Source organism: Kouleothrix sp., from assembly GCF_046328425.1.
Lineage (GTDB): Bacteria > Chloroflexota > Chloroflexia > Chloroflexales > Roseiflexaceae > Kouleothrix.
Map to the genome: position 1 here is coordinate 343,653 of NZ_JAXLWP010000003.1, position 57,392 is coordinate 401,044.

General features: G+C 66.1%; 49 protein-coding genes and 2 tRNA genes (2 of these 51 cut by a window edge). 32 read left to right on the forward strand and 19 right to left on the reverse strand.

The genetic code is table 11. From position 1 onward, the window contains the following. Positions 1–86 carry the end of a YhbY family RNA-binding protein gene (locus U0177_RS01405; RefSeq protein WP_409568793.1) on the forward strand. It extends 220 nt beyond the left edge of the window, so the window shows 86 of its 306 coding nt (coding positions 221–306); its start codon lies off the left edge, out of view; the stop codon is at positions 84–86. Between the two features lie 9 nt (positions 87–95). On the opposite strand, the gene U0177_RS01410 is transcribed toward U0177_RS01405, so the two are convergent. From U0177_RS01410 to U0177_RS01420, 3 genes are all read right to left on the reverse strand, one after another. Continuing rightward, complete coding sequence (locus tag U0177_RS01410) at positions 96–590, reverse strand: CoA-binding protein (protein WP_409568794.1); 495 nt, start codon at positions 588–590, stop codon at positions 96–98. A gap of 299 nt (positions 591–889) precedes the next feature. Continuing rightward, a complete protein-coding gene (locus U0177_RS01415; RefSeq protein ID WP_409568795.1) occupies positions 890–3,082 on the reverse strand; it encodes a bifunctional rhamnulose-1-phosphate aldolase/short-chain dehydrogenase in 2,193 nt (730 codons plus the stop codon). A gap of 169 nt (positions 3,083–3,251) precedes the next feature. Continuing rightward, positions 3,252–6,095 (reverse strand): family 78 glycoside hydrolase catalytic domain, encoded by a 2,844-nt coding sequence (locus tag U0177_RS01420; RefSeq protein WP_409568796.1) that lies wholly within the window; start codon positions 6,093–6,095, stop codon positions 3,252–3,254. Between the two features lie 350 nt (positions 6,096–6,445). Between U0177_RS01420 and U0177_RS01425 the strand changes: the two genes are divergently transcribed. The 8 genes from U0177_RS01425 (at position 6,446) to U0177_RS01460 (ending at position 17,606) form a co-directional block, all read left to right on the forward strand. Beyond that, on the forward strand, positions 6,446–7,060 hold the full coding sequence (locus U0177_RS01425) for an RNA polymerase sigma factor (protein ID WP_409568797.1): 615 nt from the start codon (positions 6,446–6,448) through the stop codon (positions 7,058–7,060). Further along, a complete protein-coding gene (locus U0177_RS01430; protein ID WP_409568798.1) occupies positions 7,057–7,320 on the forward strand; it encodes an anti-sigma factor family protein in 264 nt (87 codons plus the stop codon). Before U0177_RS01425 ends, U0177_RS01430 begins: the two co-directional genes overlap by 4 nt. A gap of 262 nt (positions 7,321–7,582) precedes the next feature. Beyond that, positions 7,583–9,835, forward strand: a complete 2,253-nt coding sequence (locus U0177_RS01435; protein WP_409568799.1) for a hypothetical protein — start codon at positions 7,583–7,585, stop codon at positions 9,833–9,835. A gap of 192 nt (positions 9,836–10,027) precedes the next feature. Next, complete coding sequence (locus tag U0177_RS01440) at positions 10,028–10,651, forward strand: NYN domain-containing protein (protein ID WP_409568800.1); 624 nt, start codon at positions 10,028–10,030, stop codon at positions 10,649–10,651. A gap of 641 nt (positions 10,652–11,292) precedes the next feature. Then, positions 11,293–13,665 carry a DEAD/DEAH box helicase family protein gene (locus U0177_RS01445; RefSeq protein ID WP_409568801.1) on the forward strand — a complete coding sequence of 791 codons (2,373 nt, stop codon included), beginning with the start codon at positions 11,293–11,295 and terminating at the stop codon, positions 13,663–13,665. Further along, entirely contained in the window at positions 13,662–14,897 is a 1,236-nt protein-coding gene (locus U0177_RS01450; protein ID WP_409568802.1) for a restriction endonuclease subunit S, read from the forward strand. The genes U0177_RS01445 and U0177_RS01450 overlap by 4 nt, the downstream gene beginning before the upstream one ends. 216 nt (positions 14,898–15,113) lie before the next feature. Continuing rightward, entirely contained in the window at positions 15,114–16,034 is a 921-nt protein-coding gene (locus U0177_RS01455) for a hypothetical protein (RefSeq protein WP_409568803.1), read from the forward strand. 15 nt (positions 16,035–16,049) lie between these two features. After that, positions 16,050–17,606: an N-6 DNA methylase gene (locus U0177_RS01460; protein ID WP_409568804.1), complete on the forward strand. Its 1,557-nt coding sequence runs from the start codon at positions 16,050–16,052 to the stop codon at positions 17,604–17,606. A 180-nt stretch (positions 17,607–17,786) separates the two neighbouring features. Here U0177_RS01460 and U0177_RS01465 read toward each other — a convergent pair whose 3' ends face one another. Continuing rightward, positions 17,787–18,179, reverse strand: coding sequence for a hypothetical protein (locus tag U0177_RS01465; protein ID WP_409568805.1), 393 nt, complete (start codon positions 18,177–18,179; stop codon positions 17,787–17,789). Between the two features lie 195 nt (positions 18,180–18,374). Here U0177_RS01465 and U0177_RS01470 point away from each other — a divergent pair, with 195 nt between their 5' ends. The 4 genes from U0177_RS01470 to U0177_RS01485 all read left to right on the forward strand — a co-directional run bounded on the left by U0177_RS01470 (position 18,375) and on the right by U0177_RS01485 (position 21,043). Further along, positions 18,375–18,593: a helix-turn-helix domain-containing protein gene (locus tag U0177_RS01470; RefSeq protein WP_409569073.1), complete on the forward strand. Its 219-nt coding sequence runs from the start codon at positions 18,375–18,377 to the stop codon at positions 18,591–18,593. A gap of 95 nt (positions 18,594–18,688) precedes the next feature. Next, the gene (locus U0177_RS01475) at positions 18,689–18,877 is read left to right on the forward strand and encodes a hypothetical protein (protein WP_409568806.1); all 189 of its coding nucleotides are present in this window, start codon (positions 18,689–18,691) and stop codon (positions 18,875–18,877) included. After that, on the forward strand, positions 18,874–20,424 hold the full coding sequence (locus U0177_RS01480; RefSeq protein WP_409568807.1) for a helicase HerA domain-containing protein: 1,551 nt from the start codon (positions 18,874–18,876) through the stop codon (positions 20,422–20,424). Before U0177_RS01475 ends, U0177_RS01480 begins: the two co-directional genes overlap by 4 nt. 67 nt (positions 20,425–20,491) lie before the next feature. Next, positions 20,492–21,043 (forward strand): tyrosine-type recombinase/integrase, encoded by a 552-nt coding sequence (locus U0177_RS01485; protein WP_409568808.1) that lies wholly within the window; start codon positions 20,492–20,494, stop codon positions 21,041–21,043. A 93-nt stretch (positions 21,044–21,136) separates the two neighbouring features. Here U0177_RS01485 and U0177_RS01490 read toward each other — a convergent pair. Both U0177_RS01490 and U0177_RS01495 read right to left on the reverse strand, forming a co-directional pair. Next, positions 21,137–21,211 (reverse strand) — tRNA-Thr (locus U0177_RS01490). A 297-nt stretch (positions 21,212–21,508) separates the two neighbouring features. Further along, the gene (locus tag U0177_RS01495) at positions 21,509–21,907 is read right to left on the reverse strand and encodes a phasin family protein (RefSeq protein ID WP_409568809.1); all 399 of its coding nucleotides are present in this window, start codon (positions 21,905–21,907) and stop codon (positions 21,509–21,511) included. A 213-nt stretch (positions 21,908–22,120) separates the two neighbouring features. Between U0177_RS01495 and U0177_RS01500 the strand changes: the two genes are divergently transcribed. Both U0177_RS01500 and U0177_RS01505 read left to right on the forward strand, forming a co-directional pair. Further along, positions 22,121–25,033 (forward strand): metallophosphoesterase family protein, encoded by a 2,913-nt coding sequence (locus U0177_RS01500; RefSeq protein WP_409568810.1) that lies wholly within the window; start codon positions 22,121–22,123, stop codon positions 25,031–25,033. A 49-nt stretch (positions 25,034–25,082) separates the two neighbouring features. Beyond that, positions 25,083–26,561 carry an aldehyde dehydrogenase family protein gene (locus U0177_RS01505; RefSeq protein ID WP_409568811.1) on the forward strand — a complete coding sequence of 493 codons (1,479 nt, stop codon included), beginning with the start codon at positions 25,083–25,085 and terminating at the stop codon, positions 26,559–26,561. Between the two features lie 7 nt (positions 26,562–26,568). Here U0177_RS01505 and U0177_RS01510 read toward each other — a convergent pair whose 3' ends face one another. Continuing rightward, the gene (locus tag U0177_RS01510; protein ID WP_409568812.1) at positions 26,569–27,390 is read right to left on the reverse strand and encodes an alpha/beta fold hydrolase; all 822 of its coding nucleotides are present in this window, start codon (positions 27,388–27,390) and stop codon (positions 26,569–26,571) included. Between the two features lie 186 nt (positions 27,391–27,576). Between U0177_RS01510 and U0177_RS01515 the strand changes: the two genes are divergently transcribed. Further along, entirely contained in the window at positions 27,577–28,485 is a 909-nt protein-coding gene (locus U0177_RS01515) for a GNAT family N-acetyltransferase (protein WP_409568813.1), read from the forward strand. A 213-nt stretch (positions 28,486–28,698) separates the two neighbouring features. On the opposite strand, the gene U0177_RS01520 is transcribed toward U0177_RS01515, so the two are convergent. From U0177_RS01520 to U0177_RS01530, 3 genes are all read right to left on the reverse strand, one after another. Continuing rightward, the gene (locus U0177_RS01520) at positions 28,699–29,784 is read right to left on the reverse strand and encodes a phosphotransferase (protein WP_409568814.1); all 1,086 of its coding nucleotides are present in this window, start codon (positions 29,782–29,784) and stop codon (positions 28,699–28,701) included. A 128-nt stretch (positions 29,785–29,912) separates the two neighbouring features. Continuing rightward, positions 29,913–30,338 (reverse strand): hypothetical protein, encoded by a 426-nt coding sequence (locus tag U0177_RS01525; RefSeq protein ID WP_409568815.1) that lies wholly within the window; start codon positions 30,336–30,338, stop codon positions 29,913–29,915. A 356-nt stretch (positions 30,339–30,694) separates the two neighbouring features. Next, positions 30,695–30,769: transfer RNA gene (locus U0177_RS01530), tRNA-Cys, on the reverse strand. Positions 30,770–30,955: 186 nt separating this feature from the next. Here U0177_RS01530 and U0177_RS01535 point away from each other — a divergent pair. Both U0177_RS01535 and U0177_RS01540 read left to right on the forward strand, forming a co-directional pair. Continuing rightward, entirely contained in the window at positions 30,956–31,891 is a 936-nt protein-coding gene (locus tag U0177_RS01535; RefSeq protein ID WP_409568816.1) for a patatin-like phospholipase family protein, read from the forward strand. Positions 31,892–31,998: 107 nt separating this feature from the next. Next, the gene (locus U0177_RS01540) at positions 31,999–32,871 is read left to right on the forward strand and encodes a fumarylacetoacetate hydrolase family protein (protein ID WP_409568817.1); all 873 of its coding nucleotides are present in this window, start codon (positions 31,999–32,001) and stop codon (positions 32,869–32,871) included. A gap of 100 nt (positions 32,872–32,971) precedes the next feature. Here the strand turns inward: U0177_RS01540 and mscL are convergent, their stop codons facing one another. The 3 genes from mscL to U0177_RS01555 form a co-directional block, all read right to left on the reverse strand. Then, the gene (mscL, locus tag U0177_RS01545; RefSeq protein WP_409568818.1) at positions 32,972–33,388 is read right to left on the reverse strand and encodes a large conductance mechanosensitive channel protein MscL; all 417 of its coding nucleotides are present in this window, start codon (positions 33,386–33,388) and stop codon (positions 32,972–32,974) included. Between the two features lie 249 nt (positions 33,389–33,637). Continuing rightward, positions 33,638–34,471, reverse strand: a complete 834-nt coding sequence (locus tag U0177_RS01550) for a mechanosensitive ion channel family protein (protein ID WP_409568819.1) — start codon at positions 34,469–34,471, stop codon at positions 33,638–33,640. A 49-nt stretch (positions 34,472–34,520) separates the two neighbouring features. Next, a complete protein-coding gene (locus U0177_RS01555) occupies positions 34,521–36,254 on the reverse strand; it encodes a universal stress protein (RefSeq protein WP_409568820.1) in 1,734 nt (577 codons plus the stop codon). Between the two features lie 130 nt (positions 36,255–36,384). Here U0177_RS01555 and U0177_RS01560 point away from each other — a divergent pair, with 130 nt between their 5' ends. From U0177_RS01560 to U0177_RS01575, 4 genes are all read left to right on the forward strand, one after another. Further along, positions 36,385–37,671, forward strand: a complete 1,287-nt coding sequence (locus tag U0177_RS01560; RefSeq protein WP_409568821.1) for an NAD(P)/FAD-dependent oxidoreductase — start codon at positions 36,385–36,387, stop codon at positions 37,669–37,671. 140 nt (positions 37,672–37,811) lie between these two features. After that, positions 37,812–38,855, forward strand: a complete 1,044-nt coding sequence (locus U0177_RS01565) for a YbhN family protein (RefSeq protein ID WP_409568822.1) — start codon at positions 37,812–37,814, stop codon at positions 38,853–38,855. A 42-nt stretch (positions 38,856–38,897) separates the two neighbouring features. Next, the gene (locus tag U0177_RS01570; RefSeq protein ID WP_409568823.1) at positions 38,898–39,929 is read left to right on the forward strand and encodes a LacI family DNA-binding transcriptional regulator; all 1,032 of its coding nucleotides are present in this window, start codon (positions 38,898–38,900) and stop codon (positions 39,927–39,929) included. An 84-nt stretch (positions 39,930–40,013) separates the two neighbouring features. Beyond that, positions 40,014–40,262 carry a hypothetical protein gene (locus tag U0177_RS01575; protein WP_409568824.1) on the forward strand — a complete coding sequence of 83 codons (249 nt, stop codon included), beginning with the start codon at positions 40,014–40,016 and terminating at the stop codon, positions 40,260–40,262. Positions 40,263–40,359: 97 nt separating this feature from the next. Here U0177_RS01575 and U0177_RS01580 read toward each other — a convergent pair whose 3' ends face one another. The 5 genes from U0177_RS01580 to U0177_RS01600 are packed head-to-tail and all read right to left on the reverse strand — an operon-like array spanning position 40,360 to position 45,449. After that, positions 40,360–41,496, reverse strand: coding sequence for a glucose-6-phosphate dehydrogenase assembly protein OpcA (locus tag U0177_RS01580; RefSeq protein WP_409568825.1), 1,137 nt, complete (start codon positions 41,494–41,496; stop codon positions 40,360–40,362). Positions 41,497–41,512: 16 nt separating this feature from the next. Further along, complete coding sequence (locus tag U0177_RS01585; RefSeq protein WP_409568826.1) at positions 41,513–41,974, reverse strand: hypothetical protein; 462 nt, start codon at positions 41,972–41,974, stop codon at positions 41,513–41,515. Between the two features lie 15 nt (positions 41,975–41,989). Further along, positions 41,990–43,531: a glucose-6-phosphate dehydrogenase gene (gene zwf / locus U0177_RS01590; protein WP_409568827.1), complete on the reverse strand. Its 1,542-nt coding sequence runs from the start codon at positions 43,529–43,531 to the stop codon at positions 41,990–41,992. Between the two features lie 33 nt (positions 43,532–43,564). Next, positions 43,565–44,185 carry a YgjP-like metallopeptidase domain-containing protein gene (locus U0177_RS01595; protein WP_409568828.1) on the reverse strand — a complete coding sequence of 207 codons (621 nt, stop codon included), beginning with the start codon at positions 44,183–44,185 and terminating at the stop codon, positions 43,565–43,567. A gap of 7 nt (positions 44,186–44,192) precedes the next feature. Next, positions 44,193–45,449, reverse strand: a complete 1,257-nt coding sequence (locus tag U0177_RS01600) for an MFS transporter (RefSeq protein WP_409568829.1) — start codon at positions 45,447–45,449, stop codon at positions 44,193–44,195. Between the two features lie 394 nt (positions 45,450–45,843). Between U0177_RS01600 and U0177_RS01605 the strand changes: the two genes are divergently transcribed. From U0177_RS01605 to U0177_RS01615, 3 genes are all read left to right on the forward strand, one after another. After that, positions 45,844–46,464, forward strand: a complete 621-nt coding sequence (locus U0177_RS01605) for a TetR/AcrR family transcriptional regulator (RefSeq protein WP_409568830.1) — start codon at positions 45,844–45,846, stop codon at positions 46,462–46,464. Between the two features lie 46 nt (positions 46,465–46,510). Beyond that, positions 46,511–47,821 carry a cytochrome P450 gene (locus U0177_RS01610; protein WP_409568831.1) on the forward strand — a complete coding sequence of 437 codons (1,311 nt, stop codon included), beginning with the start codon at positions 46,511–46,513 and terminating at the stop codon, positions 47,819–47,821. 136 nt (positions 47,822–47,957) lie between these two features. Next, positions 47,958–49,361 carry an MATE family efflux transporter gene (locus U0177_RS01615; RefSeq protein ID WP_409568832.1) on the forward strand — a complete coding sequence of 468 codons (1,404 nt, stop codon included), beginning with the start codon at positions 47,958–47,960 and terminating at the stop codon, positions 49,359–49,361. Between the two features lie 128 nt (positions 49,362–49,489). On the opposite strand, the gene U0177_RS01620 is transcribed toward U0177_RS01615, so the two are convergent. Next, positions 49,490–49,780: a hypothetical protein gene (locus U0177_RS01620; protein ID WP_409568833.1), complete on the reverse strand. Its 291-nt coding sequence runs from the start codon at positions 49,778–49,780 to the stop codon at positions 49,490–49,492. Between the two features lie 310 nt (positions 49,781–50,090). Between U0177_RS01620 and U0177_RS01625 the strand changes: the two genes are divergently transcribed. The 7 genes from U0177_RS01625 to U0177_RS01655 form a co-directional block, all read left to right on the forward strand. After that, positions 50,091–51,359 carry a M16 family metallopeptidase gene (locus tag U0177_RS01625; protein WP_409568834.1) on the forward strand — a complete coding sequence of 423 codons (1,269 nt, stop codon included), beginning with the start codon at positions 50,091–50,093 and terminating at the stop codon, positions 51,357–51,359. 20 nt (positions 51,360–51,379) lie between these two features. After that, a complete protein-coding gene (locus U0177_RS01630; protein WP_409568835.1) occupies positions 51,380–51,853 on the forward strand; it encodes a GNAT family N-acetyltransferase in 474 nt (157 codons plus the stop codon). 153 nt (positions 51,854–52,006) lie between these two features. Next, on the forward strand, positions 52,007–52,990 hold the full coding sequence (locus U0177_RS01635) for a hypothetical protein (RefSeq protein WP_409568836.1): 984 nt from the start codon (positions 52,007–52,009) through the stop codon (positions 52,988–52,990). 358 nt (positions 52,991–53,348) lie between these two features. Further along, complete coding sequence (locus U0177_RS01640) at positions 53,349–54,011, forward strand: plastocyanin/azurin family copper-binding protein (RefSeq protein WP_409568837.1); 663 nt, start codon at positions 53,349–53,351, stop codon at positions 54,009–54,011. Positions 54,012–54,388: 377 nt separating this feature from the next. Continuing rightward, entirely contained in the window at positions 54,389–55,441 is a 1,053-nt protein-coding gene (locus U0177_RS01645; RefSeq protein ID WP_409568838.1) for an NAD(P)/FAD-dependent oxidoreductase, read from the forward strand. A gap of 268 nt (positions 55,442–55,709) precedes the next feature. Beyond that, positions 55,710–56,636 (forward strand): cytochrome c biogenesis CcdA family protein, encoded by a 927-nt coding sequence (locus U0177_RS01650; protein ID WP_409568839.1) that lies wholly within the window; start codon positions 55,710–55,712, stop codon positions 56,634–56,636. A gap of 83 nt (positions 56,637–56,719) precedes the next feature. Then, positions 56,720–57,392 carry the 5' portion of an NAD(P)-binding domain-containing protein gene (locus U0177_RS01655; RefSeq protein WP_409568840.1) on the forward strand. It continues 407 nt past the right edge of the window, so only the first 673 of its 1,080 coding nucleotides appear in the window; its start codon is at positions 56,720–56,722; its stop codon lies off the right edge, out of view.

Consider the following 57,392-nt stretch of genomic DNA (forward strand, 5'->3'; position numbering starts at 1 on the left):
TGGTCGGCGTGATCGGCAATATCGCGATCATCTACCGCCGCCAGCCCGACGCCGAGCGCCGCAAGATCGACCTGCCGCGCGAGTAGCCGCCGGCGCTACTTCGGCAGGCTGCCGGTGGCGCGCATCATCCAGCGCATGCAGGTGTGGCCGAAGTCGACCGGCTGGCAGTACATCATCGGGCAGGCGCCGGCGATCAGCGTGATGCCGTGCTCGTAGCAGAATACCGCCGCCTCGGGCGAGGCGCTGGTGCCGCCGTGGATCATCGACTCGTGCATCCACACCCGCGCGACGCCGACCGCCGCGCACTGGCGCACCAGCGCTTCGGTTAGCGCCGGGCGGGTGGCGATCACCACGCCGTCGACGCCGCCAGGGATGGCCTGCACCGTCGGGTAGCACGCGTCGCCCTCGAACACCGGCGCGCTGGTGCTTATACCAAACACCTCGTAGCCTGCAGCCTTGAGCTTGCGATAGATCATGTTGCCGGGCGTCGCGCGCGCGGCCGAGATGCCGGCGACGGCGATCCGCCGCTGCGCCAGAAAGTCGCTGATCTTGGCACCAAGCGTCTGCGGCGCGGCTGTTTCGGTAGCCATAGCACTGCTCCTCCCTCGCCGGCCGCGCACCTAAAAGAGCCCCGGAGATTCGGCAAGCGACACGCGCGGCCGGCCAAGACCGACTGGGCGCAGCATAGCACGGCCCGGCGCAGTGCACGGGAACAGCTTCGCTCCTCGGCGTAAAGAAAACTTCACAGCCGCGCGAAACCGCAGCATTCGCTTGATTACTTATACTTTGGTGGAGGTGCGGCTTCGCCACCCCAAACTTTGATAGGTTGCACGACGTGGCGAAGCCACGTCGTGCAACACAATCGATACGTGATCAAGCGAACAGCGTATTAGCCGAGAAACGCCTCTTGCAGCCCGCCGTCGACCGTCAGGATCTGCCCGGTTGTCTGGCGCAGTCGCTGCGTCAGCAGCAGAAAGATCGCCTCGGCCTGGTCGGCCGGGGTGATCGGCCGCTTCAGCAAGGTGCGGTCGGCGTAGAACTGCGCCAGCTTGCCGCGCAATCGCTCGGTCGCCTCGTCCTCGCTGTACGCGATTCCGTACTTCGCCAGCGAGCTCATCACGCGCTCGCGCGGGAACATGGTGCTGCCCTCGACCACCGTCGCCGGGGCCACGCCGTTCACCCGCACCAGTGGCGCCAGCTCCACCGCCAGCTCGCGCACCAGGTGGTTGGCGGCGGCCTTGCTGGTATCGTAGGCCAGGCTGCCCTTCTTCGCCACCACCGCGTTCACCGAGGTTGTCAGCACCAGGCTGGCCGGCAGCCCCTGCGAGCGCCACAGCGCCGCCGCCTCGTCGGCCACGAGGTACAGCCCGGTCACATTGATCGCGAACGTCTGCGCCCACTTCTCATCGGGGATGCGCCCGGCCGTATCCGGCGCAACGAACACGCCCGCCGTCACCGCCACTGCGTCGAGGCCGCCATACGCCAGCACCGCCTGCTCGAGCATCGCGCGGATGCTGCCCCGGTCGGTGATGTCGGCGTGCAGCCCGATCGCCGGCCCGCAGCCAGAGATCCCGCTGCCGGCCACGCCGATGCCCTGCCCGTGCTTCTCGATGATCGCGCGAGCCGTGGCCTCCGCGCCGGCCGTGTCGCGGTCGACGCACACGATGTGCGCGCCCTCGCGCGCCAGCCGCAGCGCCGCCTCGCGGCCAATGCCATTCCCGCCGCCCACCACGGCGATCACCTGGCGCGCCAGCTCCTGCTCGGGCGGCTGGCGCTGCAGCTTGGCCTCTTCGAGCAGCCAGTATTCGATGTCGAACGCCTCTTGCAGCGGCAGCGCCGTGTACTCGTCGATCGCCTCAGCGCCGCGCATCACCTCCACGGCGCAGTTGTAGAACTCGGCCGTCACGCGCGATTCGCTCTTGTCTTTGCCCCAGGCGATCATGCCCAGGCCGGGGATGAGGATCACCGTCGGGTTCGGATCGCGCATGGCCGGCGAGTCGGCGTGCATGTGCGCCTGGTAGTAGGCCGCGTAGTCTTGGCGATACTGCGCCAGCCCGGCGGCGAGCTTCTGCTTGAGCGCGTCCACGTCCTCGGCCTGCGGGTTCCAGTCGACATACAGCGGCTTGATCTTGGTGCGCAGGAAGTGGTCGGGGCACGAGGTGCCCAGCGCGGCGAGGCGCGCGGCGTCGTGGCTGTTCACGAAGCGCAGGATGGTCGCGTCGTCCTGCACGGTGCCGACGACGCGCTTGTTCTGGCTGATCTGGCCGCGCAGCCAGGGCAGAAGCGTGGCGAGCAGCGCGCGGCGCGGCGCCTCGTCGAGCGGCTGGTACTGCTGGCCGCCAAACGTCGCCTCGCCCTTGTCGTGGGCCTCGATATAGCGCGCGGCGCGCTCGATCAGGTCGAGCGTCAGCTCGTAGCAGGCTTTGTCGTCGTCGGCCCAGTTGATCAGGCCGTGGCTGCCGAGGATCACGCCAGAGGCGTGCGGGTGCTCGGCGCAGATGCGCTCGAGGATCAGGCCGAGGTCGAAGCCGGGGCGCTGCCAGGGCGTCCAGATCACCGCGTCGCCATAGATCTCGCGCGTGAGCCGCTCGGAGTTCTTCGCGGCGGCGATGGCGATCACCGCGTTGGGGTGCATATGGTCGACATGGCGAGACGGCACGAAGCCATGCAGCGGGGTGTCGATCGAGGAGGGGCGCGGGTTGAGGTTGAAGGTGCAGTGGCGGTACAGGTCGACGATCGCGTCTTCGATCGGCGTCTTGGGGCCGCGCACCGGCGCGTGGTGGTAGTGCTGCTGCAAGCCGCGCAGCTTGTCGAGATACAGCGACGAGAAGTTTTCGCGCTTGGCGGTGCGCAGGTCGCCGCCAGAGCCCTTGACCCACAGCACCTCGGCCGGCTGGCCGCTCAGCGGGTCGGTCTCGACGATCTTCGAGGATGTGTTGCCGCCGCCGGTGTTGGTGATGCGCTGGTCGCTGCCGAGGAGGTTCGAGCGGTAGACCAGGCGGCCGACGGGGTCGAGCGCGTCGGCGATGGCGTCGTCCCAGGCGTAGCGCACATGCTGAAATGCTAATTGATCGAGTGCCATAACGTTCTCCTATTGGCGGTAAGCAGCTTTGAGCGGGCGCGATCACGGCGCACGGCCGGCGACGCGGAGCACGCCAATGTTTTCGAAACTCGCATCGGCATAGTATACGACAAGCCGATGCTGGCAGGGTGCCGGCATGCCCGCCGAGCCGCGCTTTCGCGAGCCTGCATCAGCGCGCGGCGAGCGCCTGCTCAAGCGCGGCAAGCACCTGGCCGGCGTTCGGCAGCCTGGCCAGTGCCTCGCGCAGCGCCAGGTTGCTCTGGCGCGGCAGCGCCGAGCGAATAAAGCTGCTACGCTGCCCGGCGAGCGCGTCTGCCAGCATCGCCCACGCGCCTGCGTCGTCGATGAACTCGCCCACCAGGCTGTCGAGCCGCAGTGGCGGGCGCGCGTCGGGGTCGTGGTAGCGGTACTGCCAGCGGTGCGTGCCGGCGCCCACCTCGATCGGCGCGCCGTCGGCGCCGGGCAGGCTCACGCTGGCGCTGGTGTTCGGCGGTATCACGGCGGTGACGGTGATGAGGCCATCGGCGATCGACCAGGCGCACTCGGCCAGGCCGTAGGGCGTGCGGTGGCTGGCGCGCGCGCTGCTGAGGCCGCCGCCCGGCCGAGGCGCGATTGCTATCTGCCGGTAGCCCGGCGCGGCCGGCGCGAGGCCGCCCACGGTGCGGTGAAGCCAGTCGGCCACCGCGCCGAGGGCGTAGTGGTTGAACGAGGTCATCTCGCCGGGGTTGACCGAGCCATCGGGCAGCAGGCTGTCCCAGCGCTCCCAGATCGTCGTCGCGCCCATCGTCACCGGGTACAGCCAGGCCGGGCACTCGCGCTGCATCAGCAGGCGGTAGGCGGCGCGGTGCTGGCCGGCATCGCACAGCGCGTCGCAGATCAGCGGCGTGCCAACAAAGCCGGTGCTGATCTGGTAGCCGCCGGCGCGCAGCAGCGCCACCAGGCGCTCGGCGGCGTGCTGGCGCTGCGCCGGCTCGGGCAGCAGCCCGAAATGCAGCGCCAGCGCGTAGGCAGTGGCGGCGTCGTTAAGCACCCGGCCGGCTGGCGTCACATACTCGCGGGCGAAGGCTGCCCGCACCTCGGCGGCAAGGCCCAGGTAGCGCGCGGCGTCGTCGGGCTGGCCCAGCAGGCCGGCGGCGCGGCCCACCAGCTCGGCCGAGCGCGCGAAGTAGGCCGTGGCCACCAGCGCGGCGTCGGTGCGCGCGTCGCCCGGCCGCTCGGGCGGCGCGCTGGGGTCGAGCCAGTCGCCGAACTGCGGGCCGCGATCCCACAGCCGTCGCGCGCCCGCGATCGCCTCGACCGTATCGACCCAGGCGCGCATGCTTGCGAACTGCGCGCGCAGAATCTCGATATCGCCGAAGCGCTCGTACAGCACCCACGGCACAATCACGGCCGCGTCGCCCCAGGCCGCCGCAGCAAACGGGTGCTCAAGCGCGTTGGGCACCACAACCGGCACCAGGCCGCCCAGCTCACGCTGCTCGGCCGCCAGGTCGGCCAGCCACGATTGCAGAAAGCCGGCGCAGTTGTACAGAAACGTGGCCGACGGCGCGAACACCTGGATATCGCCCGTCCAGCCTAGGCGCTCGTCGCGCTGCGGGCAGTCGGTCGGGATATCGAAGAAGTTGCCGCGCATGCTCCACACGACGTTCTCGTGGAGCCGGTTGAGCAGCGGGTCGGAGCATTCGAACCAGCCGGTGCGCTCTATGTCGGAGTGGCACACCAGCGCGCGCACATCCTCGGCGCGCAGCTCGCCGGGCCAGCCGTCTATTTCGGCGTAGCGGAAGCCGTGGAAGGTAAAGCGCGGTTCCCAGGTTTCCACACCCTCGCCGCGCAGAGTATAGCGGTCGGTCGCCTCGGCGCTGCGCAGTGGCCGCGTGCCGAGCTCGCCGTGCTCCAGCACCTCGGCGTGGCGTAGCGTGATCGTCTGCCCCGCCGGGCCGCTCGCGCTGATACGCAGCCGGCCCACCAGGTTCTGGCCGAAGTCGAGCAGCGTGCGGCCCGTGGGCGAGCTGAAGATCGCCACCGGCGCGAGCGCTTCGATCCGCCGCACCGGCGGGCCTGCCGGCGCCACCAGGGTCGCGAGGTCGCGATCGAGCAGGCGCACCCCCGGCCAGCCGCGGTCGTCGAAGTCCGGCTGCGACCAGCCAGGCTGCTCCAGGCGCGCGTCGTAGGTTTCGCCGTCGTAGATGCTGCTGGCGCGGATTGGGCCGCGTGTGGCGCGCCAGCTTTCGTCGCTGACGACACGCTCGGCTGTGCCGTCGGCGTAGCGGATCTCGAGCTGCGCCAGCAGCGCCAGGCGGCTGCCATACAGGCTGCGGCGGCTCTCCCAGGTGAGCCGGCCGCGATACCAGCCCTCGCCCAGCGTCGCGCCAAGCGCGTTGCGGCCGGCGCGCAGCATGTCGGTCACGTCGAACGTCTGGTAGCGCAGCCGGTGATCGTAGCTCGTCCAGCCTGGGTCGAGCAGGTGATCGCCGACAACGGCGCCATTGATCTCGGCCTCGAAAACCCCAAGCGCGGTGATATAGAGCCGGGCCTGCGCCACGCCCGGCCGCACGTCAAACTCGCGGCGCAGCAGCGGGCACGGCTGCGACACGCTGGTGTCTTCGTCCCAGCCGGGCGTAATAAAGCGCGCCGACCAGTCGTCTACGCCGAGCAGCCCGGCCTCGGCCGGCGCCGGCGCGCTCCAATCCGATGCGCTGCCGTCGGCGCCCCACACGCGCACCCGCACGCCGAGGCGCTCGCGCGAGGCAAGCGGCGCGAACGGCCAGGCAACCAGCGCCGACTCGCCCGACGCGATTTTGCCGGTGGCGGCGCGGGCTGTGCCATCGTGGCCGAGCGCCTCGAGCGCATAGGCGGCCTGGCGCCAGCCGGCGGCGACCGGCGCCGCCACTTCCCACGAGAGCCGTGGGCACGCCACGCCAATACCCAGCGCCTCCTGGCGATGCTCGAACGCAATCGCCCTCACGGCCACGCTATCCGCCCGACCGCGAGCCGCTTGATCGGTTTCATCCGGCATGCGCGTTCCTTTATCGGCCAGCGCATGGCACCAGACAGTACGCATCGTACGGCATAAGCCGCCTGTGCCAAGGCCTACGGCCGAGCTAGATTTTGTTGAAATTTGTTGAAATTTGGTGGAATAATGTGGAAAATCCTAACATAACCGCGATCAGTTGTCAATATCGACAAATCTCGCGCAAATGGCGCGCCGCAGTGTAACGCACATGCCGCCGCGCGCATCGAATGAGCAAACGAGGCAGGCGCACGCCCAGCAGCTATCGACAGCGCGGGCACAGTCGTTTAGAATACCAGCGTGGAGCGCGATTGCGCTGCCGTTGGATGCCGGCGACTGGACAAAGCGAGGGGCGCGTGCCTGGGCCAACCATTGATGTCACCCTTTACGACGGCGAAGCAGCGCTGCTCGACGGGCTGCGCGCGGGCGATCCCGACGCGTGCACCTGCCTGGTCAAGCGCTACGCGCCGCTGGTTTATGCCAAAGCGCTGCGCATTCTAGCCGACGCCGACGAGGCCGAGAATGTGCTGCAGCTAACGTTTATCAAGGCGTGCGCGAAGTTCGGCAGCTTCGAGGGCCGCAGCGGCCTAGGCACCTGGCTGTATCGGATCGCCACCAACGAGGCGCTGATGCAGCTACGGCAGCGCCACGCCGCGCAGACATCGCTCGACGGGCTCGACGAGCGCATCCAGCCGTCCGAGCTGCCGCAGAATCTGCACGCCTGGCCGATCGACCCGGCGCGTGTAGCGCTGAACGACGAGCTGCACGCCCAGCTCGAGCGCGCGCTCGCGGCCCTGCCGCCAAGCCTGCGCGCGGTGTTTGTGCTGCGCGAAGTCGAGGGGCTCAGCACCGAAGACGCGGCGGCCGCGCTCGGCCTGGGCACGAGCGCCGTAAAGGTGCGGCTGCACCGCGCGCGGCTGCGGCTGCGCGAGCTGCTGGCGGGCTACCTTGCGGAAGGAGAGCAGGTATGAGCAAACCGCACACCCACGACGACGTCGCGCGCTGCCAAGAGCTGCTCGGGCAGCTGAACGAGTATGTCGACGGCGAACTGGCTGCCGAGCTGTGCCGCGACCTCGAAGAGCATATGGCCGGCTGCGCCGACTGCCGCGTGGTATTCGACACGCTGGCCAAGACGATCACGCTGTATCACCAGCTCGACGCGACGCCCATTGCGCTGCCGGCCGACGTCGAAGAGCGCCTGCTGCGCCGGCTCAGCCTGGGCGCGCCCTAGCCGCACAGGGAGCACGCCAACGCCAAAGCCCCAGGCATAACTGCCTGGGGCTTTTTGCTGGAGCCGGTGGTCGGGGTCGAACCGACGACCTGCTGTTTACGAAACGGATTAGCCATTTTTTCGATAGCTATCTCACGTCGCCAGGCGCGATAATTTGGCGTCCTGATACACAGGCAACACATCGCCAATCAATCGCCAGCTATCACTCCCAAACAACGTTCTACCCACACTTCTACCCACAGCCACCGGCCGGGGGTGTGCGATGAGCCATCCCCACCTTACTGCTACAGCCCACATCATCACCGACGCCGAGCGGGTGCTACGGCTGCTGATCGAAACCTCCGACAAGCCAGGCGCGCTTGAGATCGTCCCTGGCCGCACGCGCCTCGATGCTGAGGGTGCACCGACACACGATATTGAAATGCTCATGTGGACCAAAGACATGAGCGACGAGCAGCGCGCCAGCCTCCCTCACAAACGCAAGTTCCTCTTTGTAGACCCGACACAACCTACCACCATCGCAGCAGCGCTGCACTATGCGCGGGATATGCGCGATCGATATGGCAACGTCTATTTCGGGCGCTGCCTGTACGAGCCTGACCACAAAGGCAAGTACCGCCGTGATCAGCGCTTCGCCATCCCTAATCGGCTGGTGTTCGTTGACGATGTGAAGCCCGAGGACGGCCACGACTTTGCCATCTATATTCAGACCAGCGAGACTAGCGGCCACGCCTATAAAGTGCTCGATCGGTCGCTTAACGCCGTGCAGTACGCCGACACGGCGCGGCGCCTAGCTGCGCACTATGGCGGCGATGCAAGCGGCGTTGACTATGTGCAGCTCGGCCGATGGCCAAACACTATCAACACCAAAGGGCAGGCCGGGTGCGAGGGCTACCGCGTACGTTTGATGCGGTTTATGCCCGAGCAGGTAGAAACCCTTGAGGCAATCCGGGCGGCTTACCCTCAGCCCGAGAGCCTTGGGGGGAGTACACACGCGCCCCGCCATAGCGGGGCAGCGCCAGGCGATTGGCGCGGCCTGCCTGACGGTCTCGCGCTCATTACGAGCGGCCGATGGCGCTGGATGTGCGAGCATCGCCCGCAGATCAAAATGCTGCTTATCAAGCACGAGCCGGTGATCACCTACCGCAAGACTGGCCAGGCTGACACCACGCCGAGTGCGCAGCGCGCCGCCCTCGTGTCGAACTTGCTGCAGCTGCACTGCCCGCCGCCACTGGCCGAGATTCGCGCGGTAGCGCTGGCGTTGAAACCGCATATTGGCGCTGATTTGACAGATGAGCAATATCGCGCAGCAATCGACCGCGAGATTGTCACCTACCTGCACACGCACTACACCGCCAAAGGTAAGGACTACTGCCCGACGCCTACCATTGGCATTAAGGCTGCGCCGGCTGAGCCTCGGCCACGAGGGCGGCCTTACACGGCCGAACAGAGCCGCGCTGCACAGCTCGATCGGCTGCGCACTATCCTCCTGAGCTTGCCTACCAATGACTACGGCGTAATTACACCGAGCGCAACGGCGATCGCAGCCGAACTGGGCAAGTCGGCCAGGATGGTGCGCAACTATCTGCACGATCTGGCAGAGCGGGAGGAAATTAACTTTGCAGCCAGCGGCAAGGGCCGGCAGCTTTCAATCATCCTGCTCGATCGCTTTGGGAAACCAAAGCAGCCCGAGCGCGAGAAGGAAATTAAATCAGCACCAGATCAGCCGATCGAAGCGCCAATTTTGCGCATTGCAACGGCCGAAGCGCCTATAGCGCCACTCTTGCCCCATGAGAGTACAGGAGATCAGGGGGTGTATGTACCTCCCCCTACGCGCGAGGCAGTTTCCGACTTCCAACCGACCGAGCAGGCGCTGACGCCGGCGGAAGCGATTGCTGAAGCATTCGACGCGCTCGATGGCTGCAAGCAGGTGACGCTCTCACGCATCCGGCGCTACCTTGCGGCAAATTACCCATCACTCGCCATCTATCCGGCTCGGCTGGTGCGGCTGGTGGCCGAAGAGCGCACACGACGCCGCTATGCTAAGTCCGACGCACGCGAGGCCCGCAAGGCATCCAAGATGGGGCTTGCAGCCTTGCAGCGTCGATCGCGGGCGCTTGCGGCACAGGTAGCCGCGATTGAACGCACGCTGAAAACCGGCATTGAGCTACCGCAGGTGCTTGAGTTCGAGTATAACGGCAAGACCTACAAAACTCGAGCGCCAAAGACTCCAACCTTGCGCTACGCAGGCTATATCCGACATCTGGCCGGTATCTACGCCGCAGAAGAAGCGCGACGGCAGCCTGAGATAGAACTGACAACCCACGAGCTTTGGGCACAGGTTGACAAGCAGGCATACGCAGAGGCGCGGAAGCACATCAAGATGACCCGGCGCGGCCCGATTGTAGTGAATATGCCGGAGCCTAAACCTGGAGCAGAGCCTGAGGCATCACTCGCGGATTCGCTTATCGCACGCCTGCGCGCCCGGCAGGCTGCGCAGCAGGTGGCGCTATGAAGCGGCACAGCTTCAGCAGCCCGATTACCGCTGTATTTCGTGATGTATTTCTCATTACACTATAATCAAACATCCATTGACAAGTCGTTGACGTGATGTTACCATAGTGCATGAAATCCCCCCTGTTCCTTTCGAGGGCAGGGCGCGAAGCGGCAGTCCTAGGACTGCCGCTTCTGCATTCTAGGAGTGTCTGTGAGAGTAAACATCTATGTTGATGGCTTCAATCTATATTATGGAGCCGTGAAATCAACGCCATATAAATGGCTAAACATAGCTCAAATGTGTCAGTTAATGCTACCAAAACATACTATCCAAGATATAAAGTATTTTACGGCACGTATTACAGCTCGACCCAATGACCAAAGCCAGCCACAGCGACAAGCTACCTTTCTTCGAGCACTTAGTACACTTCCCAACTTGACCATTATTTATGGACACTTCCTTACAAATGAGGTTTGGATGCCAGTTGTTAACCCCGCACCTGGTGCCGCTTCATATGCTCATGTGTACAAAACAGAAGAAAAAGGCTCTGATGTCAATATAGCGACCCATCTCTTAAATGATGGCTATAAAGGGCGTTATGAGGCTGCAGCGCTGATTACAAATGACTCGGATTTATGTGAGCCTATTCGCATTGTGCGACAGGAGTTAGGGCTCGATGTTGGGCTGCTCAGCCCCTATGCACGTCCAAGTAAGGCTCTGCTACGTCACGTTTCCTTTGTAAAGCCTATTCGTGAAGGCGTTCTTCGAGCAAGTCAATTTCCTCCGATTATGAGTGACGCTGTTGGACAATTCCACAAGCCGACCAGTTGGTAATTGCAAATATTTTGTCGTGACACAATGCCCTCGGTGATGAGCCGAGGGCGTTGTATATACGAAAGACAATCCTACAGAAAGGTTAACCTGCGATAGCACCTCGGCCCTGCGCTGCTTGCGCTGGCAGCACCAGCGCCGCCCGTAAGCATCGCCGCAGAACTTCCGCGCGTCCTTTGCTCGCCTGGCCAAGCGGCGCACCAAGCAAGCCAGGCTAGGCCCTGCCACGAGCCGACCTGTTGCTTTATGGTGTGCTAATGATGATTGCCCACACGTGCAACAGGCATGATATACTCTTACCAGAAGCCGTGAACCACAACACGCTCTGACATCGCCACATCCTGCTGTGCGTCCCTGCTCGCCGCGCCTATCTTACTCCACTATCTCTGTGGCTGATGGTATCACTCTTGGTTTCGTCCAACAGAAAACCCGCCCCTAGCGGCCAAGCATAAGGCGGGCTTTCTGTACGAAGTATCGTTGCGCCGATTCTAGCATCGCCCCCGCCTCCTGGCAAGGTGTGCTCAGCTGCGCAACCCATCGCCGAGAACGTCTATGCCTGATGCAGCTTGCTTCGCTCGCCCGCTGATTTTTCGTGATGCACGCCCATTGGCCACCAGCTTGCACCTGCGATGGGAGGTGCGCCAATGGGCTTGAACGAGTCTGACACCCGCGCCAAGCTCATCGATCCGGCCATCCATGCCTGCGGCTGGACGGAGGATCTGATCAAGCGCGAGGAGACTGCCGGCCCGATCGAGATCATCGGCGGCAAGGCCCGCCGCCGGGCGCGTGGCCGCGTCGACTACACGCTGCGCGTGAAGGCCAAGCCCGACACTCAGCCAGTAGCAGTTGCGCTGATCGAGGCCAAGGCCGAGGATCTGCCCCCGGCCCACGGCCTCGAGCAGGGCAAGGCCTACGCCGACGCCCGCCGCGTGCACGTGCCGTTCGTGTTCTCCACCAACGGCCACCTGTTCGTCGAGTACGACCGCTTCACCGGCAAGACGAGCGCCCCGCGCCCGCTGGCTGAGTTCCCGACCCCGGCCGAGCTACGCGCCCGCTACGAGCTGCATGTTGGCTTCCGGCTCGACGACCCGGCCGCCGCGCCGCTGCTGGCACGCTACGCCGGCGGCGAGGCGACCCGCCGCTACTATCAGGATGCCGCTATCCGCGCCGCCCTGGAGAAGATCGCCCGCTGCGAGCTGGCCGGCCAGCCGCCGCGCGCGCTGCTGGCGCTGGCCACTGGCGCCGGCAAGACGTTTATCGCCGTCAATCTGCTCAAGCGCATCGCCGACGCCGGCCAGCTGCGCCGGGCGCTGTTTGTGTGCGACCGCGACGAGCTGCGCCTGCAGGCTTCCGGCGCGTTCCAGAACTTGTTCGGCGCCGACGCAGCGGTGGTCTCGGCGCGCGAGCCGCAGAAGAACGCCCGCATCCTGATCGCCACCTACCAGACGCTCGACGTGGCCGACGAGGGCGCGACCGCCAATTTCCTGACCAATAACTATCCCGAAAACTACTTCAGCCATATTGTGATCGACGAGTGCCACCGCTCGGCCTGGGGCAAGTGGTCGCAGGTATTCACCCGCAATCCCAGCGCCGTCCAGATCGGCCTGACCGCCACGCCGCGCGAGCTGGAGCTAAGCGCGCGCTCGGCCGAGGCCGCCGCCGACGCACAGATCACTGCCGACAACGTCAAGCACTTCGGCGAGCCGGTCTACGAGTACGATATCGGCCAGGGCATTGAGGATGGCTACCTGGCGGCCTGCGAGATCCGCCAGGGCCGGGTCGATATTGACCAGCGCGCCTTCACGGTCGATGAGATTTTGGCGCTCAATCCGGTCAACCCAAACACCGGCGCGCCGGCCACCCGCGACCAGCTGCGCGAGCTGTACGAGAAGACTAGCTATGAGGATCGCATCCTGCTGCCCGACCGGGTCTACGCGATGTGCCGCGACCTGTTCGAGCTGCTGCTCGACACCGGTGGGCCGCAGCAGAAGACGATCATCTTTTGCGTACGCGACCGCCACGCCGACGACGTGGCGCGGGTGCTGAACAACCTGTACACTGAGTGGTGCGCCGAGCAGGGCGTGGAGCGCGCCGAGCACTACGCCTTCAAGTGCACCGCCGCCAGCTCGGGCGGCGACTACCTGGCCGACCTGCGCGGCAGCTCCAGCGACTACTTTGTCGCCACCACCGTCGATCTGCTGACCACTGGCGTGGACGTGCCGGCGGTGCGCAATATTGTGTTCTTCCGCTACGTCAACTCGCCGATCAGCTTCTACCAGATGATTGGCCGCGGCACCCGGCTGGACGTGGCCAGCGGCAAGCTGATGTTCCGAGTCTACGACTACACCGACGCCACGCGCCTGTTTGGCGAGACGTTTCTGACCAAGCTGCGCGGCCCGCGCAAGACATCCGAGCGCCCCGAGGGCTACGACGCCGACGAGCCGCCCGAGCCGCCGGTGCAGGTGGCCGGGCTGGAGGTCGGGGTGACTGAGGCCGGGCGCTATATCATCACGCTGGTCGACGGCAAATCGACCAAGGTGACGGTAGAGGAGTACAAGCAGCGCCTGGCCGCCCGGCTGGTGGCCGAGGCGCCGACGCTGGAGGACTTCCGCGCGCGCTGGATCGAGGCGCCCGACCGCGAGACGCTGCTGGCGGCGCTGCCCGACGGCGGGCGCTCGGCCCAGGTGGTACGGCTGCTCGACCAGATGGACGACTACGACCTGTACGATGTGCTGGCCGACCTGGCCTACGGCATGGCCCCACGCACGCGCGCCGAGCGCGCCGGGGCGTTCAGCTACAAGCACGAGGGCTGGCTGGCGGCGATGCCCAAGCCGGCCGCGCTGACGCTGCGCGCGCTGGCATCTCAGTTTGCGCGCAACGGCACCGCCGAGCTGGAGAACCCGCGGATCTTCCAGACGCCCGAGGTTAAGCGCGCCGGGGGACTGCCTGCGCTGGAGCTTCTTGGGAAGCCGAATCAGATCTTGCACGAGACCAAGGAAAGGCTGTTTGCGGCATGACCACGCTCGATATGTTTGCGACCCAGGATCTTCCACGTGCGCTACCAAAGGGCTGGCGCTGGATAAAGATTAGGGAAATAGGCCCTGTAACAGACGGCGACTGGATTCTGAACACAGATTACTCGCCTTCTGGCGTCCGCTTGCTGCAAGTGGGAGACGTTGGTTCTGGCAAGTTCGTTGGAAAATCTTCACGATATATCACTGAAGAAAGGGCTAGAGAGCTTAACTGTACCTTTCTGCAGCCCAGAGATATACTAATCTCACGCATGCCAGATCCAATAGGAAGAGCTTGCATTTTACCTGACCTTGGCTACCCTTGTATCACTGCTGTTGATGTAAGTGTGTGGCGTCCTAGAGCTAATATTGCGAATCCCGAGTTTCTAAGTTTCTTCCTTAACTCACCAGATTGGTTTATTACAGTTGCGGCGCTAGCATCAGGTGCAACTAGAGCGCGTATTAGTCGCTCGAATCTTGAAAATATTGAAATCCCCCTCCCTCCACTCCCCGAGCAGCGCCGGATAGCGGCGATCCTGGCCGAGCAGCTCGCCGCAGTCGAGCGCGCCCGCGCCGCCGCCGCTGAGCGTCTGGCCGCCGCGCAGGCGCTGCCAGCCGCGTATCTCCGCGCCGTCTTCGAGAGCGAGGCGGCGCGGAGGTGGCCGAAAACGAAGCTAGGAAACCTATTGCAGTTACGAAAAGATGTGGTACATCCATATGACAATCCGCAAGGGATAGCTACTTTCGTTGGCCTCGAACATGTTGAGTCACAAACTGGCCGGCGAATAGGTGGTATCGAAATAGAAATGGCGGAACTAACAGGGCGAAAACCACGCTTCTACAAAGGCGATATAGTTTATGGCTATCTCCGCCCCTACCTCAACAAATTATGGCTTGCTGAGTTTGATGGACTTTGCTCCGTCGACCAATACGTTTACAGCGTGAAGCCTGAAATTGCGAACACCGAGTTCGTTGCTTGGTTCATGAGGAGTCCTGTTTACCTTGACCGCGCCCCTATCAATACAACGCCGGGACAACTACCACGTATCCGAACAGAGGAAGTGGTGACAGTCGAAATAAATCTACCCTCGCTGATGGAACAACAGCGAATCGCTGCAACTGTAACTGGTTGGATGGCTGCCGCTGCTGAAGCCCGCACTGCCATCGCGGCCCAGCTCGCCGCGATCGAGGCGCTGCCGGCCGCGCTGCTGCGCCGGGCGTTCAGCGGGCAGCTGTGAGGATGAAGCTGGTTCTAAAGTAAACATCGATTCAGCTAGAGAATATCATGGTCAGGATGTGCCGATGTGACGCAGTTCCCGAAAGATCCGTTGGTCGTCAGCTAAGATTGGCAATCTTCAGGTCAGATATTCCAGAGATACATCAAAACTTGACTTATTGAAGATATTTTGATCTTTGTACTAGAATATGGCTTCACAAGAAGTGTGAGGTGAAGAATGACCTACAAGCGTCGCGTTAACGGCCATATAAATTGGCTGAAAGGCCATTCAAAACAAAACACTCGAGATAAAACCGATAGTCTAACAAATAGACCATCTATCGATCGCATATCTGAGGCAAAGTTTGTGCCTGAAGAACGCGAGGCGGTGAGTTCTACGCACGGCTCAGTACCCAAGGCTGTCTCTAAAGAGGAAGTAAGCAAGCAACGAGCGCGTCAAATTGCAGGCACTAGTCTTTCATCTAAAACATCCCAACTAGAAGAGCCGCAGCTATCGGAAATGACTGTGCCAGCGCAAAACGGCATTCGCGACATCGCTCGGCGCATCACACCCGATCTGCTCAAAGCCGCTGCGATCAGCACCGTCGCCCTGCTCGCCGGTGGCGCGATTGGCGCTGTCGTTTTGCCAGCTCTGGCAGGTAAGCTCGCCCTCGATACCGTCGCGAGTTGGTTAGTAGAAACCGGCGGTGAGGCGCTGAAAAACTGGGTGATTGATTGGGCCAAAGACAAAGTCTTCAAGCCCGAAGATAATGATCGCGACACTGGGCGTCTGGCGCGCGCTCTCGATCAGGAGATGCGCCGCAACGATGATCTCGCCAAGACTGTTGTCGTAATGCTAGAAAAGCTCGACGCACGCGATGAAATCATTCGCGAACTCGCCAATGACGTCACCGAGCAAACCCGTATCATCCAATGTCTAGCCGATGATATTAAAGAATCTCGTGTCGAGAATCAGCGCCTGCGTGCCTGGAGCGAGCAGCTTAAGCGTCAGCTCAAACTTGAGCAGGAAACTGCGGCGACCGCTAATGTTTACGCTTCACAGGCACCTGCTGCCGCACCACTTGTCGAACAACAGCCGCCCACTGGGCCACCCAATGATGATCAGCAATTTCTTAGGGATTTACTCAGCTCGGATTGAAACAGAAAGATTCACATGCCCCGCCTCAGAAAAGTTGACGCCGCGGCCAGCGGCGCCGCGCCTAAGGCCAACGGCAACGGCCGCAAATTCGCCACCCAGCAGAGCCTCGACAGCTACATCAAGGCCACCTGCGATATCCTGCGCCGCTCAAACGTCGCCGGCGCGCTGCAGTATGTGCCCGAGCTGACCTGGATCCTGTTCCTGCGCATCCTCGACGAGCGCGAGGCCGCCGAGGCCGCCGAGGCCGAGGCGGTCGGCATCCCGTTCCGGCCCTCGATCGAGGCGCCCTACCGCTGGCGCGACTGGGCCGCGCCTGGTGGCTACAAGCGCATCGAGCTGCAGATGGGCGCAATGGGCGGCTTCCTGGCATTCGTCAACGGCGATCTGCTGCCGCACCTGCGCGGCCTGAAGGAGCAGCCCAGCGCCAGCCCGCGCCAGAAGGTGATCAGCGAGATCCTTTCAGGCGTCGAGCACGTGCGGATTGACACCGAGAAGAACACCCTCGACGTGCTCGACAAGGTTCACCAGGTCAGCCTCGGCAGCATCGACGATACCCACATCTTCGCGCTCTCGCAGGTCTACGAGGGCCTGCTGCTCAAGATGGGCGAGAAGGGTAACGACGGCGGCCAGTTCTTCACCCCGCGCGAGGTCATCCGCGCGATGGTTCGCGTGGTCGCCCCGCGGATCGGCGAGACGGTCTACGACCCAGCATCGGGCACCGGCGGCTTCCTGGCGCAGTCGTACGAGTACATGCGCGCGGCACTCGGCGACGATATCACCGCCGAGCAACTCGACACGCTCAGCCACCGCACCTTCTACGGCCGCGAGAAAGAAAACCTGATCTACCCGATCGCGCTGGCCAACCTGGTGCTGCACGGCATCAACCAGCCGAACCTCTGGCACGGCAACACGCTCACCGGCGGCGAGACCTACGGCGGCCTGTTCCAGTCGGCCCCCGCGCTCTACGACGTCATCCTGACCAACCCGCCCTTCGGCGGCAAGGAGGGCAAAGAGGCCCAGACCCACTTCGCCTACAAGACCGGCGCGACCCAGGTGCTGTTCCTGCAGCACGTGATCAGCAGCCTCAAGCCGGGCGGGCGCTGCGGGATCGTGCTCGACGAGGGCGTGCTATTCCGCACCAACGAGACCGCGTTCGTGCAGACCAAGCGCAAGCTGCTCGACGACTGCGACCTGTGGTGCATCGTCAGCCTGCCGGGCGGCGTGTTCAGCGCGGCCGGCGCCGGCGTCAAGACCAACCTGCTGTTTTTCACCAAAGGCCAGCGCACCGAGCGGATCTGGTACTACGACCTGAGCGATATCAAAGTCGGCAAGAAGACCCCGTTCACCCAGGAGCGCTTCGCCGAGTTCTTCGAGCTGCTGAAGACCCGCGCCGACAGCCCGCGCAGCTGGAGCGTCGATCGCAAGGCGATCATCGCCAAAAACTACGATCTCAAGGCCGTCAACCCCAACGCCCCCGACGAGGCCGATCGGCGTACGCCGGCCGAGCTGCTGGCGATCATCGACGCCAAGGGCCGCGAGGTCGAGGAGGCGCTGGCGCTGTTGCGGCAATGATAATTCTTCACGTGCTCGGCCGCCGCCCAAGAGAGCTATATGACCAAGATTGCAAGCAAGGCACGCTGCGCAGAACCGTTTGGGCATTTCTAAGAGAAGCACGAACCGGCCCCTACTCCGCTGGCGAGCGCAAAGGGGTATTCCTATGGGGGCGCTTCTGCGCCCCCATAATGGCTTCAGCTAGAAGCACTCGCACAGCTCGCGGGTAGCCTGCTCAGCCGCGCGCAACTTTTCGGCGCGGTCGGTGCTGCTCAGGGCCGGCATTGTCCGAGTCTGCGCCACTTCAATAATCTCGAGCGCAGTTTTGTGCCGGCACAGCCGCCCGCCCCTGCCCGCCTCGCAGTCGCACCCATTGACAGTATCAACCCGATGCACCAGGCCCGCGCGGCTGGTCGAGGGAACCAAGAAGCCGCCCGGCACGATGACGATCACAGGCAGCAAGACCAGCAGATCATAGCTGGCCTTATTCAGCGCGATCTGGCGCTTGGTGTCGCCAGCCATCACTGCTGCGCGTGTCAGCTCGGCGCTGGCCTCGGCGATTGCAGTGGGCAGTGGTAGAATAAGGTTTGCCATTGGGGTTACCTCCCTTTGGTAGTGCGCGCTCAGTGTCATCACCACTGAGCGCGCTTTTTTGTCTCTGCAACCGTATAATACATCTTATATCCCATTTTGTCAATTCTGTATTGACAAAATAGGATACAGAGATTACAATACACTCAATTCGGCATCGGTTGTATAATCGGAGGCATGAAAATTGTGCGAAGTCAAATGCGGCTGCTTGTTGCAGCGAAAGAACACCGTGAGCGGCGAAAGTTGAGCTTGCGTACGATCGTACAGGAGGCTGGTGTACCCATTTCCACGGTGCAAGCCATGATGAATGACACTGCACGCCGTGTGGAATTAGACGACATTGGTAGGCTCTGCGAGTGGTTGCCCTGTGAAGTCGGCGAGCTGTTGCGATTGGAATACATACCAGATGCACAGTAAGGCCGGGCGCGTGCTGGTAACACGCCCCGGCCATGGCCCCGATTGTAGCTTCAGGGCGCGGCTATTGTACGATGCCGCGCTAGAAAGGGCAATCTATGAACTTCTCGACTCTTCTAGCACTCCCCTTTTGGCTGGTACTGCTGCTGCGCTTTAGCATTGTGCCGGCACTGCGCCTCTCGCCCCTCACATTGATTGCACCCAAACCAATCGCGCGCCAATGGCGCGCCGTGCGCATGCTAAATGGCCGGCTGCTGGCTGTTCGTGTGCAGGTGGTGCTTCTATGAAAATACTCGCGATTCCTCTTTCCCTAGCTGGCCTGATGCTAGCGCTAATGCTCGGCGCGCCGCTGCGCGACCGATGGGAGCAAGACAACAACCACGCCCGCGCGCTACAACTGATTGAAGAACAGCGTCAGCAGTTCGACTTGCAGCAATACCAGATCGAGCAGCAGGCCACGCTGCCCGGCAAGATCGCCACGCAATATGGTCTGGTGATTCTCTTGCTAGTTGGTGGCGGCGGCATCTTCTACATCGTGTATGACGGCTACCGGCAGCGGCGCACGCCCTTGGTGCGCTACGACCCGAATAACCCACATGTCGCACGCTGGATGCTTGAGCAGGGCAACCAGGAGCTGATCGACGCAATGCTGCGAGCGCTTGAGTTGACCGGGCAAGCCCAAGTTGCCAAGGCAGTGCATCAGCCAGGGCAGTTGCCAGCCAGCTATGCGCCGCACCTGACGATCGCCACACCCAAGACCGGCGCCTTTGATACGCCACAGCTTGGCGCAGCAGCCGTCGCTACCGTGCCGACATTCGCGCAGCTGCTCGATGCCGGCCGCGTCGGGCGCGACAACCCTTTGCTGCTGGGCTTCGACGCCGAGAGCGGACAAGAGCTGGCGGGAACGTGGAAGGACTTGTACTCGGCGGCCATCGCGGGGGTAAGTGGTAGCGGCAAAACTACCACCGTACGGTTTCTAGCTGCACAGAGCGCCTTACACGGCGCACGCTGGGTCTTGCTCGATCCGCACGCCGAAGCGGGCGACGATAGCCTTGCAGGCACGCTGGCGCCGCTCTCAAGCACGTTTCTGTGTGAGCCAGCCACTAATGGGCGCACAATGCTAGCCAGCGTGCAGCTTGTCGCCGACACGCTCGATCGTCGGTTGAGCAACAAGAGCAGCGACCGCTGGCCGCTCATCTTGGCTGCCGATGAGTTCACCAGCTTGATGCGTGGTAGCCTGGCTGAGCCGCTGGCGAAGCTGATTGAGCGCATTGCCCAGGAGGGCCGCAAGGTGCTGGTGTTTGCTCTGGTGAGTGGCCAGGTGTGGACTGCCGAGCGCACCGGGGGTTCAGCCCTGCGTGACAGCCTAGCATCATGCTACGTCCATCGCATGAAGCGTCGGCAGGCCAACCACTTGCTGCAGCTCGGCGATGAGTTGCCCGAGACGTTAATGCTCCCGACCGGCCACGCGCTGTTATACCGCACCACGGGCGAGCTTGTAGAGGTGGCCATACCCAATACTACCGCTGCCGACGTCGAGCGCGTAGGTAGTCTCTTGGCATCGCCCAGGCTTACCCTACTGCCAAATCTAGGCCAAAAATTAGCCCAGGATATGCCTACGGTCGGCCAAACAGATGCCACCGACAATCAGGCATATTCCGCGCCAACAAGCGCTGAAGCGCTGCGCGTCGTGCAGATGTTCCGCGAGGGCATGGATCTTTCAGCGATCGTACTCGAGCTGCGCGGCGTGCGCTCAAACGAGGGCAAGCGCTACCAGGTAGCACTATCTGACGTGCAGGCGCTGCTACGGCAGGGGCTACGTGGCACGGCATAAAAGGCGTGCTGCTACGCCAATCGAAGGCACCCGGCATTGGGTCGGGTGCCTGAAGAGGTGAGGGATTATGAAACGTTCCTATAGTCTTCCCTGGCATTACGTGGCCGGCGCCCTTGCCATGGTTCTTCCGTTTGTTCCACACAGACTCAACAACGAATATGATGGCGAAAATACACCAGCGCCGCAATACAAGCAACCCTTCATCAGCTCAGAAGCATCTGATTGGTCAGCCTTGATAACCTTCTCGGAAGGAAAGGCTGAATTCTTCGTGCGAGGTGACGAAACCTCAGCAACTATTCAATGTGTACGGGCCAAGATTCGTTTGAAGGATACCGGAAAGAAACGAACCAAGGGCCGGGGCAAGAACATGCACGAGATACCGATCTTTACTAGCACGCTGCACTTTCACCACCTACGGCACACGTGCCTGTCATGGCTAGGGGATACTGGCGCCAGCGACATGATCTTGAAGGCGATCGCCGGCCACTCCAACAGTAATGTAACGGATCGCTATGTCCATGTCAGCATTTTAGCGATGCGCAACGCAGTCGAAGCCCTTGAGCGGGCGATGCTTCACCCAGCAGAAACAGCCCACTCAGTTGAAGCAGAAGTAGGGTAAATTGATGATCTACGTACACTTCTACCCACAACGCCCCCTGATGGCGGCATTTTGGGCAAAAAAAAGAGAGCGGATTTACCGCTCTCTAATGCCTGGAGCCGGTGGTCGGGGTCGAACCGACGACCTGCTGTTTACGAAACAGCTGCTCTACCACTGAGCTACACCGGCGCGCACGCAAGCCATTATAGCATAGCAGTGCTGCCGCTGCAACCACCGCTGCAACCGCCGCAGGGCTCGTGCAACGTCTGTCGACCCTCCCCTTCCCCCTCCCCTGTCAGGGGAGGAGCATCTGGCTGTGTGGTGCGGTCGCGCCGCGACCGCCTGCAACTCCCTCTCCCACGCGGGAGAGAGGGGTAAAAGGAGTGAGGGCCGACGTTGTACCAGCCCTGGCAACCACCGCTGCAACCGCAAAAGCCTGCGGCGCGCCGGCATACCGGCGCGCCGCAGGCTTGCTCGAGGCCGGCGCTACTTCTGCTTGCGCAGCTCCTCGATCCGCACCGCCAGCTGGGCGATCTTGGCGCTCAGCTCGTCGATATCGCGCTTCGAGGGGATGTTCAGCCGGTTCAGGAAATCTTCCATGCCCTGCTCGACGCGCGTGCCGACCTTCTCGGCCTGCTGCTCGACGCCGTTGGTGTTCTTGCGCAGCCGGCTCTGCACTTCGCGCAGCAGCTTCTCGGCATCCTTCTGCGCCAGCTCGCCGCGCTCGACCAGCTTGTTGACGAACGACTCGGTCTCGTCGCGGCTCAGCGCCACCGCGCCAATGCCCGCCAGCAGCAGCTTGCGCAGCCCCTCGACGAACGTGCTGCTCGCGTCTTTGCCATTCTCGACCACGTCGTGTACTTTGACTTCGACTTCCTCGGTCATGACTTTCCTCCTGAGCACATGCTCTATGTCACTACCCGGTTATTCATCGCTATAACGCATTGCGTTATAGTCGCAGTATAACACACCGCGTCATGGATGTCAAGCCACCCCCGCCGGCAAACTTGCCGTGCGGCGCGCATATGATTATACTGACAATCATCAACCTAACAACTCGCCATTCCCCGGCATTTGCGCTCGCCCAGGAGGAAGTGTATGCCACCGCAGCCTATTCGCATCCTGCACCTTTCCGACTTCCAGGTAGGCAAAGAGCCCGACAACAACCGGGTGTTGTTCAAGCCGATTATCGACCTGGTGCGCGCGCGAAAAGATGCCGGCGCCCCGCCCGACCTGGTGTGCATCACCGGCGATATTGCCTACAGCGCGCAGCCCGAGCAGTATACGACGTTTACTGAAGAGTTTCTGTACCCGCTCGCCTTCGAGCTTGGCGAGCAGATCTGGCAGCACACGTTCGTAGTGCCGGGCAACCACGACGTCGATCGCACGCGGGCCACGCTCATGATGCGCATGCGCGACCGCATTCTCGAGCTGGTGCCAAACCTCCTGAACCCCGACGCAAACGGCCTAGCCGAGCGCCACGATAACCTGCTGCCGCGATTTCGGGCCTTCGCCGAGGCCGAGCAGCCCAACCACAATCAGTGGCTGCTGGCAGAACATGGCTATCAGGCGCAAGTAGTTACCCTGCACAATCGCCAGATCGGCATCCTGTGCCTCAATACCGCCTGGCTGTCGGGCGATAAGCACGATCGCCACCAGCTTTCGCCGGGCCTGAGCATTGCGAAACAGGCGCTCGAGCGCAAAGATCTGCGCGAGTGCGACACGCTGATCGTGCTTGGTCACCACCCGATCGACTGGTTTACCGATGGCGATGTCAGCGAGTTTTACGCGCTGTTTGGCCGCCACCACGTGATCTACCTGCACGGCCACACCCACAACACTGTGCTTGGCCAGGAAGAAGGCGCGGGGTACGATTTTCTCTCGCTACGGGCCGGCGCGGCCTTCGCCGCCCACGAGAACGAGCATTGGGTCGGCGGCTGCTCGTGGTACGAGCTGGCATTGCCCGAACGCCAGCTTTCGGCCGAGCCGCTGCGCTGGCAACCCGCTCGGCGCGACTGGCTGCGCGAGCGCGGCCACGAGCACGGCACCGCGCTGCTGCCCGAACGCTACTACGACAGCGATAGCGAGCGCTGGCAGTTCTCGCTCGGCCAGCAGGCCAGCAGCAAAGATCCGACGCCGCGCTCCGATGGCTGGGAGCTGATCAATACAACCTTCCTGGCACAGCACCAGACCGACTCGGCCGACGAGCAGATCGTCAAAGATGTGCTGCACTATTTCGACGGCGGGCAGCCAGATTGGCGCATTCTGCTGGCACATACCGCCAGCCAGGACGGCGCGCCATCGGCGCCGTATGTGCCGCAGCGCGCGCTGGCGCGCGATCTCAAACGCGCGCTGGAAGAAGCACGCCAGCGCGCCAGCGTCGACATCACCATGCTCACCGGCGCGATCGGCGAGGGCAAATCCACAGTGCTGCGCCAGGTGGTGTGCGACCTAGCGCGCGACGGCGATCGCTGGACGGTGATCTGGCACAGCGACAGCGAGCAGCCGCTGCTGAAAAGCTTCCTGATGAGCCTGCCCGGCTCGCGCTGCTACCTGATTGTGTCCGACGACGCCGAGTCGCTCGTGCGTAGCGTGTTTGAAAACGCCCAATGGCTGCGCTCGGCCAACCGCCGCAACTTCCATTTCTTGCTGTGCTGCCGCGATACCGACTGGCTTGCAGTAAAAGGCCGCGACCTGCTGGAGCGTTATCGCGACGTGCCGGCAGCGCTCTTTACGCTCAAAGGCCTGGTGCCCGACGACGCCCAAGCCATTGTGTGGGCGTGGCAGCGGCTCGGCCCTGAAGGCCTGCGCGATCTATACGCCGAGCAATTCGATATTGCCCAGGCTACCAGGCAATTTGTGAAAGAGGCACACTCCGAATCCAATGCCACGATTGGCGCATTCCTCGGCGCGCTGCTGCGCGTGCGCTTTGGCGAAAACTTGAAAATGCACGTTGAGCAGCTGCTGTGGAAGCTTCACGAGCGGCCCGCGCCGCCTAAGCCGAACGGCAACCTCATGGATGCGTTCGCGTATATCGCGGCAATGCACGCCGAAAATCAGCTGATCCTTTCGAAGCCGGTGCTGGCCGAAGCGCTGCACTGCACCACCGGCGAGCTGCAGGCCCAGGTGATCAAGCCGCTCGGCGCCGAGGCGTTTATGAGCGCCAGCCGGCTGACGCTCACGCGCCACCGCTCGATCGCCAAAGCCGCCGTCGAGATTCTGGCCGAAGACATGCTCAGCGAGCTGGGCAAGGATACATTCGACGACCTGTACGCCGAGCTTGTGTGCGCCGCCGAGCAGCTTTCGCTCGATAACGCGCCGCGCGAGTATGTCGAGGGCTTTCGCCAGCTGCCCGAGGCGCTGCGTAAGGGCGGCAACGCCCCGGCCGGGATCCACGCGGCGCGCGGGCTGCTCAGGCGCTGGCCAGGCAACCTGGCGTTTCTTGTCGATCTTTCCAAGCTCTACCGGCGCGATAAATCGCCCGAGCACTCGGTGCGGCTGTTTCGCGACCCCGAGCGCACGCCGTACCCCTACGACCGCGCATGCTACAACGAGTGGGCCACCGCCGAAGGCCTGATCGGCCGCGCCTACCTCGATGTCTGGCTCTCGGGCGTTGCGCTCGCCGACGATATCGAGCGTAACCTGAAGCTGAACATGGCCGTGATGGCGCTTAATGGCCTGACGATCGCCTTTCACCGCGTATTTATCGATTCGAGCCAGCGCGATCAGCAGGCCATCGCGTCCTGCGGCGCCGCTGCCCAGCTTGCACGCCAGCTCGACTATAGCGGGCGTATTTCTTCAAACGATGCCTGGAAGCAGGTTTCTGGCTGCCTCGAGACCTGCAAGGAATATGGGATCGAACCACTCGAGCCGGCTGTGGCGCTGCAGCAGATCGCCAGCGGCATTCAGCAGGCCTGGCACCACTGCGAAGAAGATCTGCCCAGCTGGGATTGGCTGCCCCAATCAAGCCGGCTGACGTTCGCCGATCTCGAGCGCAAATTCGTGGTGTAGCAAACGCGAAGATCGCGGACTTCTTAATACACACAAGGAAACGACCATCATGCCCCAACCAATGCTGATCGGCGGCGAGCGCGTGCCAAGCGTTACCGGCGAGTACTTCGAGGTGTACGACCCAGCCACCGAAGAGCTGGTCGACCGCGCGCCGATGGCTAGCGAAGACGACGCGCGCCGCGCTATTGCCGCCGCCAATGCCGCCTTCCGCAGCTGGCGCCACGCCACCGCCCACGAGCGCGCCGAGCTGCTGCACGAGGTCGCGCGTAAGATCCGCGCGCGCACCGACGAGCTGGCGGCGCTGCTGACGCGCGAAGGCGGCAAGCCGCTGGTCGAGAACCGCGACGAGATGGGCTGGAGCGCGGCGTGCTTCGACTACTACGCCGAGCTGCAGCGCAACGCCCGCGGCCGCGTCATCCCGTCGGTCGAGCCTTCGCAGCTGGCGCTGGTGCTGAAAGAGCCCTACGGCGTGGTGGCGGCGATTGTGCCGTGGAACTACCCCATCCTGCTGATGAGCTGGAAGGTCGCGCCCGCGCTGGCCGCCGGCAACACCGTGATCATCAAGCCCAGCGAGATGACGCCGCTCAGCACGCTGCTGTTCGCCGAGATCTTCGACCACCTGCCGCCCGGCGTGGTGAACATCGTCAGCGGCTACGGCGCGACGGTTGGGCGCGAGCTGGTGGTGAGCCGCGATACCCACATGATCGCGTTCACCGGCTCGTTCGCCACCGGCCGCGAGATCGCGCGCCTGGCGGCCGAGCGCGTCAAGCGCACCCACCTCGAGCTGGGCGGCAAAGATGCGTTTATCGTGGCCGAGGACGCCGACCTCGACGTGGCGGTGCCGGGCGTGGCATGGGCCGCGCTGCTCAACGCCGGCCAGGTATGCACCAGCACCGAGCGCGTGTATGTGCACGCCAGCATTGCGCAGCCCTTCACCGAGCGGTTGGTCGATTATGTCAAAACGCTGCGGCTCGGCCCCGGCAGCGACCCAGCCACCGATATCGGCCCGCTGATCGGCGAGCGCTACCGCCGCAAGGTCGAGGAGCATGTCGACGAGGCTCGCCAGCGCGGCGCGCGCATTCTTGCCGGCGGCCGCCGCCCGCCGCAGCTCGCGCGCGGCTTCTTCTACGAGCCAACCGTGCTGACGGGCGTCGACCACTCGCACCGGATCATGCACGAAGAGACATTTGGCCCCACCATCCCGATCATGGCCTACCGCGATTTCGACGAGGCGATCGCGCTGGCCAACGATTGCGACTATGGCCTGGGCGCGAACCTGTACACCAGCGACCCGAAAAAGGTCAAGCAGTACTACGAGGAGGTGAAGGCCGGAACGTGCTGGGTGAACGACCCGCTCACCGACAACGACGCCGGGCCATTCGGCGGCATGAAGTTCTCGGGCGGCTCGCGCGAGCTGGGCGAGGAGGGCCTCGAGGCCTTTCTTGAAACCAAGCACGTGCACTGGGATTTCAGCCAGGAGCGCAAGCCGTGGTGGTACCCCTACGGCCGCACAGGCGCGGCCGAGTAGGCACGCGTCACAGGCTCGCCAGAAATGCCAGCAGCGCGCGATTGAACGCGGCCGGGTTATCCTGATTGGCGTTGTGCCCGGCCGCCGGCAGGCCCACCACGCGCGCGTGCTGGTCGCGCGCGGCCCAGGCGCGCATGGCCCGGCGCGGGTTGCCGTAGCGGTCGCGCTCGCCGTACAGCAGCAGCAGCGGCTGCGCCACCCGGTAGCCGCGCTCGCCGTGGCGGCTGCTCGCCAGCGCCGCGACGACCTCAAGAAATGTCGCCCGCGCCAGCCGGCCGGCCATGTCGGCGGCCAGCGCGCGCACCTCGCGCCGCTCGGCCATCCGCGCGATGCCCAGCCGCTGCACCGGCCAGTACGGCAGGCGGCCGAGCAGCGCCAAGCTTAGCGGCGCCAGCCCGAGCGCCAGCGCCAGCGGCCGCGCCACCGGCAGCGTCGCGCACGAGCAGCCGAACGCCGCCAGCCCCACCACGCGCGCCGGAAAGCGAAACGCCAGCTCCTGCGCAACAATGCCGCCCAGCGAGTGGCCGACGAACACCGCGCGCTGGCGGCCGGCGTGGAACACAATCGCCAGCAGGTCGTCGACGGCGCGCGCGATTGTGAAGGGCGCCCCCGCCGGCTGCGAAAGCCCATGCCCGCGCATGTCCCACGTCAGCACCCGGTACCCGCCGGCCAGCGCCGGCAGCTGGTCGGCGAACATCCGGTGATCCAGCGCCATCCCATGCGTCAGCACCACCAGCGGCGCCGCCTCCGGCCCCGCCAGCCAGTAGTGCAGCCGGCAGCCCGCGCGCTCGACCACATGCTCGCTCGCCGGCACTCCCACATCATCCATGGCCCCGCCTTCCACTGCTCTCGCTTTCGCTATTGTACGCCATGTGCCGGGGTCAAGCTCGGGCGCGCGCCCGATGATCGGGCCTGCTCCGGCTGCTATACTGCGCGGGTTCATAGCTGGCGCTACGCCCAACCACGCTGCTGCAGCGGCGCTACGCCAGCCACACGCACGACGACAGGAGCATCTATGCCTTTCTCCGCTATCACTCCGCCGGCGCTGCCCGGCCTGGCCTGGGGCGCCCTGGCGCCCTCCGACGCCGAGGCGCTCGCAGAGCTTGGCGCGGCCTGCCTGGCGGCCGACGGCGGCTTCCGCGCACTGCCCGCCGCCGGGTATCTGAGCGGCGCGCCCAGCATCGCGGCGCTCGGCCCAGGCGGCCAGCTGCTGGCGTTCGCCGCCGCGCATCGCGACGAGCCGGGCGTGGCTATCGCCGGCCTCGTGCACCCCAGCGTGCGCGGGCGCGGCATCGGGCGGTTTCTGATGGAATGGAGCGTGGCGCGTGCCGAGGCGCTGGTGGCGCATGCCCCCGCCGATCAATCGCACGCGCTGCGCATCGCCACCGAGGGCCTCACCCCTGCGGCCGATCGGCTGTACACGCGCTTTGGCTTCAGCCAGCAGTTCGCCGAAGACGTGATGCGCTTCGACCTGGCGGCGCCCATCCCCGCCGCGCCGCTGCCGGGCGGCCTGGCGCTGCGCGAGTGGTCACCCGAGCTGGCCGGGCAGTTCTTCGCTGCCTACGACGCTGCCTTCCGCACCCGCCCGAGCTTCCCTGGCTGGAGCGCCGAGCAGTGGATCGAGTGGGCTACCGGCGACGACGACTTCGCGCCTAAGCTCTCGCTGCTCGCGCTCGACGGCGATACGCCGGTGGGTTTCGTGGTGGCCGGCACCGGCTGGCTGGTGCAGGTGGGCGTGCGCCCCGAGTGGCGCGGCCGTGGCGTAGCCGCCGCGCTCGCCGCCGAGCTGCTGCGGCGCGCCAGGGCCGCCGGCTGGGATTCGGTGCTGCTCGACGTGAATGTGAACAACCCCGGCGCGGCGCGCGTGTACTCCCGGCTCGGCTTCGCGCCGATCGGCCGCCGCGCGCGCTACCTGCGCGACTAGCCTGGCCGGCAGCGGAGAACGATTCGGCACCGCGCCAGGCGTGTTTTTTGGCTGTGAGCGCCTAAGAGCCGGTTTGAGAAGGGGGTGCGCGAGGGGCTATGCCCCTCGCACTTCCCTTCCTGGCGGGTGGCGGCCACATTCGTGGCCGCCACCCGCCAGAAGTGGATACTTGGAGGGACTTCGTCCCTCCAAACCACCCTTTTCAAACAACTTCTAAATCCCAGCACCTGGCCACGCGCCCCAGGCCAGCGTGGCGCGCAGGCGCTCGGCCCATACAGGTGCGGCGGCGCCGCCCTGCCGGCGAGTGTGCTCGTCGAGCAGCTCGAGGCAGCGCAGCACCTGGAGCATGCCGACGCGCGCCTCGGTTACGGCGCCGCGCTCGATGCCGGCGGCGGCCAGCAGCGCCGGCCACGCGGTATCCCAGCGCTCGGCGTGATGGTAGCGCACCACCCAGCCCCACCAGGCCGCGTCGAACAGCGGATCGGCCAGGCGCGCCCACTCCAGATCCACCAGCCCGGCCACCACCAGCGCCGGGCGCGGCGGCGCCTCGAGGGCAATCAGCGCGTTCACCGGGCAGAAATCGCCGTGCGCGAACACCGCCGGGCGTCCGGCAAAGGCGGCCGGCAGCGCGCCGATCAGCGCGTGCACCTGAGCCGCCGCCGCGCCCCCAAGCAGCGCGTGGCAGCGGCCGAGCTGCCCGGCCGCCTGGCGCGCCAGATCCGCCGGGCGCGCCCAGGTGGCGTCCAGATCGGCGCCCGCCAGCGGAACGCGCGCCAGCTGCGGCAGCAGCGCGCCCATGGCGCGGGCGACAGCCGCGGCGCCGCCGGGCCGGCCCATGAAGCCAGCGGCAGGCTCGCCGGGTATATGCTCGAGCACGGCATACGGCGGGTCGGCTGCGGCGTCGGCGGCAAGCTGGTGCGGCGCGCGAATGCCTGCGGCGGCAAGGCGCGGCGGCAGATCGCCGGCCAGCCGCAGGGCGGCGGCAGCGCGTCGCGGCTCGCGAGCAGCTTGACGATCAGGCGCCGGCCGTCGGCCAGCGTCGCCAGCAGCGTCTCGTTCTCGAAGCCCCAGCCGCAGCGCTCGGCCGCCGCCACCGGTGCGCCCACCAGCGCGCCCAGCCGCTCGAGCGCCGCGCCATCGTAGCCCGTATCGTCGCGCTTCATACCAACTCCGTTTGATTACTTGTGTTTTCTTGTGCGGCGCCGGCAAAGCCGGGCGCCGCACAAGAAAGAATTTCGGGCGGCTTCGCCGCCCCGAACACCCACCATAATCCAAGCGATCAGCCGGATTTGGTATCATATGATACCAAACTCGCTTGATTAATTACACTTTGGCAACAAACACGCAACCCCCCGCACATGCGCGCCGGGTGGCGCGTATATGCGAGGGGTTGCAACCTATCGGCAGCGCAGCCTGGCGCAGCGGAGCTAGAACGAGGCCAGCCGGCGCGGCTCGCGATCGTCGGCGCTGGGCAGCCAGCGGATCGCTACATTGCGATCGGCGGGGGGCAGCGCAAACGGGTCGGGGCCTTCGTCGGAAAGATCTTCGATCATCACTGGGCCGGCGTCGTGCGCCCAGGCGATCAGGTCGTCGATCGTATACCAGCCGGGCCGGTACATGTCCTGGTCGCTCGGGTTCAGCCAGAACTTGATGCCGCCCTCCATCCACTGCCAGCGCTCGAGCGAGTACCATTCTTTGCCCTGGTCCTGCAGTGTGTTCTTCACCTGCTCGAGCAGCTCGAGCAGCTCGGGAAGGCTGAGGCCTTCGGTGCGGCGGATGAGCAGCAGACGGCGGTTGATCGCATCGCGCAGCTGCTCCAGCTGGGCAACATCGAGCGATTGAATATCGATCACGGTCCGTTTTCCTTTCTACCACGGCTTGCCAGGTGGCGCGGCCAATCACGCGGGCCTGGTGGTGATCGGCGCCTGGGAGCACGCCACATGGCTGGCTGCGGCGAAACGGACGGGAGGAACAGCAGCCGGCCGGTATGATTGCCATGAGTATTATAGACAAACAGCCGCAAAATAAAATAAGAATGTTGTTACAATTCCGCCTCGATCCGTTTGCGCGATCAGGGCAATATCTATGCCTCGATCTGCATGCCCTACCCATAGTATACGAACGAGAGCAAATAACGGTTTCTTTATCGCGGCACTCGGCGATATGCAAAAAAGCCCCTGCCCCATTACTGGGGGCAAGAGCTTCTGCTTGGAGGCGACGACCGGATTCGAACCGGTGAATGGAGGTTTTGCAGACCTCTGCCTTACCACTTGGCTACGTCGCCGTGACGCGATTCTAGCATACTCACGTGAGGCTGTCAAAGCGGTTGATCTCCGCCTGAGCCTATGGTATCATTTGCGCTACCGAAATCGCAAGCCTGGGTCGTGGCCGGCATTGTGCTAACCCCACATCGCATCGATGTGGGGCTTTGTGTCCCTTTCACAACGGCGTGGCGCGAGAGGAGCACAGTATGATTGCGTTTGTACTCAGCGGTGGCGGGAATCGTGGCGCGCTCCAGGCCGGGGCGCTGAAGGCGCTGCTCGAGCGCGGCATCGCGCCCAACCTGATCGTCGGCACGTCGGTGGGGGCGCTCAACGGCGTGGCGCTGGCCGCCGACCCGACCGCCGCCGGCGCGCGCCGCCAGGCCGAAGGCTGGGCGCAGATCCGGCGCGCGCATATCTTCCCCGGCAACAGCCTGACGGTTGGCTGGCGCGTCCTGACCGGGCGCGGCAGCTTCCACGGCCGCGAAAACTTCACGCGCTTCGTGCTGGGGACACTGCCGCCGAATGTGCGCCGCTTCAAGGATCTGGGCGTGCCCTGCATCGTCACGGCTACATCGCTCGGCAGCGGCCGGCTACACCTGTTCGGCGCCGACCCGGCCGAGCGCCTGCTCGACGCGCTGCTGGCCAGCACCGCCATCCCGCCGTTCTTCGCGCCCTACGCCTACGGCGGCGAGCTGTTTCTCGACGGCGCGCTGGTGGCCAACCTGCCGCTGTCGCAGGCAATTGCCCGCGGCGCGCGCACGATCTACACGCTCGAGATCGTCGACGACATAGGCGCGGACGCACAGCCCGGCCTGATCACCACGCTCACTTCCTCGCTGAACGCCATGCTCAACCGCCAGCACGAGCAGGAGCGCCGCACCGTGGCGCTGGCGCACGCGCGCGGCATCACCATCCACGATATCCGGCTCACCAGCGGGCAAAACCTGGCGTACAACGATTTCAGCCGTAGCGCCGACCTGGTGGCGGCCGGCGAGCGGATCGCGCTCGAGTACCTCGACAGCTTGCCGAGCGCGCGCCCGGCGTCGCTGGCACGCCTGGCCGGAACACTGCGCGAGGCGCTGCGCGTCGCCCGCCCACGCCCCAGCGCCCCGCCGCCAATGCCGGCGCCACCGCCGAGCTAGCACCCGCCCCACCTGGCGCGCCTTGCCGCTACTCGCACTATTCGCCGATCGGTGGTACTATCGGCGCTACCCGAAACCAATTTCACCCGGCTATGGAGGAACTCGCAATGCGTCTGGTTACCTACCACGACGAGCGTGGCGACCATATTGGCGCGCTACGCGACGGCTCTACGATTGTGCCGCTCGACACAGTGGCGCCCAGCATGCTCGCGCTGATCGACGGCGGCGCGGCCCTGCTGAGCGAGGCCCGCGCCACACTCGAGCGCGCCGCGAGCACCGTGCCGCTCGGCCAGGTGCGGCTGCTCGCGCCCATCCCGCGCCCGCGCCAGAATGTGATCTGCCTGGGCATGAATTATGTCGAGCACGCCTACGAGTCGATGCGCGCCAAAGGGCTCGAGCCCAGCCTGCCGCCACACCCAGTGTTCTTCAGCAAAGCCGCCACCAGCATCTGCGCCGACGGCGACGACATCCCGCTCGATCCGCGCGTGACCGAGGCGCTCGACTACGAGGTGGAGCTGGCGTTTATTATCGGGCAGGGCGGCAAGAACATCGCGCGCGGCCAAGCGATGGCGCATGTCTTCGGCTACACGATCGTCAATGATATTTCGGCGCGCGATCTGCAGAACCGCCACCAGCAGTTCTACAAGGGCAAGAGCCTCGACCGCAGCTGCCCGATCGGGCCGTGGATCGTCACCGCCGACGAGATCGCCGACCCAGCGGCGCTCGGGCTACGGCTGCGGCTCAACGGCGCCACCCGCCAGGACTCAAGCGTGGGCGATTTGATCTTCGACATCCCCACCACGATCGAGGTTCTGTCGCTCGGCCAGACGCTCGAGCCCGGCACGATCATATCGACCGGCACGCCCAGCGGCGTGGGTATGGGCATGAGCCCGCCCAGCTACCTGCGGGCCGGCGACGTGATGGAAGCTGAGATCGACGGCATTGGCGTGCTGCGCAACCGCGTCGTCGCCGCCGAGTAGCATCGGCCTGGCCGGCGCTGCCCGAGCAAGCGTGGTAGCGTATAAAACGGCGAGCGCGAGGGGCAACTCCCTCGTGCTCGCCGTTTTCGGCCAGCAGCAGCTAGCGCTGGGCGCGGATCGCGTCGCGGATCTCGGCCAGCAGCACTTCCTCGTTGGTAGGCGTGGGAGCCGCCGGCGCGGCGGCAGGCTCGTGCCGCAGCCGGTTGGCCGAGCGCACAATCAGAAACAGCGCGAAGGCAATGATCAGAAAATTGATCAGCGCCGTGAGGAATGCGCCAACGCCGATCACCTGCGCGCCGGCCTCTTTGGCGGCGGCATAGCTCGGAAACGCCTGGCCCGAAAGGTTGATATACACGCTCGAGAAATCCGGCTTGCCGAAGAGAACGCCGATGATCGGGTTGATGATATCGGCCACCAGCGAATCGATGATGCTGCCAAACGCCGCCCCAATAATCACTGCCACCGCCAGGTCGATCACATTGCCCCGCTCGATGAACTCGCGAAACTCCTTGAGCATACTGCCTCCTGTTCCAACTACGACAGACATGGTCATCGTGAGTGGCGCGGCTCGCGCCACTGAAACCAAATCCGGCTGATCGCTTGGATTATGGTGGGGGTTCGGGGGCGGCTTCGCCGCCCCGAAATTTCTTTTTCTTATGCGGCGCCCGGCAAAGCCGGGCGCCGCATAAGAAAACACAAGTAATCAAACGGAGTTGGTATGAACAGGCAACGCTGCCTTGTGCAAGCAACAGAGACGCAGGCCGGGCTATTTGGTCACATCGCCGGGCAGCTCGCCATCGGCCGTGCGGGTGATGATCTGGTGCTCGGCCAGCGCCTCGTGCAGGCGCGCCAGCAGGCGGCGGCGTACCTGCGGGGCCGTGCCGTGGCGCGCCTTGACCTTGAGCATCAGCTCGGTGGTGGCGCCGATCTGGCCGGCCTCGCTGATCACCTCAGGCGCCTCGAGCACATCGGGGCCAGGGTCGGCGATCACCGACTGCAAGATCGCCAGCCCTTCGTCCAGCCGGGCGGTGGGGATCGTCAGGTGGATGTGCGCCGCCGAAAAGCTGCCGCGCGCGAAGTTGCGGATGGTGCGAACATCGCCATTCGGCACAATCCACAGCTCGCCGCCCTCGCCGCGCAGCAGCGTGCGCGTAAGCGACACCTGCTCGACCACGCCGATCACATTGCGGTCGCCGATCTCTACCTTCTCGCCGATCGCAAACTGGTCTTGCAGCAGCAGCTGGATGCCGCTCATCACATCGCTGATGAACGGGCGCGCCGCGAAGCCCAGCCCGGCGCTGAACAGCCCCAGCGCGGTGGCGAGCGCGCTCGGGGTGGTGACGAGGCCAAGCATGAAGATCAGCGCCAGCACCACCGCCACCGCGTTCATGAACGACTGGGTGAGCTGGCGCAGGGTGGCGCTGCGCTGGTAGCTCAGCGTGCCGCGCCGCAGCCGGCGGCGATAGTGCGCGACGCGCCAGATCAGCCACGCCAGCGCGCGGCCGATCAGCGCGAAAAACAGCATGCCCAGCAGCCCGAGCAGCAGGTAGCCCACGAAGCTCAGCAGCGCGGCCGTAAATTGATTCAGCAGGTCTATCATTGGAAGAACCGGGAAGCGCGAGCCAACAAAACACACGCGCCGAGCCGCGCTAGCGGCACAGCAGCACGGGCACGGCGCTTTCGCGCAGCACCTGGTCGACGGTGCTGCCGAGCATGATCTCGAGCAGCGGGTTGAAGCCATAGCTGCCGATCACAATCAGGTCGCTGGCGTCGGCGCGCGCGGCGGCAAGGATGGCCTCGGCGGCCGGGCCGCCGGCGAGCTGGTAGCGCGCCGCCGCGCCGTGGCGCTCGAGGTAGGCGCGCGCCCGCTCGAGCGTAGCCGAGGTGGCGTGCTGCTCTTCAAGCGCCGTCACCACCAGCAGATCGAGCTTCCAGGTGAGCGCCAGGTAGGTAGCCGCGAACAGCGCTTCTTCGCCTTTGGGGCTACCGTCGTAGGGCAGCAGCACGCGGGTGAGCGGGCGCGCCGGGCCGGGCACCGCCAGGATGGGGCGCGGGCAGCGCTGCAGCAGCGTGCGAAACCCCGAGCGCAGCCGGGCCAGCGGCTCGGTGCCGGGCGGGTACGAGAGGCTCACCACCACCAGGTCGGTCAGGCGCGCGCGGTCGCACACCTGGCGCGTCACATTGCCGACGTCGATCGCCAGCTTACCGGGCACGCCCGCCGCAGCGCAGCGCCGCTCGAACTCGGCGCGAACCGCCTCGGCGGCGGGGCTCTTGCGCGCGCCGGCATTTGGCACGACGTGCAGGCCAGCCAGCCTGGCATCTTCGCGCCGCGCCACCACCAGCGCCTGCTCGAGCGCGTACCAGCCGGCCTCCTCGCCGTTGATCGCCACCAGCAGATCCGAGACCAGCCGCTCGGTATAGCTGTTCACACGGCGCTCGTGGCGCCACGCGCCCGGCGGCGGCCCGTTCTCGAGCGCGTCGGGCACCACTGCGTCGAGCAGCCGGCCGCCCAGGCGCGCCACCGCGCGGCGCGGGCTGTGCTGGCTGGTGAGGTCGCTCAGCGCGGCCTTGGGATCGAGCTGCCAGCCCAGTGCCTGCTCGAGCGCCGCATGGTGCTGAACGATCCACAGGTACAGGTCGGTCTCGGTGCGGCCAGGAAACTCGTGCAGCGTGCCCTGGTCGCGGATCTCGCGCACGATCGGCATGTAGCGTGTATCGTACCAGTCGGCCGCAGCACTGGGCAGGTCGGCGGCCGCACCGTGCTGCGCGGCCAGGTAATCGCGGTGCGCGGCGATCTGGCGCATCAGCTCGTCGTACTGGCCGGGCGCCGTCACCAGCAGATCAGCGCCAGGCCGCCGCACGTCCAGCTCGGTCTGGTCGAGAAACGCGGCGTACTCGGCCTTGATGATCAGGTCGTCGGGCGAGTCGGTTGGGGCGAAGGGCACGCGCGCGCGCACCTCGGTGACGTAAGCCTGGATGTGGCTGGCGCCCGTCTCGCGCGCCACCGACACGCGGTGGTTGCCGTCGAGCACGAAGTACGCCTGGCCAAGCTGGTAGACTTCGATCGGCGGCACGCCGACCTCGCCCTCGACGGCGCGCCGCACGCCGACCCAGCGGAAGGCGTCGCTATCGCGGCGCGGCAGAAAATCGCGCGTGAAATCGGTGTAGCGCCCAACGCTGCCGACGATCGCGTCGAGCGGGATATCGTGAAGCTCGCGGCGGCTGAGCGGCTGCGCCCGCAGCTTCTGGCGCACATCTTCGTACGAGAGCAGCTCGTCGGAGCGGCCGGTGAGCCGCGCGATCAGATCGCGCATAGCCGCGCGCCGCCGCGCCCGCCGAAAATCTTCGGCCGCCGAGGCCATGTTCATAGGCGATTCAGACACGTCCCCTCCCCCTGGTGGATAGCAGCGCCTATTGTACCCGAATTGCCCATGATATTCTAATGCTAGAATCATGCGGATCCCGATCGCCGATGTTCGGCCGGCGCGCACGCCGCGCACAAGAAAGGCAGCCATGACGCTCAAAGAGTACCCGGTATGGATCGAGGGGGTGTCGTTTCCGCGCGAGCCGGCCGGCCAGGCGCTGCCCGCGCGCGTGGATGTAGCAATCATTGGCGCGGGCTACACCGGGCTGGCGGCCGCGCGCGAGCTGGCGCGGCGCGGCGCGCGCGTGGCGGTGCTCGAGGCCCGCACGATCGGCTGGGGCGCCAGCTCGCGCAACGGCGGCATGGTGCTGAGCGGGCTCAAGCTCGAGGCCCACGACCTGGCCGCGCGCTACGGCATGGCGGCGGCGCGGCGCATGTTCGCGGCCTCGCTGGCGTCGATCGATTGGGTCGAGCAGGTGGTGCGCGAGGAAGCGATCGCCTGCGATTTCCGGCGCTCGGGGCATGTGCTGGTGGCCAGCAAGCCGGCGCACTTCCGCATGTTCGAGCGCGAGGCCACGCTGCTGGCGCGCGAGTTCGGCCACGCCACCCGGCTGCTGCCGCCCTCCGAGCTGCGCGCCGAGATCGGCTCGGGCGCCTACCACGGCGGCCTGCTCGACGAGGTAAGCGCCGGCCTGAACCCGGCGCGCTACGTAGCCGGGCTGGGCCACGCCGCCGCGCGCGCCGGCGCGCTGCTGTTCGAGCGCGCCGAGGTGCGGCGGCTGGCGCGCCAGGGCGGCGGCTGGCGCGTATACAGCGCGCGCGGCAAGCTGCAGGCCGACCGCGTGCTGGCGGCCGGCGGCGCCTACACCGGCGGCTTCGCCCCGCGCCTGCAGCGCCGGATCGTGCCGCTCGGCTCGTATATCATCGCCACCGCGCCGCTGCCCGAGGGCCTCGCCCACGAGCTGATCGCGCACGACCGCATGGTCTTCGACAGCAAGCGCCTGCTGTGCTACTACCGGCTCACGCCCGATCGGCGCATGCTGTTCGGCGGGCGCGCGCGCTTCTTCCCCGAGAGCCCGCGCATGGTGCGCGAGAGCGCCGCCGTGCTGCGGCACCAGATGGAGCAGGTGTTCCCGCAGCTGCGCGGCGTGCCGGCCGAGTATGCCTGGGGCGGAACGCTCGACGCCACGTTCGACCTGATGCCGCACGCCGGGCAGCACGACGGGCTGCACTACGCGATCGGCTACGCCGGGCACGGCGTGGCGATGGCCAGCTACCTGGGCGCGCAGCTGGGCGCGCAGCTGGCCGGCGCGCCATCCGAGAACCCGTTCGACGGGCTGCCGTTCCCCGGCGCGCCGCCGGGGCTGTACGGCCGGCGGCCCTGGCTGCTGCCGCTCGCCGGCGCGTGGTACCGGCTGCTCGACTGGCTGGCGTAGCCAGCCACCGCAACCGTGTATAATGATTGCGCGTCTGATGAAGTAGCTGGTGCTTTTCCGCCTCAGCGGGTAGAATCAGCCCACGGCGCGCGCCGCCCATGCTCGCAAGGCGAGCGCGGCTCGCCGATCCAAAGGAGCACATGCAAGCACAACAACGCCGTCGCATTCCCTGGACAACCCTGATCAGCCTGGCGCTGGTGGGCGTGCTGGCGACGCTGGCGGCGCTGAACTGGCCGAAGATCCGGGTGAAATCGCTCGAGGCGCTGGCGCTGATCGAGGCCGCGCGGCCCTTCTGGCTGCTGCTGGCCATCCTGGCCATCCTGGCGGGCTTTCTGTGCGCCGGGCAGATCTACGGCCGCGTGCTGGCCGCGCTGGGCTACCGCGCGCCGCCGCTGTGGCTCTCGGCAGCCGCGCTGGTGACAATGCTGCTCAGCCAGGCCCTGCCGGTTGGCACCGTCGCCAGCTATGCGTTTCTCACCACCAGCCTGCGCCGCCGCCACATCCCCGCCACCAGCGTCGCGGTGATCGCCAGCCTCGAGCTGCTCAGCTGGGGCGGCGCGATGCTGCTGCTGTTCGTGTACGGCATGGTGTATGTGCTCGCCACCACCAGCGACAGCACGCTGGCCGGCGCGTCGCTCACCGGCTTCACCACCGTCGGCCTGATGATCGGCGTCTACCTGTTCATCGGCAGCCGCCCGCGCGATACGATGCTGGCCTGGGCGATGCGCGTGAAGCGCCTGCTCGACCGGCTGTTCGGCTCGGTGTCGAGCGAAACCCAGGTGCGCCGCATGGTCGACGAGCTGGCCCACAACCGCCAGCTGGTGCTTGAGCAGCCGCTGCGCGTGCTCTCGCTGATCGGCCTGCAGCTGATTATATTTACACTACACAGCCTGGCGCTGCTGGCGATCCTGCACGGGCTCGGCGTCACGATCGGCCCGCTCGAAGCGCTGGCCGCGTTTGGCCTCTCGCTGATCGTAAGTGCTTACACCCTGCTGCCAGCCGGCGGCGGCACCGTCGAGGCCGCGCTGACGGTGGCCCTCACGATCCAGGGCGTGCCGCTCGAGGCGGCGCTAGGCGCGACGGTGCTGTTCCGCCTGTTTAGCTTCTGGCTGATGCTGCCGGTGGCGGCGCTGTGCTACCGCCTGCTGCTGCGGCGGGTGCCCGAGCCGCCCGCCGGCAACTAGCGCAGCGGGGCATGGTGTTATAATGGCGCGGCAGGAGCAGCTATGGCAAAAGTGACGATCTCGCATATCGCAAAAGAGGCCGGCGTATCGAAGACGGCGGTATCGTTCGCGTTCAACGATCCCTCGCAGCTAGCGCCAGCCACTGTGCGCCACATCCGCGATATCGCCGAGCGCCTGGGCTACACCCCCGACCCGATCGCCCGCAGCATGACCACACGGCGCACCAATGCGCTGGGCCTGCTGCTGCCGCAAGATATTGCCACCGCGCTGGCAAACCCGTTCTACACGCAGTTCATCCGCGGCATTGGCAAGGTGTGCGGGCGTGTCGGCGTGACGCTCATGCTGGTGCCGCCGCTGTGGGGCTCGGTGCTGAAGGCCATCCCGCACGCCACCGTCGACGGCTTTGTGGTGGTCGGCCTCGAGGTCGATCGCGGCGAGATCCAGCTGCTGCGCCGGCGCGACGTGCCATTCGTGATGGTCGATAGCGACACGCCTGCCGACATACCAAGCGTGAATGTCGACGACCGCAGCGGCGCGCGCATGGCAATGGAGCACGTGCTGGCGCGTGGCCACCGCCAGATCGCCATCATCGCGCTCGACTCGGGCAAGGCCGGCCAGATCGAGGAGTACACCGGCACACTCGCGGCGCGCCTCGAAGGCTACCGCGCCGCCCTGGCCGAGTACGGCCTCGCGCTCGGCAGCCCCGGCATCCAGCTCGTCGAGGCCGCGAGCAGCTGGGAAGGCGGCCAGGCGGCCTTCGAGCAGATCTGGCGCGCCGAGCTGCGCCCCACCGCAATTGTGGCCATGAGCGACATCGCCGCGATTGGCGCGATCGACGCAGCCCGCGAGCACAAGCTGCACCTGCCGCGCGACCTGTCGTTTGTCGGGTTCGACGACCTGCCCGAAGCGCGGTATACCCGGCCTGGCCTCACTACCGTGCGCCAGCCGGTCGAGGAAAAAGGCGCGCTCGCCGCCGAGATGCTCGTGGCGGCGCTGCAGCAAAACGCCGCCGCGCAACACCACATGCTGCCGTGCGAGCTGGTAGTGCGCCAGTCGGTCGCGACGCTGGCGTAGCGCTCCGCGAGCCGGCGCTTTCCAAACTCGGCCGAAGAGCGAGGCGTGAACAACTACTCGCGAGTACCATGCAAGGAGAGAGCAATGCTTGTTCTTGGGGCACTGATTACGCTGGGCGGCGCAATCGCCTTTCTGCTGCTGGGCGCGCTGGCGATCTTCGGCGGCGCGAACGCCACCGGGGCGCAGGTTGTACCCGGCTTCCGCCCCGACAGCCCCGGCGCGGCCGAGCGGGCGCTGACACTGCTGGGGGTGTGGGGGCCGATCGCGCTGATCGCGCTGCTGTGCTTGCTGGCGGCGATCAAAATGTTTCAGGTGGTCGCTGCGGCGTTCTAGGCCACTAGTTCTACACGCGCGACACGGCCGGCGTTTTTGCCTTCGGCAGAGCAGCGCTGTTTTTGCGTGGCCTCGGGTGGCGCTGCCGGCGCGCCCGTCAGCCGTCGGCGAGGCCCGCCAGCTCGGCCGCCACGCGCGCCGCCTCGGCAAAGGTGACGTCGCGGCCCAGCAGCCGCAGCTCGGCGCCGATCAGCTCGGCCTGGTCGAGGTGCTCGAGCCGCACGCGCCGCACCAGCGCCGGCATCCCCTGCACCTCGGCGCGCGCCACTGCGCAGTTCGGCACGCGGTCGCGCGCCACGCTGAACAGCGCGCGCGGGCTTTCGAGCCGCAGCGCGGCCAGCCGGTCGAGCTCGTCGTCTTTTGGTTTGGCCGGGCGCAGCCGCACCAGCACTTCGCTGCCGTCGTCGCGGCGCAGGCGCGCGCTTGTATCGGCGCGCGCCGCCAGCGGGGCGTTGACGCGCCAGCCCAACCGCGCCGCCAGCCAGCCCACCAGCAGCAGCGCCTGGCTGCGATCGGCCGCGGCGTCGCTGGCCTCGTAGCTCACCGTCACGCTCGTCAGCTCGCGCAGGTGCGCCACCTGGGCCGGCGCGTCGAAGAACTGCGCCGTCAGCTCGCGCCACGGCGTCAGCCGGCTCCACGCCAGGTCGCTCACGCGCATCCCCGCCGCCAGCAGCTCGGCCATGCGCGCCAGTCCGGCCTCGGGCGCGTCAAAGGTGGCGCTATCGACCACCACCCGGTCGATCAGGCTGCCAAACCGGGTGAAGCGCGGGTCGTCGAACGGCGCGCCAGCCATCCACCACAGCATCACCGGCACATCGGGCACCAGCAGCGGCAGGATCGCGTTCGGCACCCGCTCGATCGCCGGGCCGTGCGCCTCGATGGTAATCTGCTCGCCCCACGAGAGCGGGCGGCCGTGGGCGTGCTCGCCGCGGTGCGCCTGCACCCAGGCCGCCAGCTGGTCGCGCTGGTCGTGCGGCAGCGCGTTCACCACAATCGCGCGGTGCGGGTGGCGCGGCGTCAGCCGGGCCACCGTGTCCAAGGCTGCGCGTGCCGCGCCAGCGCCGCGCGTCACCACGATCAGGTTGAGCACGCGGGTGCGCGCCGGCGCGCCGCGCCGGGCGCCGGCAAGCTCGCTGGTAGCCTGCTTCCACAGATCGCTCAGCGCGCGCTCGATCGCGCGCGACTCGAGCGGCGCGGGCGCACCCAGCGGCTCGGAGATCGCGATATCGCTCATGGCCCCCCCAATGCGTTTAGAACGTCAGCAGGCCCCAGAACAGCAGCGCGGCCAGCAGCACGTAGCTTGCCACATTCGCGGCAATTGCGGCGTCCCAGGTGATCCGCGGCGCGTAGTTTTTGCGCCACTGCAGCACCAGGCCCTCGATCACAATCGACAGCAGCGCCGTGGCTACAAGCCACACCAGCGGCGAGATCGCGAAGCCGCAGTTCGTGACGCTCTGCAGCTTATCGGCGCTCTCCTGCGTCTCGCAGCGGTAGGTGGTGGCATAGTACACCGCGAAAAACACCACGCCCACCAGCGTCGACACCAAATTCGCCAGCGTCGAGTCGATGAGCGACTGGCGATAGGTACCCCAGCGCATGCGCCAGATCACCAGCGATTCGAGCAGGGTCACCGGGATGAACAGCCCCAGCCCGGCCAGCACGCCGCCGAGCAAAATCATCGGGCCAATCGCCACGTCGGCAAGTATGAACATGGTTCGTCGCTTTCGTTACAGCCGGCGCCAGGCACGCCATTCTTTGCCCAGGAGCCGGTCGGCCTCTTTCGGCCCCCAGGTGCCGGCCTCGTAGTTCGGGAACGCTGGCGGCGCGGCGTTGGCCCAGCCCTGGTGAATTGGCGTGATCAGCGACCACGAGGCCTCGACCTCGTCGCTGCGCGTGAACAGGGTCGAGTCGCCCAGCATGGCGTCGAGCAGCAGCCGCTCATAGGCCTCGGGCGACTCGACGCCAAACGCCGCGTTGTAGCGGAAGTCCATCGTTACCGGGCGGATCTGGTTGGCCTGGCCGGGCACCTTCGAGTCGAACCGCAGCGTGATGCCTTCGTCGGGCTGTACCTGCATGGCCAGCACGTTCGGCTCGATATCGCTGAGCGGCCCGCCCTCGAACAGCATCAGCGGCGCCGAGCGGAACTGGATGGCGATCTCGCTGACGCGCTTGGGCAGGCGCTTGCCGGTGCGCAGCAGAAACGGTACCCCGGCCCAGCGCCAGTTATCGACGAAGAACTGCAGCGCCACGTAGGTTTCGGTGCCCGACTCGGGCGCAACGCCCTCTTCCTGGCGGTAGCCCGGCACCGGCTCGCCGCCGATCGAGCCGGCGCCATACTGGCCGCGCACGGTAAACTGCTCGACCTGCTCGGGCGCGACCGCGCGGATGGCGCGCAGCACCTTGACCTTCTCGTCGCGCACGGCGTCGGCGCGGTAGCCGATCGGCGGCTCCATAGCCGTGAGCGTCAGCAGCTGCATCAGGTGGTTCTGCACCATGTCGCGCATGGCGCCGGCGTGCTCGTAGTAGCCGCCGCGCCCCTCCAGGCCCACCGTCTCGGCCACGGTGATCTGCACGTGGTCGACATAGCGCCGATCCCACAGCGGCTCGAAGATGCCGTTGGCGAAGCGAAACACCAGAATGTTCTGCACCGTCTCCTTGCCGAGGTAGTGGTCGATGCGGTATACCTGCCGCTCGTCGAACACCTTGTGCACCTCGGCGTTGAGCGCGCGCGCGCCGGCCAGGTCGCGGCCAAACGGCTTCTCGATGATGATCCGCGTCCAGCCGTCGCCGGGCGAGCGCGCCAGCCCGGCCGCGCCCAGCTGCTGGATGATCGTCGCGTACGACTCGGGCGGCGTGGAGAGGTAGAACAGCCGGTTGCCGCTGGCGCCGCGCCGCTCGTCGAGCTCGTTCAGGCGCGCGGCCAGAGCGGCGTAGCCGGCCGGGTCGTCGAACGACGACTGCACATAGCTCACGCCCTCGGCAAAAGTTTCCCACAGCGTCGGCTCGACGCCGCTGCGCGAGAACTCCTTGGCCTCGTTCAGCAGCGATTCGCGAAAGAACTCGTCGCTCCAGGCGCGCCGGGCGAAGCCCACCACGCTGAAGCCGGGCGGCAGCAGCCGCTCGCGCTGAAGGTTGTAGAGCGCCGGCACCAGCTTGCGATGCGTCAGGTCGCCGGTGGCGCCGAAGATCACCACGGTGCATGGCTCGGGGGTGCGCTGCATGCGCATGCCGGCGCGCAGTGGGTTGGCGATAGAGACGGTGTCGGTCATAATGCTCCTGCTTGCTCGCCACGGCGGCGCGGCTCAATCGCGCTGAGCCTGGTCATTGGCGTCGTCGAGATAGCCCTGCACCCTGGCTAGCAACCCACGCTCCACCGGCGGCAGGCTTTCCCAGTAGTGGCCCAGCCACGTTACGCCCGCCAGAAACGCGTCGGCGCGATCGACGGCCGGCTCGACGCTGCGCAGCAGCTTCCAGAAGCCCGGCCCGTGATCCTGGAAAAAGACGTGCGCCAGCTCGTGCGCCACCACCGCCTCGAGCACCCAGCCGGGCATGTGGCGCAGCGCCGCGTTCAGGCGGATGGTGCGCGTGGCTGCGCTGTAGCTGCCCCAGCGCGCCTGCTGGTTGGTGGCCCAGCGCACGCGCGCCACGCTGGGCGGCTGCGGAAAGCGCGCAGCCACGCGCTGCACCAGCGCCAGCGCGTCGTCCTCGGTGTTGATCTGGCGAGCGCGCACCCGCCGCACCAGCCGGCGCGCCAGATCGGGGATCACCTGATCGAGCGTGGCCTGCGGCGTGTTCAGCGGCGCGCTGACTGCCAGCACCTCGCCGCGCAGGCGCGCGTTGATATTCTTCACACGCTTGCGCTCGATCTGCAAGGTCAGCGTGACGCCGTCGACGGTGATCATTTGTGGTTTAGTATTCGACATGCCGGCATTATACCCGAATCTGCGGCCGGCCCACCCGCAGCAGCACAAACAGCGCGGCCCCGACCAGCCGCAGCCCGGCTGCTACGAACAGCGCCGGCGCCGCGCCAAAGCCGTCGGCGATCGCCGTGCCCAACGTTGGCGCCACAAATGTGGCAAGGTACGTGGTGAGCTGGTACAGCGCCACGTAGGTGGCGGTGTGGCGCGGCGGGCAGGTGCTCAGCAGCATGTCGAACAGCACCAGGTCGATCCCGGCCATGAAGATCCCGCCCATGCCGGCGTACAGCGGCTGCGGCGCTACGCTAGGCGTCAGCCCGGCCAGCAGCGGGTACAGCACCAGCCCGAACGCGCATACCTGCAGCACCTGGACGGCGCCGCGCCGCCGCGATACGCTCGACCACAGAAAGTAGGCCACCAGCAGCACGCCGCTGTTGACGGTGTTGATAATGCCGATCCAGGCATCCGAGGCGTGTAGCTCGCGCACCCAGTACAGCGGGAAGATCGGCAGCGCCAGCGTGATGCCGCAGCGAAACACGAACTGGCTCAGCACAAACCGGCTGAAGGCGGCGTTCTCGCGCAGCGCCCGCATGCCCTCGCGCAGCTGCTCGCGCCGCGATTGGCCCGCGCCGGCGCCAGCTTCGGCCGGCTCGTTGTCGGGGATGCTGATCTGGCTCGAAAACGCAAAGCTCAGCAGCCCGCCCGCGAACGAGCCAATAAACACCAGCTGGTAGTTGAGCGGAAAAACGAATCGCTCGAGCAGCCAGCCGGCCAGCGCCACCGTCACCGCAGTGGTCAGGCCAAGGATCGACCAACGCCGGCTCATCAGGTAGTAGCGCCGGTCGGGGCCGGCTACCGTGCCCATCACCACTGTGAACGCCACATTCACGATCGTCTGCGGCACCGTGGCGATCGCCCAGATCGCAATCACCAGCAGCGGCGTCTGGCCGGCGGTAAAGGCAAACGGCACCAGGCCGGTGAGCGCATACGAGCCGAGCACCCATACCCGCGCGCGCGAGTACCACGGCACAATATTGCGCTGGCGCTCGAGCAGCCGGCCCACCGGCAGCGCCAGCGCAATGCCGGTGAGCGCCGGCATCGAGGTGAGCAGGCCCACCAGAAACGACGACGCGCCTAAGCGCACCAGAAACACCGAGAGGAATGTGGCCACGCCCGACACCAGGCCCACTCCAATGCCATCCACCAGCACATTGCGAATGTTGCGCTGCTCAAGCGTCTCGGGCCGTAGAAACGTGCGGAAGTTGCGCATGGTTCGGCGTCGACCAGCTAGCGGCGCGCAAACATCGGCGCGCCAGGTGCGGCGCATTATACTCTGGCTGCGCCGCACGCCCTTCGCGGCCGGCCTCCGTCAAACGATGTATTTTGCTCGTGCGGCATTGACAGAGCAAATGAATAATGATATATTTCCTAACGTTGTTAGATTTCCGAAAAGCTATTTGAGAATCTGTCTGAGAAGCTGTTTGAAAAGGGTGGTTTGGAGGGACTTCGTCCCTCCAAGTTTCACTTTTCTGCGGGTGGCGGCCACGAATGTGGCCGCCACCCGCCAGAAGGGAAGTGCGAGGGCATAGCCCCTCGCGCATCCCTTTTCCAAACAGGCTCTGAAGGGATGCGCACTCCGCCTGTTCAGGCGGCTCCGAGGCACGATGGGCACGAAAGAGCGGCGCGAGCGCGAGCGCCAGATGCTGCGCCAGGGCATCCTGGCGGCCGCGCGCGACATCGCCGGGCAAGAAGGCTGGCAGGCAGTCACCATCCGCCGCGTGGCCGAGCGCGTCGAGTATAGCCCGCCGACGATCTACGAGCATTTCGCCAGCAAAGAGGCCATGCTGCTCGAGCTGATGCGCGCCGGCTTTGTGCTGCTGCTGGCCGACATGCGCCGCGCCGCCGATGCCGAGCAAGGCGCCGAGGCGCGCGTTGTGGCGCTCGGCCAGGCCTACTGCGCCTTCGCCTGGCACAACCCCCAGCTCTACCAGCTGATGCACGGCCTAGGCGTGCCTTTCTGCGCCGGCGAGGGCGCGGCCCAGCCTGGCATCGCGCTGGCCGAAGCCGACGCGGTGTTCGAGTACACGCTCGCCGCGCTGGCCGATCTGGCGCCGCGCCTGAGCAGCCGCGCCGAGCTGGAAGATGCGGTGATGATCCTGTGGGCCACACTGCACGGCCTGGTTTCGCTCAGCATGTCGGGGCGCATCGAGGCAAGCCCCGAGTGCCGCGCCAGGCTGGTTGATCGCGCAGTGCGCGGCTTCTTCACGGCGTATATCGCCGAGTAGCACGCCAGGCACCCCGCCGGCGCCCACTATGCACCAGAGGTATCCCATGAGCACACGGCCCTTCCACGATATCCCGTTTGTCGAGCCAAGCGACGAGATGGCCGCCGACCCGGCACGCGCGATCGCCGAGCGCTATGCGCGCCACGGCGCGATCTTTCGCACCACAACGCCGTTTGGCCACGACCTGGTGTACCTGGTTGGGCCTGAGGCCAACCGCTTCGTGCTCGCCACCGAGCGCCTGAAGTTCTCGCACCGCGTCGGCTGGGGCGAGCTGCTTGGCGTGATCGAAGTGTACGGCGACGGCCTGCTGACGATGGACGGCCAGCGCCACGACGAGCACCGCCGGATCATGAACCCGGCCTTCGCGATCGGCTACATGGATCGCTACCTGCCGCTCATGCAGCGGATCATTCGCGAGCGCAGCGCTGGCTGGGCCGCGCGCGCCGAGGTCGATATCTACGACGAGGCCCGCAAGATCACCTTCGACGTGGCCGCCGAGGCGCTGCTAGGCTTTCGCACCGGCCCCGAGGTCGATCAGTTTCGCGAGATCTTTTTCGCGCTGCTGACGCTCGGCTCGAATGTCGCCAGCGACCAGGAGTACGCCGAGCAGCTCGGCCGGCTGCAGCATAGCCTGCTGGATCTGCTGCTGCCCAAGCTCCACGCCCGCCGCGCCAGCCCCACCGACGACGTGCTGGGGCTGCTGGTTCAGGCGCGCGACGGCCAGGGCGGCGCGCTGAGCGACGAACAGCTGATCGCCCACACGAACATTCTGCTGGTGGCCGGCCACGAAACCTCCACCAGCCTCAGCGCGTGGCTGCTGTACCTGCTGAGCCAGCACCCCGCGTACCTGCAGCGCGTGCTCGGCGAGCAGGCCGCTCTGGGCGTCGCGCCACACGCCGACCCGACACTCGATCAGATCAAGCGCATGAAGGTGCTCGAGAACGCGCTGAGCGAGGCCGAGCGGCTGTTCCCGCCCATAGCCGAGGGGCCGCGCGGCGCGCTCGAAGACTTCGAGTTCAACGGCTACCACGTGCCGGCCGGAACGTACGTGTTCTACTCGATCGCCGGGGCGCACCGGCTGCCGGCAATCTTCGCCGACCCGGATCGCTTCGACCCGGATCGCTTCGCGCCGCCGCGCGAGGAGCACAAGAAGAACCCCTACGCGCTGGTAGGCTTTGGCGGCGGGCCGCGCATCTGCATCGGCATCAACTTCGCGCAGGTCGAGATCAAGGCGCTGGCCTCGCACGTGCTGCGGCACTACCAGCTCGATCTTGCCCCCGGCCAGCAGATCGCCCAGATATACCGCCCCACCGGCGCGCCGCTCGACGGCATCCGCATGCGCGTGCATGCCCGCTGACGCCGCCGGGGCTGGCTCGCGCACGGCGCGGCCTTCCGTCAATCGATGTATTTCTAGCTCGACCGAAGGGCCATTGCGGCTGGCAGCTCGGCCGGGTATGATAGTGAGACGTATGTTGAAAGGAGTGTGATTCGCTTTGGCAATACTCGAACAAGAACTGCCTGAGATCGAGCTGGAGGCCAGCATGGGTGCAACCGCCGACGCGCCCGCGCCGCTCGACGCGGCGACGCTGCGGCGGCGCGTGTTTGGGCTGGCCTGGCCGGTGATCGGCGAAAACTTCCTTGAGACGCTGCTGGGCATCATCGACACACTGCTGGTGGCCGGCCTGGGCGCGGTGGCGATCGCCGGCGTCGGCAGCGCGCTCCAAGTCATGTTCTTCCTGATCTCGGCGCTCAGTGCGCTGGCGGTCGGCAGCGCGGTGCTGGTAGCCCAGGCCATCGGCGCGCGCGACCCCCTGCGCGCCGGCAATCTGGCGCGCCAGTCGCTGATCTGGAGCGTGCTGCTCTCGATCCCGCTGGCGATCGGCGGCTACCTGCTGTCGGGGCCGGTGATCAGTATATTCGGCCTCGAGCCGGCCGTCGCGCGCATCGGCGTGCAGTACATGCAGGTGACGATGGGCACCGTGGTGGTGCTGGTGGCGCTGTTCATCGGCGGCGGCGTGCTGCGCGGCGCCGGCGACTCGCGCACGCCCATGCTGGTGACGGCGCTGGCAAATGTGGTGAATGTGGGCCTGGCCTACAGCCTGATCTATGGCCACTTCGGCCTGCCGGCGCTCGGGCCGGTGGGCAGTGCCTGGGCCACGTTCCTGGCGCGCGCGCTGGCGCTGCTCCTGCTGGTGGGCGTGCTGTGGCGCGGCCGCAACGGTGTGTCGATTGGCGGCCACGGCAGCTGGCTGCCCGACCTGAAGGTTGCCCGCCAAGTGCTGCAGATCGGCGTGCCGGCCGCGCTCGAGCAGGTACTGGTGTCGGGCGCGTTTCTGGCGCTGTCGATGGTGGTGGCGCGGCTCGGCACCGAGATGCTGGCGGCCCACCGTGTGACCTTCAACGCGCTGTCGCTCTCGTTCCTGCCGGGCATTGGCTTCGGCATCGCGGCCACCGCGCTGGTCGGCCAGAGCGTCGGGGCGCAGCGCATCGGCGAGGGCGGCGCTGCCGCGCGCGTGGCAACGATCTGGGCGGTGGCCTGGATGAGCGCAATCGCCGCGCTGCTATTCATCTTCGCGCCGCAGGTGCTGCACCTGTTCACCAGCGATCAGGCGGTGGTATCGGCCGGCGCGTCGGGCCTGCGGATCGTTGCGCTGGCGCAGCCGTTCTGGGCGGTGATGTTTGTGCAGTCGGGCGCGCTGCGCGGCGCCGGCAACACCCAGTTCCCGCTCATGGTCAGCGGCGTCGGCATTTGGCTCGCGGTTGGCCTGGCGTTTGCGCTGATCGAGACGATCGGCGGTGGCCTGGCGTCGGTGTGGGCAGCGTTCCTGATCGTGTCGCCGGCCATGGCGCTGCTGATGTGGCGGCGCTTCCGGCGTACGGTGGCAGCTGGCGGGTAGCGAGTACCACCTCCGGCTGATCAGGTGCTGTATGTGGGGGTTCGGGGGCGGCTTCGCCGCCCCGCTGTTGTTTTACGATGCCCTGCCCGGCTTCGCCGGGCAGGGCACCGCAGCTTGATAGCTAATGCCTAGTGGTGCGCCTCGCTCGAGCTTTCGGCAGCCTCGCCGTCGGCGGGGCGGCGGTTGACGCCATCCCAGCTCCAGGCGATCGGCGGGGCGGGCGGCTGCGGCGCGCCGGCGGCCTCGGGCTCGAGCGTGATCCGCGTGGCAATCAGCAGTGTCGCGAAGAACACCACAAAGATCGCCGCCACGACGATCAGCGTGACCGCGCCTTCGGTTTCGGCCAGCTTGGCCAGCACCACCGCGAACGGAAAGATCGCCAGCGCCACGGCGATCACTGTGCCAAATTTGCTATACATCTGCTCCTCCTGTCGGTGTCGATGCGCGCGAATTATAGCACAGGGCTCGTGCAACGTCTTTCGACCCCTCCCCCTACCCCCTCCCCTGTCAGGGGAGGGGTAACACATCTGGCTTTGTGGTGTGGTCGCCGCCGCGACCGCACCACACAGCCAACAATACTCCCCCTCATACCCGCGCGCAGAGAGGGGGGGTAGGGGGGTGAGGGCCGACTTTGCACGAGCCCTGAATTATAGCATAGCCCGCAAGCACAACCGCCGATCTGGCCGTATAATAGCATTGCAAATTCGCTGCTATGAGTCTGGATGCCGAATGCTACAAACCTTCACAATGCCCGGCGGCCTGCGCGTGCTGGTCGATGAGCTGCCACACACCCACTCCGTCTCGGTCGGCTGCTTTGTGGGCGTCGGCTCGGGCCACGAGAACCCGCCGAGCTGCGGTATCTCGCACTTCATCGAGCATATGCTGTTCAAGGGCAGCCGCCGCCACCCTACGCCGCGGCTCATCTCCGATGCGATCGAGGGCATTGGCGGCATCCTCGACGCCTATACCAGCTTCGAATCGACCGTGTACTACGCCAAGGTGGCCGACATCCACTTCGACCGCGCGGTCGATGTGCTCTCGGACATGCTGCTCCAGCCCTGCTTCGACCCGCGCGATGTCGAGAAGGAGCGCCGCGTGATCGCCGAGGAGCTGCGCCAGACTGAAGACACGCCTTCGGAGCTGGTGCACCTGCTGCTCGACGGCGCGATGTGGGGCGACCAGCCGCTGGGCCGCGATATCGCCGGCGACGAGGCCTCGGTGGCGGCGTTCGCGCACGAGCAGGTGGTGGCGCACTGGGCCCGCCACTACAACCGCGCCAACACCGTGATCTCGATCGCCGGCAACATTGCCGCCGAGCGCGCGGCCATGGCCATCGCCCAGGCCTTCGACCCAATGCCCTACGGCGAGCCGGCGCTGTTCGTGCCTAGCGTGCCGCCGCAGCCCGGCCCGGCGCTTGCGCTGCGCACCGACGACAGCGAGCAGGGCAATTTCTGCATCGGCTTCCCTGGTATCGCCCAGAACGACCGCGACCGGCGGGCCATGCAGGTGTTCGACACCGTGCTGGGCGGCGGGATGTCGTCGCGCCTGTTCCAGGAGATCCGCGAAGAGCTGGGCCTGGCCTACAGCGTCGGCTCGTACAGCCGCGAGCATCACGACGCCGGCAAGTGGGTGATCTACGGCAGCGTCGAGCCCGACAACCTGGCGCCCTGCCTCGAGACGACCATGCGCGAGCTGCGCGGCGCGCTGAACGACGGCATCACCGACGACGAGCTGCGCCGCGTGAAAGAGCAGGTGAAAGGCGGCATCCTGCTATCGCTCGAAGATACCTGGTCGGTGGCCTCGCGCAATGGCTCGCACCAGCTGCGCTACGGCCGGGTCATCCCCGTCGACCAGGTGGTGGCCGAGGTCGAGCAGGTGATGCGCGACGACGTGCTGCGCGTGGCCCAGCGCGTGCTGCGCCAGGACGCGCTGCACCTCGCGGTGATTGGCCCATACGACGACGGCGACGAGCTGCGGGCGCTGCTCACGCTCGCTTAGCGCGCGGTAGACTACCAGCTATGAGTATTACCATTCGCGCGGCGCGCCCCGGCGAGGTCGAGGCGCTCATCCCGCTGCTGCTGCTGGCCGAGGAGTCCGAGCCTGGCCTGCGCTGGGGCCTTGCTAACCTCGTCGACGCCGTCTACCGCGCCGATGACGGCGGCACGCTCGTCGGCGCGGCTACGATGCAGTGGCGCGCCGACCCGTGCGAGCTGATGGAGCTGGCGGTGGCGCCCGAACGCCAGCACCAGGGCCTGGGCCGCCAGATCCTCGAGTGGCTCGCATCCGAGGCTCGCCAGCGCGGTAAAACTGCCATGCTGGTAGGCACGGCCAACGCCAGCATCGGCAACATCGCGTTCTACCAGAAGTGCGGCTTCCGCATGGACTCGGTGCGCAAAGATTACTTCTGGTACTACCACGAGCCGGTCTACGAGAACGGCATTCGTATCCGCGATATGCTGGTGTTCCGCCGCGATCTCGCCGCCGCCAGCTAACGCCCCCGCTGAACCTCTGTTTTCCCGCCACGCCTCCAAACTCATCCACAACACCGCGCGCGCTCGCATCTCTGTGTAGACAGCCGCACGTACCCGCACTCCCCGCCAAACCACGCGGCTAGCAGCGAATGTATCACCAGAATGGAGACGAGCATGCACGTACGACAGCTTCGCCGGGCGGTTGTGGGGTTTGCGATGGCATTTTTGCTGGGCGCGTGCGGCGGCACCGCCGCGCTGCCGCTGCGCAACGATGCGCTGAGCAGCGTAAACCTGGTGAGCCAGGCCGAACAGTACGACACCCCCTGGGACGCCACGCCCGACCCCGATGGAACGCAGATCTACTTCACGGCCACCGGCGCGCAGGGCGCCGGCCTGTTCAGCGTGCCGGCCGCCGGCGGCGCCACCAAGCCGATCGCGGTTGGCGCGCCATTCGTCGCGCCGCGTGGCCTGGCGATCAGCTCCGATGGCCGGCAGATCTATGTGGCCGACGCGCAGGCCACCGGCAGCGACGGCCGGCCAGGCCGGGTGTTCGCAGTGCCGGCCGCCGGCGGCGCGCCCACCGAGCTGACCGCGACCGCCGGCACCGCGCCGCGCGGCCTCGAGGTGGCCAGCGAGAACGGCGCCGACGTGCTGTACCTCTCGGGCAATCTGGTTGGCTCGGGCGAGCCGGCCGTGCTGAAGCTGGCGCTGAGCGGCCAGGCACCCGCCGCCGTGGTGGCCAAAGGCGCCCCGCTGGTCGAGCCTGTCGGCATCGCAGTCGCCAAAAACGGCACGCTCTTCGTAGCCGATCGGCGCGCCTCCGGCGGCGAGAGCGGCGGCGTTTTCCGCATCAGTGGCGGCAAGGTCGAGCTGATCGCCCGTGACGTGCGCACCGGTACGCCCGTAGTGGGCGCGACCCTCACCCTCGACGACTCGGCGCTGCTGGTGTCGGCGCTCGCGCCCGACCGCGACAGCGCCCAGGTGCGCCTGATCGAGCTAGGCACGCTGAACCAGGCGATCGTCAACAAGGTGATCGAGGCCAACACCGGCTCGGGCGGCGTACACCGCGCGCATAACCGCAACTTCTTCGCCTGGGCCGACTCAACTCTGCCGGGGCCTGGGCGCCACCGCGGCGGCGTGTATGCGCTTACCCCGTAGCAGGTTTGGCCGGTCGCACCCAGCACTGCGGTGACGGCCGGCTCGGAAACCGGGGCGCCAAGCTCCGAACACCATAAAAAGTACGCCCCGACAACGCGCGCCCGGCAGCACTCAATTCCGGCCGGGCGCGCTGCTTTGCAGTTTGTGAAAAATAAAACTTGTAATACTGTCATCGCGCGGCCGTACCCGCCCGTTCGGCCCCAGCGTTCGCCTAGTGTGGAATCACAATCGTTGTGGATCGCGCCGGTTTTCTCGCGCTGGCACGCCATGGCCATACGATCGCACAAGCCCGCTCCATGTCATCATCATTCATTCACGCTGCACTGCTCGCGCAGATGCACGAACAAGGAGCAAAACAATGCGCCGATCTACCACTCCCAGGTTACTCGCGGGCGTCGCGCTCGGCCTCACGCTCGCACTCGCCGCCTGCGGCTCGCCGCAGGTCGCTACAATTGCACCAGAATCCGAACCCACTGCCACCGCCGCCCCGCCTAGCCCTAGCGCCACCGCCGCCCCGCCTAGCGCCACTGCCACTGCCGCCCCGCCTAGCCCCAGCGCCACCGCGGCTCAAACCAGCACCAGCAGCCCGATCGCCAAAACCACGCTGCACGGCACAGGCAACACCCAGCCGGCGACACACGCAAGCCCTACGCCCAGCGCAACCCCGGGCACGCAGGCCAGCAGCGTGAAAGTGGCGCTCGACACCTTCTCGATCAAACCAGATACCACGCATTTCAAAGCCGGCACTATCACCCTGCAGGTCACGAATGCGGCAAAAGACGTCACCCACGAAATGGTGGTCTTCAAAACCGACCTAGCCGCGAGCGCGCTGCCATATGTCGCCGACCTCGGGCGGCTCGACGAGGGCAAGCTCGATTCTATCGGCGAAGTAGCCGATCTGGGGCCGGGCAAATCCGATACCGTCACGCTCAACTTCACGCCCGGCACATACATGCTTGTGTGCAATATTCCGGGGCACTTCAAGGCCGGCATGATCAAGCAAATTGTCGTCGCGCCATAGCCTATGCCTCGCTACGGCAGTATGCTTCTATATGCGGTGTTCCAGCGCTTCGCACGGAAACACCGCATACAATAAAATAGTACCGCTCTGCCGATCGCAGATCGTCCAATCCTCCCGTTGGATGATTACCAATTTCCAAGCCCCTAATATCAAATCCGGCTGATCGCTTGGATTATGGTGGGGGTTCGGGGCGGCTTCGCCGCCCTCGAACTTTCTTTTCTGCGGCGCCCGGCTGCCGGCGCCAAGAAAACACAAGTAATCAAACGGAGTTGGTATAAGCCCTAACAAAATTTGAAGTGCGCGGTATCATGAGCGTGGTTTGTATTCGGCCACCGCTGGTGGCGGGCCAGGCCCCGCTGCACGAAAGGCAGAAGATAGTGCGCACAGTTGCAGTCATTGGTGCGGGCGCGGCTGGCCTTGCGGCGGCCCGCACGCTACGGCAGCGCCCCGGCATCACGGTGGCGCTCTACGAGCGCGGCGCCGCGCTCGGCGGCCGGCTGGCCACCGGTCGGCGCGAGGGCTTCATTTTCGACCACGGCGCGCAGAACCTGCGCGCGCCCACGCCCGCGCTCGAGCGGCTGCTGCGCGACGAGCTGGCGGCCGACGGACTGCGCGACATCGGCCTGCCGGTGTGGCTGTTCAGCGGCGCGGGTGCGATCACGCCCGGCGACCCGGCGCTGAACGCCGAGGCCAAGTGGATCTACCGCGGCGGCATCGGCCAGCTGGCCGACCGGCTGGCCGAGGGCCTGGACGTGCGGCGCGAAACTCCGGTGGCGGCGCTTGCGCCCTCCCACGACCGCTGGCTGCTATCGGGCGACGCCAACCAACCACTTGGCGCCGCCGACGCCGTGCTGCTGACATCACCGGCGCCCGAGGCCGCTGCGATACTCGCCGCGAGCACGCTCGGCGCCGAGCTGCGGCAGACCCTGTTGGATGCGCTTGGCCGCGCGCGCTACCGGCGCTGCGTATCGCTGGCGCTTGCCTATGCCGGCCGCATCGAGCGGCCGTTCTACGCGCTGCTGAACATCGACCGCGCGCACCCGATCGCCTGGCTGGCGCTCGAGCACGCCAAAGCGCCCGAGCGCTGCCCGCCCGGCCATAGCCTGCTGATGGCCCAGATGAGCCCGCGCTGGAGCGACGAGCATTGGGACGCCACGCCTGCCGCAGCCGAGCAGCTGGTGGCGCCGCTGGTGGCCAGCCTGCTTGGCGACGGCCTCGGCGCACCGCTGTGGAGCGACATCGCGCGCTGGCCCTATGCCCTGCCCGACTCCGGCGCCGACTTCGACACGCTCAACGGCAGTGGCAGCGGCCTGTTCTTCGCCGGCGACTACACCGCCGGCCTGGGGCGCGTGCACCTGGCGATCGAAAGCGGCTGGCGCGCCGCCGCTGCGATCGAGCGCTGGCTCGGCACACAGCACACACACGCTTAGCACAGGCTACCGCGAGTTCGAGCCGAGTTTTCAGTACGAAAGATGCAAGACAAAGCAGCGCCGTCTTTCGTCTTCCGTGTTTCGTCAAACCCGGTTCGGATGTGTGATAGCCTGCACTTAGTCATTCTTAAGACTCTCGTAGGATCTCCAGGTGTATAATAGGCTAGCACGGCGCTCGCAAAGGTGCCCCTGCGGCTGCGCCACGCCGAGATGTACGGCCATACACGCCGAGCGTCGCTCGGTTCTGTTTTCACATAGAGAGGAAGCTATGGCAGCACCGCAGCTCGATACCCCCGCGCGCGAAACCGCCGAGCGCGCATTCCCATATCGCGGCCTGCTGATCGGCCTTGGCGTCGCGCTGGCGCTGGGCGCGGTCGCACTGCTAAGCCTGCGCAGCGCTGCGTCCGGGCTTACGCCCGCCGGCAGTGGAAGCGTGCTGGTGCTGGCGCCGGCGGCCTTTCTGGCCGGCATTTTCAGCTTTCTCTCGCCTTGCACCCTGCCGATCCTGCCGGCCTACTTCGCCTTTACCTTCCAGGCCCGCCGCGAGCGCGTGGTGCTCATGACGATCGCGTTCTTCCTCGGCCTCGCGACGACCATGGTCGTGCTCGGCGCCAGTGCCACCGCGCTCAGCCAGATCCTGTTCAGCTACCTTGGCGCGCTCACCACGATCGGCGGGCTGATCGTGATCGCGTTCGGCGTCATGAGCATCCTTGGCAAGGGCTTCACCGGCGCCAAGCTGCTCGACCGCCCGACCGCCAGCGTGGCCGGCTCGTACCTGTATGGCGCCACTTTTGCGCTCGGCTGGACGGCCTGCGTCGGCCCGATCCTCGGCGCGCTGCTGACGCTGCTGGCCACCCAAGGCATCGCGATCGTGCAGGGCGCGGTGCTGGCGTTTATCTACGCGCTGGGCCTGGGCATGCCGCTGATCATCATGGCCACATTCTTCAGCCGCCTGGGCCGAGGCTCGCGCTTCTGGGCATTTATGCGCGGGCGCGGCGTCGAGCTGAACCTGGGCTTCACCACCTTGCACCTGCACACCACCAGCATCGCCAGCGGCGTGCTGCTGGTGATTGTCGGCGTGCTGCTCGCCACCGGCCAGCTCACCCTGCTCAGCCAGTGGTCGCAGCAGACACGCATGGGCGAGTGGGCGGTCGAGCTCGAGCAGGGCATTGAGCGCCTGTTCTTCGGCCGCTAGCCCTGCCAAAAAAAAATGCCCTGGCGGGCCTGCAGCCCTTTGGATGACCTGCCGCGCGGGAGGAAGCCGCGCAAGAGGACGGCATGAGCTATTCTTCTGAAAATGACCCTGCTGTGTACGACGTAGCGATCGTCGGCGCCGGGCCGATCGGCATTGAGCTGGCGGCATGCCTGAAGCTCGCCGGCGCGCGCTATATCCACTTCGACGCCCACCAGATCGGCTACACGCTTACCTGGTGGCCGCGCAATACGAACTTCTTCAGCACCACCGAGCGCCTGGCGATCGCCGGCGTGCCCATCCCCAACAAACACCAGCAGCGCATCACCGGCGAAGACTACCTGGCCTACCTGCGGGGTGTGGTCGAGCAGTTCGACCTGGCGATCAATAGCTACGAGCCAGTGACGGCGATCGAGCCCGGCCCCGATGGCTTCGCGCTCCGCACCAGCCCGCTGGCCGGCGAGCGGCGCTACCGCGCCCGCCGCGTGGTGCTGGCGATCGGCGATATGCACTGGCCCAACCGGCTGGGCATCCCCGGCGAAGACCTGCCGCATGTATCACACTACTTCCGCGACCCGCACGATTACTTCCGCCGCCGGCTGCTGATCGTCGGCGGCAAGAACTCGGCCGCCGAGGCCGCGCTGCGCTGCTGGCGCGCCGGCGCCCATGTCACCGTCAGCTACCGCAAGCCGCAGTTCGACGCCGGCCGCGTGAAGCACTGGCTGCTGCCCGACCTGAACGCCCAGATCGAGGCCGGCT

Excerpts from the sequence above, each read along its gene's own strand:
- U0177_RS01410 (WP_409568794.1), bottom strand. The coding sequence starts at position 590 with ATGGCTACCGAAACAGCCGCGCCGCAGACGCTTGGTGCCAAGATCAGC.
- U0177_RS01415 (WP_409568795.1), bottom strand. The coding sequence starts at position 3,082 with ATGGCACTCGATCAATTAGCATTTCAGCATGTGCGCTACGCCTGGGAC.
- U0177_RS01420 (WP_409568796.1), bottom strand. The coding sequence starts at position 6,095 with ATGCCGGATGAAACCGATCAAGCGGCTCGCGGTCGGGCGGATAGCGTG.
- U0177_RS01430 (WP_409568798.1), top strand. The coding sequence starts at position 7,057 with ATGAGCAAACCGCACACCCACGACGACGTCGCGCGCTGCCAAGAGCTG.
- U0177_RS01435 (WP_409568799.1), top strand. The coding sequence starts at position 7,583 with ATGAGCCATCCCCACCTTACTGCTACAGCCCACATCATCACCGACGCC.
- U0177_RS01445 (WP_409568801.1), top strand. The coding sequence starts at position 11,293 with ATGGGCTTGAACGAGTCTGACACCCGCGCCAAGCTCATCGATCCGGCC.
- U0177_RS01450 (WP_409568802.1), top strand. The coding sequence starts at position 13,662 with ATGACCACGCTCGATATGTTTGCGACCCAGGATCTTCCACGTGCGCTA.
- U0177_RS01455 (WP_409568803.1), top strand. The coding sequence starts at position 15,114 with ATGACCTACAAGCGTCGCGTTAACGGCCATATAAATTGGCTGAAAGGC.
- U0177_RS01460 (WP_409568804.1), top strand. The coding sequence starts at position 16,050 with ATGCCCCGCCTCAGAAAAGTTGACGCCGCGGCCAGCGGCGCCGCGCCT.
- U0177_RS01465 (WP_409568805.1), bottom strand. The coding sequence starts at position 18,179 with ATGGCAAACCTTATTCTACCACTGCCCACTGCAATCGCCGAGGCCAGC.
- U0177_RS01470 (WP_409569073.1), top strand. The coding sequence starts at position 18,375 with ATGCGGCTGCTTGTTGCAGCGAAAGAACACCGTGAGCGGCGAAAGTTG.
- U0177_RS01475 (WP_409568806.1), top strand. The coding sequence starts at position 18,689 with ATGAACTTCTCGACTCTTCTAGCACTCCCCTTTTGGCTGGTACTGCTG.
- U0177_RS01480 (WP_409568807.1), top strand. The coding sequence starts at position 18,874 with ATGAAAATACTCGCGATTCCTCTTTCCCTAGCTGGCCTGATGCTAGCG.
- U0177_RS01485 (WP_409568808.1), top strand. The coding sequence starts at position 20,492 with ATGAAACGTTCCTATAGTCTTCCCTGGCATTACGTGGCCGGCGCCCTT.
- U0177_RS01495 (WP_409568809.1), bottom strand. The coding sequence starts at position 21,907 with ATGACCGAGGAAGTCGAAGTCAAAGTACACGACGTGGTCGAGAATGGC.
- U0177_RS01500 (WP_409568810.1), top strand. The coding sequence starts at position 22,121 with ATGCCACCGCAGCCTATTCGCATCCTGCACCTTTCCGACTTCCAGGTA.
- U0177_RS01505 (WP_409568811.1), top strand. The coding sequence starts at position 25,083 with ATGCCCCAACCAATGCTGATCGGCGGCGAGCGCGTGCCAAGCGTTACC.
- U0177_RS01510 (WP_409568812.1), bottom strand. The coding sequence starts at position 27,390 with ATGGATGATGTGGGAGTGCCGGCGAGCGAGCATGTGGTCGAGCGCGCG.
- U0177_RS01515 (WP_409568813.1), top strand. The coding sequence starts at position 27,577 with ATGCCTTTCTCCGCTATCACTCCGCCGGCGCTGCCCGGCCTGGCCTGG.
- U0177_RS01520 (WP_409568814.1), bottom strand. The coding sequence starts at position 29,784 with ATGATACCAAATCCGGCTGATCGCTTGGATTATGGTGGGTGTTCGGGG.
- U0177_RS01535 (WP_409568816.1), top strand. The coding sequence starts at position 30,956 with ATGATTGCGTTTGTACTCAGCGGTGGCGGGAATCGTGGCGCGCTCCAG.
- U0177_RS01540 (WP_409568817.1), top strand. The coding sequence starts at position 31,999 with ATGCGTCTGGTTACCTACCACGACGAGCGTGGCGACCATATTGGCGCG.
- mscL (WP_409568818.1), bottom strand. The coding sequence starts at position 33,388 with ATGCTCAAGGAGTTTCGCGAGTTCATCGAGCGGGGCAATGTGATCGAC.
- U0177_RS01550 (WP_409568819.1), bottom strand. The coding sequence starts at position 34,471 with ATGATAGACCTGCTGAATCAATTTACGGCCGCGCTGCTGAGCTTCGTG.
- U0177_RS01560 (WP_409568821.1), top strand. The coding sequence starts at position 36,385 with ATGACGCTCAAAGAGTACCCGGTATGGATCGAGGGGGTGTCGTTTCCG.
- U0177_RS01565 (WP_409568822.1), top strand. The coding sequence starts at position 37,812 with ATGCAAGCACAACAACGCCGTCGCATTCCCTGGACAACCCTGATCAGC.
- U0177_RS01570 (WP_409568823.1), top strand. The coding sequence starts at position 38,898 with ATGGCAAAAGTGACGATCTCGCATATCGCAAAAGAGGCCGGCGTATCG.
- U0177_RS01575 (WP_409568824.1), top strand. The coding sequence starts at position 40,014 with ATGCTTGTTCTTGGGGCACTGATTACGCTGGGCGGCGCAATCGCCTTT.
- U0177_RS01580 (WP_409568825.1), bottom strand. The coding sequence starts at position 41,496 with ATGAGCGATATCGCGATCTCCGAGCCGCTGGGTGCGCCCGCGCCGCTC.
- U0177_RS01585 (WP_409568826.1), bottom strand. The coding sequence starts at position 41,974 with ATGTTCATACTTGCCGACGTGGCGATTGGCCCGATGATTTTGCTCGGC.
- zwf (WP_409568827.1), bottom strand. The coding sequence starts at position 43,531 with ATGACCGACACCGTCTCTATCGCCAACCCACTGCGCGCCGGCATGCGC.
- U0177_RS01595 (WP_409568828.1), bottom strand. The coding sequence starts at position 44,185 with ATGTCGAATACTAAACCACAAATGATCACCGTCGACGGCGTCACGCTG.
- U0177_RS01600 (WP_409568829.1), bottom strand. The coding sequence starts at position 45,449 with ATGCGCAACTTCCGCACGTTTCTACGGCCCGAGACGCTTGAGCAGCGC.
- U0177_RS01605 (WP_409568830.1), top strand. The coding sequence starts at position 45,844 with ATGGGCACGAAAGAGCGGCGCGAGCGCGAGCGCCAGATGCTGCGCCAG.
- U0177_RS01610 (WP_409568831.1), top strand. The coding sequence starts at position 46,511 with ATGAGCACACGGCCCTTCCACGATATCCCGTTTGTCGAGCCAAGCGAC.
- U0177_RS01620 (WP_409568833.1), bottom strand. The coding sequence starts at position 49,780 with ATGTATAGCAAATTTGGCACAGTGATCGCCGTGGCGCTGGCGATCTTT.
- U0177_RS01625 (WP_409568834.1), top strand. The coding sequence starts at position 50,091 with ATGCTACAAACCTTCACAATGCCCGGCGGCCTGCGCGTGCTGGTCGAT.
- U0177_RS01630 (WP_409568835.1), top strand. The coding sequence starts at position 51,380 with ATGAGTATTACCATTCGCGCGGCGCGCCCCGGCGAGGTCGAGGCGCTC.
- U0177_RS01635 (WP_409568836.1), top strand. The coding sequence starts at position 52,007 with ATGCACGTACGACAGCTTCGCCGGGCGGTTGTGGGGTTTGCGATGGCA.
- U0177_RS01640 (WP_409568837.1), top strand. The coding sequence starts at position 53,349 with ATGCGCCGATCTACCACTCCCAGGTTACTCGCGGGCGTCGCGCTCGGC.
- U0177_RS01650 (WP_409568839.1), top strand. The coding sequence starts at position 55,710 with ATGGCAGCACCGCAGCTCGATACCCCCGCGCGCGAAACCGCCGAGCGC.